Annotated in this window: 40 protein-coding genes; 23 read left to right on the top strand and 17 right to left on the bottom strand. The window is 58.1% G+C overall.

Annotated elements, in window-relative coordinates:
- Nucleotides 1-85, top strand: an 85-nt coding sequence (locus D8U73_RS29540; protein WP_130905169.1) for a hypothetical protein, incomplete at its 5' end; no start/stop codon positions are given.
- A 343-nt stretch (nucleotides 86-428) separates the two neighbouring features.
- Here D8U73_RS29540 and alaC read toward each other — a convergent pair.
- Entirely contained in the window at nucleotides 429-1,646 is a 1,218-nt protein-coding gene (alaC, locus tag D8U73_RS16825) for an alanine transaminase (protein WP_056852593.1), read from the bottom strand.
- Nucleotides 1,647-1,783: 137 nt separating this feature from the next.
- Here alaC and D8U73_RS16820 point away from each other — a divergent pair, with 137 nt between their 5' ends.
- The 3 genes from D8U73_RS16820 to D8U73_RS16810 all read left to right on the top strand — a co-directional run bounded on the left by D8U73_RS16820 (nucleotide 1,784) and on the right by D8U73_RS16810 (nucleotide 3,585).
- Nucleotides 1,784-2,446 carry a LysE family transporter gene (locus D8U73_RS16820; RefSeq protein ID WP_130905166.1) on the top strand — a complete coding sequence of 221 codons (663 nt, stop codon included), beginning with the start codon at nucleotides 1,784-1,786 and terminating at the stop codon, nucleotides 2,444-2,446.
- 67 nt (nucleotides 2,447-2,513) lie between these two features.
- The gene (locus D8U73_RS16815) at nucleotides 2,514-2,999 is read left to right on the top strand and encodes a GyrI-like domain-containing protein (RefSeq protein WP_130905165.1); all 486 of its coding nucleotides are present in this window, start codon (nucleotides 2,514-2,516) and stop codon (nucleotides 2,997-2,999) included.
- 97 nt (nucleotides 3,000-3,096) lie between these two features.
- Nucleotides 3,097-3,585, top strand: coding sequence for an N-acetyltransferase (locus D8U73_RS16810; protein WP_130905164.1), 489 nt, complete (start codon nucleotides 3,097-3,099; stop codon nucleotides 3,583-3,585).
- Between the two features lie 66 nt (nucleotides 3,586-3,651).
- Here the strand turns inward: D8U73_RS16810 and D8U73_RS16805 are convergent, their stop codons facing one another.
- Nucleotides 3,652-4,137: a GNAT family N-acetyltransferase gene (locus D8U73_RS16805; RefSeq protein ID WP_130905163.1), complete on the bottom strand. Its 486-nt coding sequence runs from the start codon at nucleotides 4,135-4,137 to the stop codon at nucleotides 3,652-3,654.
- 141 nt (nucleotides 4,138-4,278) lie between these two features.
- Here D8U73_RS16805 and D8U73_RS16800 point away from each other — a divergent pair, with 141 nt between their 5' ends.
- The 3 genes from D8U73_RS16800 to D8U73_RS16790 all read left to right on the top strand — a co-directional run bounded on the left by D8U73_RS16800 (nucleotide 4,279) and on the right by D8U73_RS16790 (nucleotide 6,362).
- On the top strand, nucleotides 4,279-4,704 hold the full coding sequence (locus D8U73_RS16800; RefSeq protein WP_056852588.1) for a nuclear transport factor 2 family protein: 426 nt from the start codon (nucleotides 4,279-4,281) through the stop codon (nucleotides 4,702-4,704).
- A 74-nt stretch (nucleotides 4,705-4,778) separates the two neighbouring features.
- Nucleotides 4,779-5,123, top strand: coding sequence for a YciI family protein (locus D8U73_RS16795; RefSeq protein WP_056852587.1), 345 nt, complete (start codon nucleotides 4,779-4,781; stop codon nucleotides 5,121-5,123).
- 3 nt (nucleotides 5,124-5,126) lie between these two features.
- The gene (locus tag D8U73_RS16790) at nucleotides 5,127-6,362 is read left to right on the top strand and encodes an RNA polymerase sigma factor (RefSeq protein WP_130905162.1); all 1,236 of its coding nucleotides are present in this window, start codon (nucleotides 5,127-5,129) and stop codon (nucleotides 6,360-6,362) included.
- Nucleotides 6,363-6,486: 124 nt separating this feature from the next.
- On the opposite strand, the gene D8U73_RS16785 is transcribed toward D8U73_RS16790, so the two are convergent.
- A complete protein-coding gene (locus tag D8U73_RS16785) occupies nucleotides 6,487-7,341 on the bottom strand; it encodes a LysR family transcriptional regulator (protein ID WP_130905161.1) in 855 nt (284 codons plus the stop codon).
- 90 nt (nucleotides 7,342-7,431) lie between these two features.
- Here D8U73_RS16785 and D8U73_RS16780 point away from each other — a divergent pair, with 90 nt between their 5' ends.
- Nucleotides 7,432-7,869, top strand: a complete 438-nt coding sequence (locus tag D8U73_RS16780) for a multidrug/biocide efflux PACE transporter (RefSeq protein WP_130905160.1) — start codon at nucleotides 7,432-7,434, stop codon at nucleotides 7,867-7,869.
- 156 nt (nucleotides 7,870-8,025) lie between these two features.
- Here the strand turns inward: D8U73_RS16780 and D8U73_RS16775 are convergent, their stop codons facing one another.
- Nucleotides 8,026-8,331, bottom strand: coding sequence for a PepSY domain-containing protein (locus tag D8U73_RS16775; RefSeq protein WP_130905159.1), 306 nt, complete (start codon nucleotides 8,329-8,331; stop codon nucleotides 8,026-8,028).
- Nucleotides 8,332-8,520: 189 nt separating this feature from the next.
- A complete protein-coding gene (locus tag D8U73_RS16770; protein WP_130905158.1) occupies nucleotides 8,521-9,648 on the bottom strand; it encodes a glycerophosphodiester phosphodiesterase in 1,128 nt (375 codons plus the stop codon).
- Nucleotides 9,649-9,866: 218 nt separating this feature from the next.
- Here D8U73_RS16770 and D8U73_RS16765 point away from each other — a divergent pair, with 218 nt between their 5' ends.
- Entirely contained in the window at nucleotides 9,867-10,193 is a 327-nt protein-coding gene (locus D8U73_RS16765) for a DUF2025 family protein (RefSeq protein ID WP_056852581.1), read from the top strand.
- Nucleotides 10,194-10,250: 57 nt separating this feature from the next.
- Here the strand turns inward: D8U73_RS16765 and D8U73_RS16760 are convergent, their stop codons facing one another.
- Nucleotides 10,251-10,862, bottom strand: a complete 612-nt coding sequence (locus D8U73_RS16760) for a TetR/AcrR family transcriptional regulator (protein ID WP_130905157.1) — start codon at nucleotides 10,860-10,862, stop codon at nucleotides 10,251-10,253.
- A gap of 214 nt (nucleotides 10,863-11,076) precedes the next feature.
- On the opposite strand from D8U73_RS16760, the gene D8U73_RS16755 reads away from it, so the two are divergent.
- Together D8U73_RS16755 and D8U73_RS16750 are read left to right on the top strand one after the other, a co-directional pair.
- Nucleotides 11,077-12,135, top strand: coding sequence for an MBL fold metallo-hydrolase (locus D8U73_RS16755; RefSeq protein ID WP_130905156.1), 1,059 nt, complete (start codon nucleotides 11,077-11,079; stop codon nucleotides 12,133-12,135).
- Between the two features lie 128 nt (nucleotides 12,136-12,263).
- A complete protein-coding gene (locus tag D8U73_RS16750; RefSeq protein WP_130905155.1) occupies nucleotides 12,264-13,787 on the top strand; it encodes an amidase family protein in 1,524 nt (507 codons plus the stop codon).
- Between the two features lie 4 nt (nucleotides 13,788-13,791).
- On the opposite strand, the gene D8U73_RS16745 is transcribed toward D8U73_RS16750, so the two are convergent.
- The 3 genes from D8U73_RS16745 to D8U73_RS16735 all read right to left on the bottom strand — a co-directional run bounded on the left by D8U73_RS16745 (nucleotide 13,792) and on the right by D8U73_RS16735 (nucleotide 14,833).
- Nucleotides 13,792-14,115 (bottom strand): helix-turn-helix transcriptional regulator, encoded by a 324-nt coding sequence (locus tag D8U73_RS16745; RefSeq protein WP_130905154.1) that lies wholly within the window; start codon nucleotides 14,113-14,115, stop codon nucleotides 13,792-13,794.
- Nucleotides 14,108-14,446 carry a type II toxin-antitoxin system RelE/ParE family toxin gene (locus tag D8U73_RS16740; protein ID WP_130905153.1) on the bottom strand — a complete coding sequence of 113 codons (339 nt, stop codon included), beginning with the start codon at nucleotides 14,444-14,446 and terminating at the stop codon, nucleotides 14,108-14,110. Before D8U73_RS16740 ends, D8U73_RS16745 begins: the two co-directional genes overlap by 8 nt.
- A gap of 69 nt (nucleotides 14,447-14,515) precedes the next feature.
- A complete protein-coding gene (locus D8U73_RS16735) occupies nucleotides 14,516-14,833 on the bottom strand; it encodes a helix-turn-helix transcriptional regulator (protein WP_130905152.1) in 318 nt (105 codons plus the stop codon).
- 202 nt (nucleotides 14,834-15,035) lie between these two features.
- On the opposite strand from D8U73_RS16735, the gene D8U73_RS16730 reads away from it, so the two are divergent.
- Nucleotides 15,036-15,686, top strand: coding sequence for a hypothetical protein (locus D8U73_RS16730; protein ID WP_241668531.1), 651 nt, complete (start codon nucleotides 15,036-15,038; stop codon nucleotides 15,684-15,686).
- Between the two features lies 1 nt (nucleotide 15,687).
- On the opposite strand, the gene D8U73_RS16725 is transcribed toward D8U73_RS16730, so the two are convergent.
- The 7 genes from D8U73_RS16725 to D8U73_RS16695 all read right to left on the bottom strand — a co-directional run bounded on the left by D8U73_RS16725 (nucleotide 15,688) and on the right by D8U73_RS16695 (nucleotide 22,150).
- Nucleotides 15,688-16,653, bottom strand: coding sequence for a hypothetical protein (locus tag D8U73_RS16725; RefSeq protein WP_130905150.1), 966 nt, complete (start codon nucleotides 16,651-16,653; stop codon nucleotides 15,688-15,690).
- A gap of 99 nt (nucleotides 16,654-16,752) precedes the next feature.
- A complete protein-coding gene (locus tag D8U73_RS16720; protein ID WP_130905149.1) occupies nucleotides 16,753-17,004 on the bottom strand; it encodes a pyocin S6 family toxin immunity protein in 252 nt (83 codons plus the stop codon).
- 10 nt (nucleotides 17,005-17,014) lie between these two features.
- Entirely contained in the window at nucleotides 17,015-18,217 is a 1,203-nt protein-coding gene (locus tag D8U73_RS16715; RefSeq protein ID WP_130905148.1) for an S-type pyocin domain-containing protein, read from the bottom strand.
- Between the two features lie 128 nt (nucleotides 18,218-18,345).
- Nucleotides 18,346-19,059 (bottom strand): HNH endonuclease, encoded by a 714-nt coding sequence (locus tag D8U73_RS16710; protein WP_130905147.1) that lies wholly within the window; start codon nucleotides 19,057-19,059, stop codon nucleotides 18,346-18,348.
- Between the two features lie 113 nt (nucleotides 19,060-19,172).
- Nucleotides 19,173-19,706, bottom strand: a complete 534-nt coding sequence (locus D8U73_RS16705; RefSeq protein ID WP_130905168.1) for a Bro-N domain-containing protein — start codon at nucleotides 19,704-19,706, stop codon at nucleotides 19,173-19,175.
- 386 nt (nucleotides 19,707-20,092) lie between these two features.
- Nucleotides 20,093-21,340, bottom strand: a complete 1,248-nt coding sequence (locus D8U73_RS16700) for a ribonucleotide-diphosphate reductase subunit beta (protein ID WP_007992761.1) — start codon at nucleotides 21,338-21,340, stop codon at nucleotides 20,093-20,095.
- 546 nt (nucleotides 21,341-21,886) lie between these two features.
- A complete protein-coding gene (locus D8U73_RS16695) occupies nucleotides 21,887-22,150 on the bottom strand; it encodes a DUF2790 domain-containing protein (RefSeq protein ID WP_056852566.1) in 264 nt (87 codons plus the stop codon).
- Nucleotides 22,151-22,645: 495 nt separating this feature from the next.
- Here D8U73_RS16695 and acs point away from each other — a divergent pair, with 495 nt between their 5' ends.
- The 7 genes from acs (at nucleotide 22,646) to argR (ending at nucleotide 30,650) form a co-directional block, all read left to right on the top strand.
- Nucleotides 22,646-24,601, top strand: coding sequence for an acetate--CoA ligase (acs, locus tag D8U73_RS16690; RefSeq protein ID WP_056852565.1), 1,956 nt, complete (start codon nucleotides 22,646-22,648; stop codon nucleotides 24,599-24,601).
- 669 nt (nucleotides 24,602-25,270) lie between these two features.
- Nucleotides 25,271-26,047: an ABC transporter substrate-binding protein gene (locus tag D8U73_RS16685; RefSeq protein ID WP_056852564.1), complete on the top strand. Its 777-nt coding sequence runs from the start codon at nucleotides 25,271-25,273 to the stop codon at nucleotides 26,045-26,047.
- A 91-nt stretch (nucleotides 26,048-26,138) separates the two neighbouring features.
- Complete coding sequence (locus D8U73_RS16680; protein ID WP_007934894.1) at nucleotides 26,139-26,828, top strand: ABC transporter permease; 690 nt, start codon at nucleotides 26,139-26,141, stop codon at nucleotides 26,826-26,828.
- Complete coding sequence (locus tag D8U73_RS16675) at nucleotides 26,825-27,523, top strand: ABC transporter permease (protein WP_056852563.1); 699 nt, start codon at nucleotides 26,825-26,827, stop codon at nucleotides 27,521-27,523. Before D8U73_RS16680 ends, D8U73_RS16675 begins: the two co-directional genes overlap by 4 nt.
- A 1-nt stretch (nucleotide 27,524) precedes the next feature.
- Nucleotides 27,525-28,637 (top strand): M14 family metallopeptidase, encoded by a 1,113-nt coding sequence (locus D8U73_RS16670; RefSeq protein WP_130905146.1) that lies wholly within the window; start codon nucleotides 27,525-27,527, stop codon nucleotides 28,635-28,637.
- Between the two features lie 23 nt (nucleotides 28,638-28,660).
- Nucleotides 28,661-29,425 carry an ATP-binding cassette domain-containing protein gene (locus tag D8U73_RS16665; RefSeq protein ID WP_007971015.1) on the top strand — a complete coding sequence of 255 codons (765 nt, stop codon included), beginning with the start codon at nucleotides 28,661-28,663 and terminating at the stop codon, nucleotides 29,423-29,425.
- Between the two features lie 244 nt (nucleotides 29,426-29,669).
- Nucleotides 29,670-30,650 (top strand): transcriptional regulator ArgR, encoded by a 981-nt coding sequence (gene argR, locus D8U73_RS16660; protein WP_056852561.1) that lies wholly within the window; start codon nucleotides 29,670-29,672, stop codon nucleotides 30,648-30,650.
- A 48-nt stretch (nucleotides 30,651-30,698) separates the two neighbouring features.
- Here argR and D8U73_RS16655 read toward each other — a convergent pair whose 3' ends face one another.
- Nucleotides 30,699-35,753, bottom strand: a complete 5,055-nt coding sequence (locus D8U73_RS16655) for a DUF6543 domain-containing protein (RefSeq protein ID WP_241668530.1) — start codon at nucleotides 35,751-35,753, stop codon at nucleotides 30,699-30,701.
- A gap of 297 nt (nucleotides 35,754-36,050) precedes the next feature.
- On the opposite strand from D8U73_RS16655, the gene D8U73_RS16650 reads away from it, so the two are divergent.
- The 4 genes from D8U73_RS16650 to astD all read left to right on the top strand — a co-directional run.
- Complete coding sequence (locus tag D8U73_RS16650; RefSeq protein WP_056852559.1) at nucleotides 36,051-37,271, top strand: aspartate aminotransferase family protein; 1,221 nt, start codon at nucleotides 36,051-36,053, stop codon at nucleotides 37,269-37,271.
- Nucleotides 37,272-37,468: 197 nt separating this feature from the next.
- On the top strand, nucleotides 37,469-38,488 hold the full coding sequence (gene aruF, locus D8U73_RS16645; RefSeq protein ID WP_056852558.1) for an arginine/ornithine succinyltransferase subunit alpha: 1,020 nt from the start codon (nucleotides 37,469-37,471) through the stop codon (nucleotides 38,486-38,488).
- Nucleotides 38,489-38,567: 79 nt separating this feature from the next.
- On the top strand, nucleotides 38,568-39,593 hold the full coding sequence (gene astA, locus D8U73_RS16640) for an arginine N-succinyltransferase (protein WP_056852557.1): 1,026 nt from the start codon (nucleotides 38,568-38,570) through the stop codon (nucleotides 39,591-39,593).
- Nucleotides 39,590-40,946 (top strand): succinylglutamate-semialdehyde dehydrogenase (gene astD, locus D8U73_RS16635; protein ID WP_177435535.1); only part of this gene is annotated, 1,357 nt, incomplete at its 3' end. The genes astA and astD, both read left to right, overlap by 4 nt.

Below are 40,946 nucleotides of genomic sequence, written 5' to 3'. Positions count from 1 at the left end.
AACCTTCAAGACCTGGACCGCGATGGAAACCATCCTGTCGGTGGTGGGCCTGGGCTTTATTCTGTTGTTGTCGCTGTTCGTCTAAACACACTGCACTGATCGTTTCCATGCTCCGCTAGGGAATGTTGCCATGGAAGCTCTGCGTCCACTGTGACGCGGAGCGTCACGGGATGCATTCCCACGCAGAGCGTGGGAACGATCAGGCACAAAAAAACCGCATCGCTGCGGTTTTTTTGTGGGTGAAAGAAATTTCTGTCAGTCGATGCATTTGTGGCGAGGGAGCTTGCTCCCGTCCGGCGGCGTAGCCGTCGTAAAATCGGCCAACGCGTTATGCCAGAAGAACCGCGGTGACCAGTTTGGGGTTCGCTTCGCAGCCCAGCGGGAGCAAGCTCCCTCGCCACAGGAATGTTGTTGCCACAGGTTTTGTGTCAGGCGTTGGTTTTCGGGGCCAAGCCATCCGCCCTGAACATCCCGCGAATCCCGCGCACCGCCTGGCGAATCCGGTCCTGGTTTTCGATCAGCGCAAAGCGTACGTGATCATCGCCATACTCGCCGAAACCCACACCCGGCGAGACGCAGACCTTGGCCTCGGCCAGCAGTTTCTTGGCGAACTCCAGGGAGCCCAGGTGCGCATAAGCCTCTGGAATCTTGGCCCAGACGTACATCGACGCTTTCGGGTTTTCCACCATCCAGCCCAGCTCGTGCAGGCCTTTGACCAACACATTGCGGCGCTGCCGATATTGCTCGGCGATGTCGCGCACGCACTGCTGATCGCCTTCCAGAGCGGCGATCGCCGCCACTTGCAGCGGCGTGAAGGTGCCGTAGTCGTGGTAGCTCTTGATCCGCGCCAAGGCGTTGACCAGCTCCGGGTTGCCGACCATGAACCCGATGCGCCAACCCGCCATGTTGTAGCTCTTGGACAGGGTGAAAAACTCCACCGCAATATCCTTGGCGCCCGGCACTTGCATGATCGACGGTGCTTTCCAGCCGTCGTAGACGATGTCGGCGTAGGCCAGGTCATGCACCACCAGCACGTCGTACTGCTTGGCGAGGGCGATCACCCGCTCAAAGAAATCCAGCTCCACGCACTGTGCGGTGGGGTTGGACGGGAAGCCGAGAATCATCATCTTCGGTTTCGGGATCGAGCCGCGAATGGCGCGTTCCAGTTCCGCGAAGAAGTCCACACCGGGCACCAGCGGCACCGAACGCACCTGGGCGCCGGCAATCACGGCACCGTAGATGTGAATCGGATAGCTCGGGTTCGGCACCAGCACGGTGTCGCCCTGGTCGAGGGTGGCGAGCATCAAGTGCGCCAGGCCTTCCTTGGATCCGATGGTGACAATGGCTTCGCTTTCCGGGTCGATGTCGACCTCGTAGCGATTCTTGTACCAGTTGGAAATCGCCCGGCGCAGGCGCGGAATACCTTTGGACGTCGAGTAACCGTGGGTGTCTTCGCGTTGGGCGACGGTGACGAGTTTGTCGACGATGTGCGGTGGCGTGGCGCCGTCGGGGTTGCCCATGCTCAAGTCGATGATGTCTTCGCCACGACGACGGGCGGCCATCTTCAGCTCGGCGGTGATGTTGAAAACGTATGGGGGGAGTCGATCTATGCGCGCAAAGCGGCGCGGCGAACCTTGTTCGGCCATTGTTGCCTCGGATAACGTAAGCGCCCGGAACCGTCCGAGCGACGCAGGTCTGTGGTGACCTGTGGCGGAATGTACGACCAGCTGTGGCAGACTGTCCAGCCTCCTTGTAAACAAATTTTTCCGAAGGAAATGGAACGATGGAATTCACCAGTGGCTTTTTGCTGAGCCTTTCGCTGTGCCTGGACATCGGCGTGGCCAACATCGCGATGATCACCCTGGCGATGCAACGCGGCTATTTTCAAGGCTTTGCACTGGGCCTGGGGACTTGTGTCGGCGACCTGGTCTACGCGGTGCTGGCGCTGGCCGGCATGACCGTTTTGCTGCAATACGAAACCGTCCGTTGGGTGTTGTGGATCGGCGGTTCGGCGCTGCTGGTGTACTTCGCGGCGAAGATGATTTACTCGGCGATCCACCATGAGGCGCTGTTGGCGCAGACTGCTGAAGTCGGCCACAACTCCCATCGCAAGGAATTCTTTCGCGGGATTTTTCTCGCCATGTCGTCGCCCAGCGCCATTCTCTGGTTCGCGGCCGTGGGCGGCACGCTGATCGCCCGTTCCGGAGGCGGGGGTGGGTTGAGTTCGGCGCTGTTCCTCGGCGGCTTCCTCTGCGCCGGGCTGCTGTGGTGCGCAGGCGTGTGCTTCGCGGCGAGCCACGGTGGCAAGTTGCTCGGCGACAAATTGCTGCGTTACTCCTACATGGCATCGGCGGCGATCTTCTGCTACTTCGCGGTCTACGTGATCCTGTCTGGCTACAACGAGTTTGTGGGCTCTGGCGCCGTCGAGCAGTTGCACGCCTTGTAACTTGGCGATGCGGGATTGGCTTCTATACTCCCTGCCAAACCCACTTTTAAGCGCCAGGAGTCGAGTCATGGATGAACAAACACGTGTCGAGGTGTCCGAACCCCGCATTGAGCACGGGCACTTTCTGCTGATTGCAGGGCTTGGTGGAAAATTTACCCAACAAACCGTGAAAGGCATTCCCGAACTCTGGGAAAAATTCATCCCCCATATTGGCAATGTTCCAGGGCAAAAAGGCGAAGTGACCTACGGCGTCTGCTGCAATTTCGATGGCCAGGGCGGATTCGATTACATCGCCGGCGTCGAGATCAGCAAGCTCGACGATTTGCCGGAAACGTACCGCTGGGTAGAGGTCCAGCCCCAGCAATACGTGGTGTTCGAGCACAAGGGGGCGCTGGAAGACCTGCCGCAAACCTTCCAGTACATCCATGGTACGTGGTTGCCCCAGTCCGGACACGAGCAATTGGCCGCTCCGGAGTTCGAGCGCTACAGCGAAGATTTCAACCCGAAGCTCAACACCGGCAAGCTGGAAATCTGGCTGCCGATCAAGGCGTAATCGAGGCATCGGAGAGTAGATCGGTAGATTCGTCTCTCGATGTCGCGCAGCCGCTGATTTATGATCCCGGCCTTTCCCTCGCTGATTCCGAGCTGCCATGAACACCGTCATCCGCAATGTCACGCCCGCTGACCTGGACCGCTGCTACGCCATCGAAACCGTAGCCTACGAAGGCGACGAAGCCGCCACCCGGGAAAAAATCGCCACCCGCATCGCCACCTGGCCTGAGGGTTTCATCGTTGCTGAAGTGGATGGCGTGGTAGCCGGTTTCATCAACTCCGGTGCGGCATTTCAGGTGGAAATGTCCGACGAGGCGTTCAAGGAGCTGATTGGCCACGACCCGGCCGGACCGCACGTGGTGATCATGTCGGTGGTGGTGCATCCGGATTATCAGGGGCAGGGTTTGGCGAAACGCTTGATGGGCGAGTTCATCGAGCGCATGCGCGCGCTGAACAAGGCCAGTATCAACCTGATGTGCAAAGAGCGGCATATCCCGCTGTATGCCGGGTTCGGCTTTGCCTATATCAAGCCGTCGGCGTCCGACCACGGTGGCATGGCATGGCACGAGATGGCTCTCAATCTCTAAACCCGACGCAACCCCCTGTAGGAGAGAGCCGGCTCGCTCCTACATTGGTTTTGTATTGATCCCCGGTTAGAAAAACAACCCCATCCGCCGCTCATACCCGATCCGCCCTTTATACGCCTCGCCACTGTCGACAAAACCATACCGGGCATACAGCGCAATGGCGGTGTCGTTGTCCGCATCCACCGATAACTCCAACCCTTTGATCTCCGGCCAAGCCTGGCGCGCAGCCTCGGGCAAGGCTTGCAGGCAGGCCTTGCCGTAGCCTTTGCCTTGCGAATGTTGGTCGACTTGCAGGGCATGTAGGGTGGCGCTGTGTTCATTGGCCCATTCCGGCAATACCGGGGGGCGCTTGAGCAGCAGGAAGGCCACCGGAATGTCTTCAGCCAGCAGGGCAAATCCTTTGACCCCCGGGCCGGGCTTGGACAACAAGGTGTGCAATGCACCGTGGATGTCGCCGCAGAACTTTATCTGCTCGGGATGTACTTCAATGGCCTCGATCTGTTGGCGCTGCAGCGCATTCAGGCTTTCGTATGGCATGAGTCGGGTTGTCACGGGACGGTCCTTTTTCCAACATGATTAGAAACCCGGATTCTAGCGATTCCGGTGGATTGGATTATTTTTATTTCACCTGTCGATTCAACGGATCGCCAGACGACTATGGGTGTCTTCCAACAAAAACCACGGAGAACCACCATGAACTCGCAAACCCAGATCCAGAACCTCATCGAAAGCTATCGCCAGGCCGTCATGGCCAAGGACGTGGATAAAGTCATGGCGCTGTATGCCGATGACATCGTCTCCTTCGACGCGGTCAAGGCTTTGCAATTCAAGGGCAAGTCCGCCTACCGCGCCCATTGGCAGGAGTGCATGCAAATGTGCCCCGGCCCGCACATCTTCGAGTTCCACGAAGTCACCATCGAACCGTCCCAGGAAATCGCCTTCGCCCACTGGCTGGCCCATTGCGGCGGCACCAACGACAAGGGCGAAACCCAGGCCTGCTGGATGCGCGTCTCGCAGTGCTACCGGCAAGAAGCGGGGTTGTGGCAGATCGTCCATGAACACTGGTCGGCACCGTTCGACATGCAAACCGGTGCACCGCTGTTCGACCTCAAGCCCTGAGATTTTTTTATCGCAAACAACGCCAAGGTGCCGATCTGCGGCCATAGTTGATCCGTTCGATGAAGGAGAACGCGATGAAGTATTTATGCCTGGTCTACAGCGATGAGCACCTGCTGCATTCGCTGCCGGAGAGCCCGCACGATTCCGAGTGCATGGCTTATGCCGAGTCGATCCAGGGCAGTGGCCGGATGGTCGCCGCCGAGGCGCTGGAATCCGTGCAGACCGCCACCACCGTGCGCATGCGCAACGGCAAAATGTCGATCACCGACGGCCCGTTCGCCGAAACCAAAGAGCAGTTGGCCGGTTTCTACCTGATCGATGCCAAGGACCTCAACGAAGCCATCCAGGTCGCCGGGAATATCCCGGCGGCGCGGGTCGGCAGCGTTGAAGTGCGCCCCGTGCGCCAGTTGAATCCTTGACTGATGGTGGCGCAAGCGGTCAAGGCGCGGGTCGAACAGGTTTATCGTGAAGACTCGCGGCGCATCCTGGCAACGTTGATTCGCTTGCTCGGCGATTTCGACCTCGCCGAAGAAGCTTTGCACGAGGCGTTCTTCGTCGCGGTCGAACGCTGGCAACAGGACGGCGTGCCGGACAACCCACGTACGTGGCTGGTGTCTACCGGGCGCTTCAAGGCCATCGACGTGTTGCGTCGGCGTGCCCGGTTCAATGCTTCGCGGCCATTGTTGCTAGCGCAACTGGAGGCGCTGGAGCAGGCGGACTGGAGTGACGAAGACGTGGAAGATGATCGCTTGCGCCTGATCTTCACCTGTTGTCACCCGGCATTGGCGGCGGATGCCCAGGTGCCGTTGACCCTGCGGGAAGTCTGCGACCTGACCACCGAAGAAATTGCCCGAGCCTTTCTCTCGGCGCCGGCCACCATCGCCCAACGCATCGTGCGCGCCAAGGCAAAGATCCGTGACGCAAAAATTCCCTATCAGGTGCCCTCTCTGGCGGAATTACCCGAACGCCTCGACAGCGTGCTGCGGGTGATTTATCTGGTGTTCAACGAGGGTTATTCGGTGTCTATCGGCGCACAGGTGACCCGCGAAGACCTTACCCGCGAGGCGATTCGCCTCGGCCGGTTGCTGATGGAATTGCTGCCCGAACCGGAAGTCATGGGCTTGCTGGCAATGATGCTGTTGCACGAGTCGCGGCGGGTGGCCAGAACGTCTGCGAGCGGCGAACTGATTTTGCTGGATGAGCAGGACCGAACGTTGTGGAACGGCGCAATGATTGCCGAAGGTTGCGCGCTGGTGGAGCGGGCGTTGAGCAGTCGCCGATTTGGCCCCTATTGCCTGCAAGCGGCGATTGCCGCAGTTCATGCCGAGGCCCCCTCGGTGGATGAAACCGATTGGGAGCAGATCGTCGGCCTCTATGACGTGTTGCTACGGGCAGTGCCTTCGCCGGTGATCGAGTTGAATCGGGCGGCGGCGATTTCCAAACGGGATGGACCGTTGGCGGGTTTGATCCTGGTCGAGGCGATTCTGGCGCGCGGTGATTTGCTCGATTACCACTTGGCACATTCGGCGCGGGCGGAGTTTTGCCGGCAGCTGGGGCGGGTGGAGCAGGCGCGGGCCGCCTATGAGCGGGCACTTGAGTTGACGCAGCAGGCGCCGGAGCGGCGGTTTATCGAGGGGCGGCTCAAGGCGTTGGAGTGATGTGACTTCGCCGGCCTCATCGCGGGCAAGCCCACTCCCACAGTGGTTTGAGGTGCACACAACTTTTGGTATCGACACAAATCCCTGTGGGAGCGGGCTTGCCCGCGATAGGGCCGAAGGACCTTCACTCCAACATCTTCCCTAACAACCAACTCCCGGCAGACCCCGGTGGATGCAATCGCGACCACAGTGCATCCACCGACACCGTTTTCGGCCAGCCGCGCACGTGCAGTTCCTGCAAGGTGCCCGGGCCGAAGCGCGCCACCAGCCAACGCGGCAACGGCGCCCAGCCAAAACCACCCTGAGCCATTTCCAACAGCATCAAATAACTCGGCGCTGACCACATGCGGCCCTTCGCCCGGCTTTCATAAGGATTGACGATGGTCGCCAGGCGCAACTCACGGTGTTGCTGCAACACGTCCTGGTCAATGTGATCCAGCGCGGCCAACGGATGCATCGGCGACACGAACAGCGCAATCTCCGTGCGTTCGTCCACTGTCGAACTGACCAGGTCCGGCGGATAGCTGTCCTGCATTTCAGCAAAGGCGAGCTGCGCCCGACCGCTTTGCACCAACGCCACCAAGTCATCGCATTCGGCGATCAGGCATTCGAGCTCCAGGTCCGGGTAACGCTGTTCGAAGGCGCTGAGCGAAGCTTCGAAGCGGTCGGACTGGTACGTGTCGGAAAGAGCGACCGTCAGTTTCGCCTCAACCCCTTGCGAGAGCTGGCTGGCAGTCATTTCCAGGCGACTGGTGGCGGCCAGTATGTCTTCCGCCCGTTGCAGTACTACTCGTCCGGCGGGCGTCAGGCCGGGTTTGCGGCTGCTGCGGTCGAACAACGTCAGGTTCAGGTCGATTTCGAGGCTGGCGACAGCCGCGCTAATGGTCGACTGACTCCGGCCCAGCTTTCGCGCGGCAGCGGAAAACGATCCTTGGGTGGCGGCTTCGACAAACGCCAGCAGCACTTCATGAGAGGCCATGAACTATCGCCTTGATCGATGGTTATTGATTATGAAGTATCGGTTTGTTGGCAGATCATGGCAACCATCGTTACCCAAGGAGTCCTGGCCATGAGCGCCAACAAATCCATCACTGAACGTATCTTCCAGGCGATCGGTTTCGAACTGCTGGCCATTCTGATCTGTACGCCCTTGCTGGCCTGGATCATGGAAAAGCCAATGCTGGAAATGGGGGCGGTCACCTTGCTGATCGCGGCACTGGCGCTGGCCTGGAACGTGATCTTCAACGGCCTGTTCGACCGGTTGCTCAAGCGTTTTGCCATCGCGCACAACGCCTGGGTCCGTGTGGTGCACGCGCTGCTGTTCGAAGGCGGACTGGTTGCCCTTGGCGTGCCCTTGATCGCGTGGTGGCTGAACGTCAGTCTGTGGCAGGCGTTCCTGCTGGATATCGGCGTACTGCTGTTTTTCCTGCCGTACACCTACCTTTATCACTGGGTGTACGACGTGGTCCGCGAGCGGTTGGTTATCCGCTCTACGTGTAACGCGTAACCTGTAGAGGGGCGATCACCAGCGCGACGCCCATCTACAGAAGTGGCGCTTAATAATCCCGCCGTTTGCGGAACGTCCAACGTCCGGCAATCACGTAAAATTCAGACGCAAAAAAGCCGCACGATCATCAAATCGTGCGGCTCTTCGCGGTGAGCATCAGTCGTCTTTTTTGTTCTTCAGGACTTCGCCGGTGGCGGCGTTCAAATCCACGTCCCATTCAACGTTTTTCGCGTCGCGCAACTCGACTTCGTACTCGTAACCGTTGAAGTGGTTATCCAAGTCACTGTCGGTAATTGTCGCACCCGGATGCAGTTTCAGAACGATCTGGTTCAACTCTTCCAGTGGCTTGATCTTGCCATCCTTGACCAACTGAGGAATCTGGTCGACAGGAACATCAGCCTGGGCCAAACCGGCGGTGAGCGTCAGGGCGGCAGCGGTGAACAGAGCAGTCAGCGTCTTCATGAGTTCATTCCTTGTGTGAGCTGTTTAAGTGGGATCAGGTTAACTTTGGTAACTTAATCCACCCTTAAAATTCCCTTTGATGTCTTGCTTCAATCACTGTGGGAGGGTGGCTTGCCCGCGATGGGGCCGTCAGCTTCAACATCAACGTTGAATGACGACACGGCTATCTCGGGCAAGCCACGCACAGGTTTAATACCCAATATTCTTCAACAGCTGATCGACACTCGCGGCGGCCGGGCGTTTATAGAACTTCAACAACTCGCTGGCGCGGTTGGTAAAAATGCCGTCGACACCGGCATCCATGACCTTCTGAAAATCCACCGCATCGTCGACGGTATAGACGTGCACCAACAGTCCCTGATCGTGGGTGTACTGGTTCATCCACGGTTGCACCAGGTCCGAGTAACTCTGATCGCCACCTTTGGTCAGTGTCGCGGAAGGACCGGTGCCGATCGCGCCCTGGGCTTTGGCGTAGTCGACCCAGCGCTGGAATTCGGCTTTGTCCTTGGGTGCCTGGCTGGCGTAGTAAGCGGCTTTGTCTTTCTCGCCGGATTCGGCAAACGGCACTTTGGATTTCGGTTCGATGCTGCCTTCGCCCACCCACAGCAGAAGGATTTTCGGTACTTGGGGCATTTCCTTTTGCAGCAGTTCCAGGCTGCTCTTCTCGAACGTTTGCAGGATCACCTTGCCTTTACCCTGACCGACCGCCAGCTCGCTCTTCGCCAGTTTCGATCCGGCCGGGCTCAGCCAGCCGCGGTCATGGAGTTTGTCCTTGAGATCGCGTTCGATGCCGGGAAACTGCTTGGGCTCCTTGGTTTCGATGTACAGGCCTGGCTTGTGCAGCGGGTTGCCCTGGGCGATGTCGATGATCTCATCGAGCGTCAGAATTTTCAGGCCTGCATAGGATGGACGCGCGCGATCGGGGTACGCGGTGTTGAACCAACTGCCGGCATCCAGGGTTTTCAGTTCGGCCATGGTAAACGCATTGGCGGGGCTGTCTTTGCGCTCGGGGAATTTGCTGGCGACATCGGTGGTGCGTTGCAGGTTGTTGTCGTGCAGGGCGAACAGCACACCGTCCTTGCTGCGTTGCAGGTCCAGTTCCAGGTAATCGGCGCCCAGGTCACGGGCCAGCTTGTAGGCGGCAACCGTGGACTCCGGTGCGTCGAACGAGGCGCCACGGTGGGCGATCACCGCCGGGTGCGGGATGCCCAGGCGCGTGGCCAATGCTGTGGGACCGGGCTCGCTGGCGGCTTGGACCTGCCCCAGGCCGAGCCAAAGACTCAGCAGCAGGGCGCTTTTGGTGAAGGTTGCAGGCATGCTCGAGATCCTTTCGCGATGGTTTCAAAGAAGTCCCTTTTAGCAACTGAGCGTCATCAACGCTATCGCAAGACCGACACAAACGTATTGAAAGCTGATTTTCGTCAGCGTTTTTGTGCGCTCGTTTGCAGTACGCTTGGCGGCAATTTCCCCTGCAGAGGGAAACAGCCATTGCTCGCCCTGTGTGTAAACCGACAATAAACACTGTGAGGTTTACCATGCGCATCACGTCCCAACTCATCTGCCAGGCCGCTGACCAACTCAAAGGCTTCGTAGGCCTCAACCGCAAGACCGGCCATTATCTCGTGCGCTTCAGCGAAGACTCTTTCGGCAGGGACGTGGCGGATGACGGCATCATTCCCGCCAGTGAATTCGTCTGGGCGCCCGGCTTCGAGGGCACCATGATCCTCAAACGCGAGCTGATTCAATTGCTGCTCGATCAGAACATCGACGAGCGGATCAACATCACCGAACCGCTGCGGGTTTACATGAAACGGCGAGAGGTGCCGGAGATTTCGGCGCTGCGGAGTTTGGTTCGTGGTTGAGGTTTCCACGTTGACTGGGCTTCAGAGCTGAACCCATAACCCGCTTCGACTCGGTATTCATGGCAACTCGTAGCAGGCCAGAAACATGTCCAGCGCCGACTCTGCGACGGTGGTCTGCATTTCGGGCGAAAGACTTGGCAGCCCCATGGAAACTTGCGGCCAGAACGCGAAGGATTTGAGCATTCCCTGAATCTGCTGCGCGGCAAATGCCGGGTCGACTTGTTTCAATCGGCCATCGGCCTGCGCAGCGCGAATCCACACGGTCAGGCTTTCTTCCCGCTCACCCATTCTGGCAACCATGTTCTGTGCGCGCTCGGGGGAATGGATGGTGGCAGCGATGGCCACCCGCGCCAAATCGAGAAAGTTTTCATCACCCAGCATCTGCAACTTGGCCATCAGCATCACGCGCATCTGCTCGCGTAATGGCTGTTGTGGGTGGTAGGACATTTCCTGCTCCGCCGTCACCCGAGTCCACAATTGATTAAGAATTTCGGCGAACAACTCTTCCTTGCTCGGAAAATGGTTGTACACCGTGCGCTTCGACACGCCAGCGCTGGCGGCAATCTTGTCCATGCTGGTGATGTCGAAACCGTTGGCACGGAACTCAGCAATCGCGGCTTGAATGATGGCTTCGCGTTTTCGGTCGGTCAGGCGCTGTGCAACTGTCATAAATCCGCTTCGGCAGAGAGAAAAGGAAAATTACACTCGGTAGTTTACTTGTGGGCGGGATTGATGCAACCTTGAAACTACACTGTGCAGTGTAATGTTTTGTTAATCCTGCCCGGTAAACACTAGAGTGTTCGGCTAATGCGTGCGTGCCTTGGCCATTTATCGTCCCAAGCGGAAAATCGCCAACGCGCGGTTTTTCTGGAGTCATTCAGTTATGGCCAATGCAGTTTCCCCGGCGAATAACGCGTCTACCCTTGATGCCTCTCGACAGGCTCGAGGGCAATTCCAGAACCACACGCCGATACAGCGATTAAGCATCGGCAAAACCCTGCGCATCTTGTGGAACGCGATGTTCCACAAACCGCGCGACACCCGCCCGACGGCACCCGTCCCCGTGCAAGCGCTGACGCAAGCGGCACTGATTGCCGCGCCGAACCACAGCGTCTATCGCCTCGGTCACTCCACGTTGTTGCTCAAACTGCGGGACAAGTTCTGGATCACCGACCCGGTTTTCGCCGAACGTGCCTCGCCTGTGCAATGGGCTGGCCCCAAGCGCTTTCACCAGCCACCCATCAGCCTGGAAGAGCTACCGCCGATTGAAGCCGTGATCCTGTCCCACGATCACTACGACCACCTGGATTACCAGACCGTGCTCAAACTGGCGGACAAAGCCAACTATTTCCTCACTCCGCTGGGCGTGGGCGACACGCTGATCAGATGGGGTATCGACGCCAGCAAAGTCCGCCAACGGGACTGGTGGCAAGGCACGGAAATCGACGGCATCCAGTTCATCGCCACCCCCTCGCAGCACTTTTCCGGCCGCGGCCTGTTCGATGGCAACAGCACCCTTTGGGCTTCGTGGGTGATGATCGACGGCGACACGCGCATCTTCTTCAGTGGTGACAGCGGCTATTTCGATGGTTTCAAACGCATCGGCGAACAGTACGGCCCGTTCGACCTGACGTTGATGGAAACCGGCGCCTACAACGTCGATTGGCCACACGTGCACATGCAACCCGAACAAACCCTGCAGGCCCACATTGACCTCAAGGGCCGCTGGCTGCTGCCCATCCACAACGGCACCTTCGACCTGTCGACCCACGCCTGGTACGAACCCTTCGACCGCATCCTGGAGTTGGCCTGGGAGCGCAGTATTTCGATTACCACGCCGCAAATGGGGGAGGCCTTCTCCCTGAGGCATCCGCAACGGGGCGGGGCCTGGTGGCAGGAGGTGGAACAGCGGATGTTTGAGGAGCAACAGAGCGTCGGATGAGCGGCTACGGCTCGCGACGAACTTTCGTACGAGCCCTGGTGATTTAAGACGACGGATAAATCTGACTGATTCTTTAGGCTGATTCGCGGGTGAGGTCATTGACCCGCAATCAGTCAGAGGATTTGTACATGGATGTATCTTTTAATGGCCGCATGACGCGGCTAGCCAGTATTGTCGTGTTATCGATGGCAGCCAGCGCAGCCTATGCGCATAACCTGATATCCGAAACCAGGCTGGAATATTTAGGTGTCGATGAGCTCAACCAGAGGATGGAGCGTGGTCAACTGAGCTCCGTGATGCTGGTCAGGCACTTATTGCAACGGATCGAAAGGCTGGACAAGCAGGGGCCGGCAATCAACGCGATCATCGAACTGAACCCCGACGCACTGGACATTGCACAAGTCCTCGATAAGGAACGCCAAAGTGGGCATGTTCGCGGTCCATTGCATGGCATTCCTGTGCTGCTCAAAGACAACATCGATACCTCCGATTCAATGCAGACCAGCGCCGGTTCATTGGCTCTGGTTGGGCAACCTGCAGCGCAGGACGCCTTTATCGTGCAGCGTCTGAGGGATGCCGGAGCGGTCATTCTCGCAAAGACCAACCTTAGCGAATGGGCTAACTTCCGCGATCCGGCCGTTCCCGATGGCTGGAGCGGGCGAGGTGGGCAAACCAGAAATCCCCACGTGTTAAGCGTAACGCCATGCGGCTCTAGCGCCGGTTCGGGCGCAGCGCTCGCGGCGGGTTTCGCGCCGCTGACGGTTGGAACGGAGACGATCGGTTCGATCATCTGTCCTGCATCACTCAATGGCGTGGTCGGTATCAAACCCACGGTGGGCTTGCTCAGTCGCAGTGGCATGGTTCCCGTGACCTACAAACTCGATACGCCGGGGCCGATGGCTCGCACAGTTCGTGATGCTGCATTGTTGTTGAACGCCATGCGTGGCAGCGATCCAACTGACCCGATCAACAAGCCATCTGTCATTGATGCAACGGATTACACCGCTTTACTGCGCACTGATGCACTGGCGGGACGCCGTATCGGCTTTCCATTGAAGTTCGGCACCAGCGCCGAGGGGCTTGAAAGCGATCCGCAATTTTCCAGGGCTCTGGAAGTGATGCAGGCTGCCGGCGCCATCCTGATTCCCGTGGAACTTACCGATCCGTTATCGGAGCAGGTAGATGAGGCGCTATGGATGGGTATCAAGCGTGATTTGCCGAGGTATCTGGCAACACGTACCGCAATGTCTGCTCCCACGCTGGACGCAATCGTGCGCTTTAACGAGGCCACGCCAGGTGATCCGGCTTACGGGCAAAGCGTCCTGAGCGCGGCCAACAGCATCGATTTCGATGAGCGCACTTACAATGCGCTATGGCAAAAAATCCGCCATGAAAACGCTTCTGTCATCGACGACTTGCTGAACACCCATCAACTCGACGCCTTGGTGCTGGATGTCGGCTCCCCCGGTTTGAATGTCATCCCGTTGGCAGGCTACCCCGGCATCATGATGCCGTCGGGAGTGGACGCAGACGGCGTACCGACCTCGGTGTTCTTCTACGGCGCTCCATGGAGTGAAGCCAAGCTTCTGGCACTGGCTTACGGCTATGAACAAGCCGCACACGCGCGGCAGACCCCTGCTTTCAAACCGTAGACATTCACTCGGCAAAGACCACCTCAAGCCGGCCCTCTCTTCGCGATCGGGGGGCCGACTTGACGACGATTTGTACATCGCGGCCGAGCAACAACAAACACTCCATCATCTTGGATTCGCTGATCCCGCGAAACTTGCCTCGCAGCATTTCAGAAAGCTTGGGTTGTGAAAGCCCCAGAATTTCTGAAGCCTGAATCTGGGTCAAATGGCGAGCCTTGATGATTTCCCCAATTTTTGCCGCCAACTGCGACTTGACTCGCATTTCATTGGAGTGGGGTATACCAAGGTCTTCGTAAACGTTGCCGCTGCTCTCTTCGATTTCAATCATTTTCCAATCCTTTCGCGTGATCCTGAGCTGCTTGTAGCCTTTTTCTGATCAAGTCGATATCGCACTGCGCAGTTTTAATGCCTGAAACCGACTTTTTCTGAAAACAGTGCAGAACGTAGATAGCGCTCCTGAAGCGAACGGTATAAACGGCGCGGTAAGTGTTCGTATCGAAGTCCTCAATCAACTCAAGGACCCCGGCACCTCCAAAGCTCTTGAGATGCTTGGCGTCTGGATGCCTCTTGCCGTTTTGCGCTAAATCGAGAGCGTGACCAAAAACATCCTGTAAATCTGCGGGTAACTGCTTGAGGTCCTTTTTGCTGCTGTAACCCACAGGAGTGGCTTCCTTGTACTCATGCGAAAATATACCTATATGGGAATAAACGTCAATCGTTGCCTTTACTCACTCCACCATTGCAAAATCCGCTCGCCCAACCGGATTCGGCGTAGACCCTCTCAGATTCATCCCACGCCCTGGTGCAAAACCGGGGAAAAACACCAAACCTTCCGATTCAAACCGGTAAGCCAAGGCCAACCGAGTGACATCCAGCACGTCCTGTTGCGCTTCGAAGCGCTGTATGGCTTCGACAGAAACCGACGCTTCCCGCGACAACTCTTCCACGCTCCAGCCCAGCATTGCTCGGGCCTGGGCGCAGTGGGTAGGGGTGAATTGGAAAAGGGCGATACGTTCCAGGGTGATTTTCATCGCTTGAGAGGCCATGGGTATTCTCCGGGCTCGAGAGTGTTGATCCAAAATGTACTGTGTTTTTGTACAGTTGTTTTGAGCCCGAATCAAATCGAATTTTCAGTTCACACGCTTCCACCTGACAGGTGGCAAGCGTCAGCGTGGTGAACAAACCACAGGTTGCTCATCGGCGCTGATCTTCAACTGCGCCGAAGCAGCCAGCAATTTCTTCAGCCGCGTGCACAAGGGTAAAAAAATTACCCCGCTGGCTAAACCTCCGTCGCCCGTTATTGAAGACGATGGGAGCGATGAGCTTGCCGAACAGTGGCTGGTCCATGCGACCACCGTGCAACGCAAACACGTGCTGTATGTCATCCATGTGCAGACCCGTTATTGCATGATTTTCGCCGACGCGAAAAAGGCGGATGTCGACGGGTTCCTTAGGCGTTTCGTCGACCGTTGGATAGAGGGCCTGATCCGTCATGCCGGGCAACATGACATGCTTCGCTGGGTTGACGCCGAGCAGATGATGGAGGGTTTCGAGGAGAGTTGCCGCGATTACGCGTTTTACAAACGCGGCCATCGAGGTGCGCAAAAGCATATCAATGAGATCGCCTGGGTTTTCGAGGATTGCGCCGCCCAATGGGGGACTTTGCCCACTGACGAGTTTTCTGCCGGACGCTTCGATGGCGATATGAACGACACGCTTCGAGGGAGCAAAGGGCACAAGGACTATTACTACCCGGATGAGGAAATGATGGCTCACTGGTTGCGCCGGTACGCTGGCCTTGATGAGCCCAGCGTTCAAGCCGCACTTGAACGGCGCATGGAAGTGAATCGGGAAATCTGGGAATTTGAGCGGCAACAGGCGCATGACGCTCAGTATTGAATTACTGTCCGGTCAACCCCGGCGCCTCCCGCACTAGAAAGTGATCCAGATTTTCGATGCTGGCGCTGAATACCCCGAACGTCTGCTCGGGGTTTTTCTTGCTCGGTACCTGCTTCAACTCCGGCGTCACGCCATAAAAGAAGCAATACAACGCCTGCCCACTTTCGATGGCGTGCTTGATCTCCTCCAGGAACGCCTTGCGCTTGCGGTAGGTGTCGATGAGCTTCTTGCTCAGGTAAACATTGACCGAGTAAGGCTTCTTCTCGAACCAGACCTTCTTCTCGAAATCGATGCGAAAGCTCTGGGTGTAGTCCTTGATCTGCTTGACCTTGCCCCAGTAAATCAGCCCTTTGTTGTCTTGCAGGTATTCGATTTTCTTGAAGAACGAAGCGTAGGGCGCGGTATGTTCGCCAATCTTCAGCGGCATGCGCTTGAGCAAATCCTTGTCGTCGAAGTTCGATACGAAACATTCCACCGGGTGGGCGAAAACGCTGGTCTTGTCCGGGGCCGAGTCGCGGCTCGGCTGCTCGACGCCAGCGACGGCCGAAGACGTTGAAGGCTCATCAGGCTGAGTACCGGCGGACGCCGCAGCACTGGACGGCTTACGCACATACGCACGCCGGGTCAGTAACAATTCAGACGGGAAATTTTCCTCTCGACTGTCATCCGTTTCCGCTTCTTCCACACCCAACGCCGGCGTCTTCAGACTCACATAAGGACAACCCTCGACATGCCGCGTGCTCGGCAAATTCTTGAAGTGCGGCGTGCGTACGTAATTCACGTTCTTGGCGTTAAACGTGCCCAACTCGTTCGCTACATCGAAGGCGAGGCGGCAAGCATTGTTGGGGCATTGGAAATGCTCCTTCGCGGAATCGAAGGCCATGGTTTCGTCGAAATTCAGATCGCGCACGTCATAGATCGACAGCTTTTCGTCGAGGCTGAGGCAGTAGGCGAGGTCGAATTTCATGGGGCTTGGATCCGTGGAAGCAGGGTGACGTATTAATAGCGGGAGGCGGGGCGTGTTGCACTCATTGTTTTCATTCTCAATCCAATCGCTCACCCTGTTTCATTGGTTGGTACAAGTTCCTATGAAGTACTCCAATCCCGCAGGAAATCTAACGCCTAAAATTTCGGACAGCGCCATTACTTGAGACTCGTTCAAAAGTAACTCTCCCGGTTCCATTTCAGCGAGGGGCTTTGATTCAACGAGTTGAGCGACTTTTTCATTGAGTTCAATGCCATCGATGTCCAGTTCGAATTGTAAAGAATCGTCCTTCTTCTCGTCCGGATAAAAGCCAGTGATTGATAGGTAGCGCATGTGTTATTCCTTAATTTCTTGTGGTTTTCCTACCCGGTTTCGCTGGTTTTGTTTGCTTGCCGGTAGTGTGGTTATATTCACCAAGGTGAATCCCCAATTTGTCGAACTTTTCTACGGCATTACTTTTGTAGTCCCATTCATAAATTCGTCCCTTACGGTCAACCCAACGGGCGCGTTTCTTTCCACCTCCTTGAACAGATGACTTTGATTTTACTCGGACTGCATCGGGGAAAGCGGGTAGCGTTTTCGGGTGGTCATAATACGAATGATCTCCCATTTGGCTAATAACAATATAAACGGGCTTCACCAAAGCCCCCACCGGAAACACAAGAATAAAATCCTTGTACTCAGGCGGATAAATCGGATTGACGATGATGCCGTCAGCCTGTTTCGTCGGTGGGTAAACCCAGATATGTGGCGCTTGCGGGGCGGCTTCCAGCTTGGGGATGCCGAGAATGTCCGAGCCGTCTTCGGCGGGCGTCCAGATCAGTTCGATGCCTTCCCCAAGATCGGCAACGTACTGGCTACCGCGCAAATCCACCTGCACGACATCGACCATTTCCCAATCGCGGTTCTTGCCGGTGTAAAAACCGTAACCCTTGAGGCTGCCGTCATCTTGCTGCTCGATGTTCAGGCGAACCCGCGTGCGGGCCTGTTCGAGAGCGCGCAGTTGGTCTTCGCTGTAGAGAGCGCTGTCGCCGAGAGTGGGTGCCCAGAACAGTGCGACCACGCCGGTCAACGCCGCCGTTGTCGCCGCGCCAAGCGCTCCCCCGGCGCCTATGACCGAGGCCATGAGCGCGGGGGCACGAAGTGCCAGTTGACCAATGCCCAGCGCAACCGTCGAGCCGCTGATGGTCTGCAAATCAAGCAGACCGTCGTCATCAACCTCCCTGGCACCCAGCAAGACGATGTCGCCATAGTCTTCAAGGCTGTCAGTCGGCACCATTCCTGAAGGATTGGAGTAGTTGATGACCGCGTCCGGCAACTTGCAGGATTTGGCGAACACGCATCCGACGCGGGGCACTTCATTTTTTATCGGAACCACCCCGAGCCGATTTTCAAATGCATGCTGTCGGGCGAGCATCGCCTCGTAGGCCGACTGCCGGGCCTCGCGCTCGGCCAGTTCGCTGGGCGTCATCAAGCGATAGGTAACGTGATGCCCGTCACCCGAGGGCGGGTTTTTAACCTGGGGAATGTCCTTGTTGCCAGCCACTGACTGTCCTTGTGCGTTCGTGCATCGGTGGCCCTAGGGCAGGGCTGCGCGACGTTAACGAACCAGAGGGACTGTGGCAGTAGGATGTTTCTGGGATGACGGCAGGAATTGTCTGTGTTCGTGCTCGGTTACTCAGGTTTCAACCGTTTCACCTTTGTATAAAGCAAAGCTGTGAACTCATCCCGATCACTCGAATGATGACAACGTCGATGACAGTTTGGGCATAACGCAACAGCATTGCTTGGGCGATCTGAACCTTCTTGTGCCAAATGCTTAACGTGATGAACCTCAAGGAACGGCATGCCCGACTTCTCAAATGGAGCCGGCTCGCCACATCCTTCGCACTTACCTTCAGCCTGCTGGCGAACCCACGCTCTTACTACCGGATCGCGTAAAAAAGACTTTCCACTGGAATGAGTCTGCGCGGGTTTCTCAATTCCCTTCGGCACCACTTTAATCGGTTGTCGCTCAAGCTTTGCAGCTCGCCGCTCCAGCGTTGCCTCGTCGGCTGTCGGGGCAAAGTCTTCAGGGGTTACAGGGCCAGGAGCATTGAGTGCTTCGCGAATGCTCTTCGCAACATTGGCACCGACATTTTTGGCAGGCTTGTATCCCTTGATAGGTTTTCGACCCAGCTCGACCATAACCGTAGAAATGTTCTGCATCCGAAACTCAACAGAACCTTTGGTGCGACCAACCAAAGCACCCTCGCGCAGGACGCGATTTTCATGAGCTTTGTTGATCGCCTGACCATTCTGCTCGCGAGAAAGCATGCTGAGGTAGGCATCGACCGCAGCCTGAATCTCTGCCTCACTCCAATCGCCTTTGCTTTTTTCCGTATCCATACAATCGCCGAGGGTTAAATACCCTCGGACGATACTGAGTGGCCACTACAACTGTCTACGAAATTTCCTACAGAAAATAGAAACGGATCTCGCATGATCCTACAGACACATCGCTAACCCATCGAGTGCTTTGACGACTGAAATATTTGCGCAACCCTTCGCCACCATGGTTTTGCCACCTTAACGCGTCGTTGGGTCTGATCGCTCAACAGATACGGCATATCCCGAAGTCGAATCCAACCTTCATCCTGCCAATGGAGCAAACTCAATGACATCTGCGGCCAATCCAACAAACTCAGCATCGGCCGATCCGAACTTTCAGGTTGCTTCGCATCGCGTAACGCCGATACCACCTGATGAGTCAACCACTCACGCAACAAGCGATTCCCTGGAACGTAGTGATAAACCAGCAGCGCATAAACGCCAGATTCACTCAGCATCAGCTGTTTTTCTGGTTGCCGGAAATACTCAATACATAGAACGCGTCGCTGATCCTTGTCCAGCTTGTTGACCATACGATCACTCAAATGGACACCCATCAATCGACCGATATCGCGGGCACAGAACCATGGCTGGTTTTCAAGGAGTAGAGCGTGAAGGAAAAGGTTATGGCGGGTGAAAACTGTCGGAGTGTAGGTATCAGGTATTACGGATCGGTGTTGAGTTCCTGCAGGCATAGCCATTACCTCTACGTAGGTAGGTGAAGGGGGGCCGGAACCCGACGTAGAGGACTTAAGAAATCCCAACAGGCTCTTTCTCTCACAAGGGTCCGCATATAAGGCTGATACCAGCATGCGTTCAGTGTGAGCAAGTAGCTTCTACGTTGGGCGTTTCTTAGGCACCTGCAATGGAGCTTAGAAGTGCTTTGATCGTCTATCAATAAGGAAGGGGCTGGATTTGCTGTAGGAGGTTTAGCTGCTACTGAGATTGCGAGTAGGCGTTTTCCTACCCAACAAAAAGCCCCGATCAGATCGGGGCTTTTTGATTTATTGATTTGCCGATTCAACTCGTCAAATCGCGGCTAGCTCAGGAATCAATCCCAGCTCAACGCCCCACCCGTCTGATACTCAATAACCCGCGTCTCAAAGAAATTCTTCTCTTTCTTCAAGTCCATGATCTCGCTCATCCAAGGGAACGGGTTAGTCGTCCCTGGGTACTCTTCCTTCAAGCCGATCTGCGACAGGCGACGGTTGGCGATGAACTTGAGGTAGTCCTCCATCATCGCCGCGTTCATGCCCAGTACGCCGCGAGGCATGGTGTCGCGGGCGTATTCGATTTCCAGTTGGGTGCCTTGCAGGATCATTTGCGAGGCTTCTTCCTTCATTTCGGCGTCCCACAGGTGTGGGTTTTCGATTTTGATCTGGTTGATCACGTCGATGCCGAAGTTCAGGTGCATGGATTCGTCGCGCAGGATGTATTGGAACTGCTCGGCGACGCCGGTCATTTTGTTGCGGCGGCCCATGGAGAGGATCTGGGTGAAGCCGCAATAGAAGAAGATGCCTTCCAGTACGCAGTAGTAGGCGATCAGGTTGCGCAGCAGTTCTTTGTCGGTTTCGACGGTGCCGGTTTCGAACTTCGGATCGGAGATCGAACGGGTGTACTTCAGGCCCCAGGTGGCTTTTTTCGCGACCGATGGGATCTCGTGGTACATGTTGAAGATTTCGCCTTCATCCATGGCCAGCGATTCGATGCAGTACTGGTAGGCGTGGGTGTGGATCGCCTCTTCGAAGGCCTGGCGCAGGATGTACTGGCGGCATTCCGGGTTGGTGATCAGGCGGTACACGGCCAGGACCAGGTTGTTGGCAACCAGGGAGTCGGCGGTGGAGAAGAAGCCGAGGTTGCGCATCACGATACGGCGCTCGTCGTCGGTCAGGCCTTCCGGGTTTTTCCAGAGGGCGATGTCGGCGGTCATGTTGACTTCTTGCGGCATCCAGTGGTTTGCGCAGCCGTCGAGGTACTTCTGCCAGGCCCAGTCGTACTTGAAGGGTACGAGTTGGTTGAGGTCGGCGCGGCAGTTGATCATGCGCTTTTCGTCAACGGCGACACGAGCGGAGGCGCCTTCGAGTTCGGCGAGGCCTTCGGCGACGTCGAGGGAATCCAGGGCAGCCTTGGCGCGGGCCACGGCGGCGGAGTCACTGGCGGTCACGGCGCGGGCTTCCAGCGCGGCGGCACCGCCGGCGCTGTCGAGACGGTCCATGTTGGCTTCGGTGGCGTGGCCAGCGTTAGCGCTCTTGACTGCTACTTCCGTGTCTTCTTTGTCGAATTCGTCCCAGCTCAGCATGACGTGTCGTCTCCTGCGTGAGGGCCAGATTGCCCGTGTGAAATGGATGAGTCGGTATTTCACACGGCCGTACTGGCCGCGTTGGATCTAAAGGAATCGTTTTTTGCACTCGCCAAGGCAGGCAATAAAACAGAATTTTGTACGGGGTTCCGAGAGCCTCTGATGGGCGCAATCAGCATCGAATGCTGTTGCGGGGCTTCAGACTGGCTATTGATCCCTGTAAGGGGATATTGCAGGCCCGTTTAAGGCGGCATTATAGGGAAATTTTCACGGGCGTGGTGGGGCGAATCCGCGCATGGAGCGGTCGAGAAGCAGGGTTTTTCGGTCGGAGCGAGGGTTTACAGGGCTTTGGCTGAGATTGGCGATGGCAAAATTTTTTTTGGCAAATTTGAGTTTGCTCAAAAAGTAATCAAAAAAAGGCTTTTTTCACTACATCTTGTGTTTCTGGATGCTTTTCGAGAGTTCCAAACACAACTGAGCCCGACCGAAGCCGGGCTGGAATCGACCTTCAGCAATCGCTGAAATGATCCGATTCGGTGCAGTTACTCAGCCGCTGGAGCAGCCATTGCCCATGACGCTGTAACGCAAGATATGCCGTTGGCCTTTGGAGTCGTCATATTCCATTTTCATCGGGACAACTTCACACACATTGGGGACTTCGCTCATGGAAACAACTTTGGCGATGTCCAGGTGCATCGAGTAAGTGTATTCCTCGATAGCCGGTTGTTGCTGCGCGACATCAGTCTGAACCTCGTCTGCCATGGCGGTTGCGCACAGACTGCTGAGGGCCAGAACCAATAAAGCTTTCATTTAAGTTTTACCTTTCTTGAGGCGAGAGGGGGCACGCAATCTTTTTGGGATTGCGTGTGAATCTTTACAACTTGGGTTTGGGTTAACTGCCTTCGTGGGGGCTGTAACGTGGTTAACTCAGGTTGCCGGGTTGGCGAGGTGGATTTTAGGCGTGGGGGTTTCGTTCATATAGCCGTGCTTTTGATAAACACTTTTGACAGTTTTCGTAACAATCCTTCGAAACCTTTGTGTACGGCTATGCAGGAGCCGGCTTGTTGGCGAAATTGGCGACGCGGTGTGTCAGGCATAGCGTCATCGCTGGCAAGCCAGCTCCCACAGGTTATGGGGAACCTAGCTCGTTTGGAGTAGGACGAATTACCTCTGGCTTGGCAGGCTGAGTCGCTATTCACGACATTTTGTGTGGGCTTGTTACTACCATCGTCGAATGGTTCTATAGGCCCGGCCCGGGCTACAACGGTGCCATACAAAAACAACTATTCCACCGAGGTAAGAAAGATGAGTGCGGCTTCCCTGTATCCCGTTCGTCCCGAGGTTCTGGCCAATACGTTGACCGACGAGGCGACCTACAAGGCCATGTACCAGCAGTCGGTCGTCAACCCGGACGGCTTCTGGCGCGAGCAAGCCAAGCGCCTCGACTGGATCAAGCCTTTCACCACGGTGAAGCAGACTTCCTTCGACGATCACCATGTCGACATCAAGTGGTTCGCCGACGGTACCCTGAACGTTTCCTACAACTGCCTCGACCGCCATCTGGCCGAGCGCGGCGATCAAGTGGCGATCATTTGGGAGGGCGATGATCCTTCCGAAAGCCGCAACATCACCTACCGCGAACTGCACGAGCAAGTCTGCAAATTCGCCAACGCCCTGCGCGGCCAGGATGTCCATCGCGGCGACGTGGTGACGATCTATATGCCGATGATCCCTGAAGCCGTGGTCGCCATGCTGGCCTGCACCCGGATCGGTGCGATTCACTCGGTAGTGTTCGGTGGTTTCTCGCCTGAAGCCCTGGCCGGTCGCATCATCGACTGCCGCTCGAAAGTGGTGATCACCGCCGACGAAGGCATTCGTGCCGGCAAGAAAATCCCGCTCAAGGCCAACGTCGACGACGCCCTGACCAACCCGGAAACCAGCAGCATCCAGAAAGTCATCGTGTGCCAGCGCACCGGTGGCGACATCAAGTGGAACCAGCATCGCGACATCTGGTACGAAGACCTGATGAAAGTGGCCGGCACCGTTTGCGCGCCGAAAGAGATGGGCGCTGAAGAAGCGCTGTTCATCCTCTACACCTCGGGTTCCACCGGCAAGCCAAAGGGCGTGCAGCACACCACCGGCGGCTACTTGTTGTACGCGGCCATGACCCACGAGCGCGTGTTCGACTATCGCCCGGGCGAAATCTACTGGTGCACCGCCGACGTCGGCTGGGTCACCGGCCACAGTTACATCGTCTACGGCCCGCTGGCCAATGGCGCGACCACGTTGCTGTTCGAAGGCGTGCCGAACTATCCGGACATCACCCGGGTGGCGAAGATCGTCGACAAGCACAAGGTCAACATTCTCTACACCGCACCGACCGCGATCCGCGCGATGATGGCGTCGGGCACCGCCGCCGTGGAAGGCGCCGATGGCAGTAGCCTGCGCTTGCTCGGTTCGGTGGGCGAGCCGATCAACCCGGAAGCCTGGGACTGGTACTACAAGAATGTCGGCAAGTCCCGTTGCCCGATCGTCGATACCTGGTGGCAGACCGAAACCGGCGGCAACATGATGAGCCCGCTGCCGGGCGCTCACGCACTCAAGCCGGGTTCGGCGGCGCGTCCGTTCTTCGGTGTGGTGCCGGCTTTGGTGGATAACCTGGGCAACATCATCGAAGGCGAGGCCGAGGGCAACCTGGTGATTCTCGATTCGTGGCCAGGCCAGGCGCGCACGCTGTATGGCGATCACGACCGCTTCGTCGACACCTACTTCAAGACTTTCCGTGGCATGTACTTCACCGGTGACGGCGCGCGTCGCGATGCCGATGGTTACTACTGGATCACCGGTCGCGTCGACGACGTACTCAACGTCTCCGGCCACCGCATGGGCACCGCCGAGATCGAAAGCGCGATGGTCGCCCACCCGAAAGTCGCCGAAGCCGCTGTGGTCGGTGTGCCGCACGACATCAAGGGGCAGGGCATCTATGTCTATGTCACCTTGAAAAACGGCGAAGAGCCGAGCGAGCAACTGCGTCTGGAGCTGAAAAACTGGGTGCGCAAGGAGATCGGTCCGATCGCTTCGCCGGATGTCATCCAGTGGGCGCCAGGCCTGCCGAAAACCCGTTCGGGCAAGATCATGCGGCGGATTCTGCGCAAGATTGCCACCGCTGAGTACGATGGTCTGGGGGATATCTCGACCCTGGCGGATCCGGGTGTGGTGCAGCATTTGATTGATACGCACAAGACGATGAACGTCGCTTAACCCGCCGTTCCTGAGTCACCGAAGCCCCGCCCGGCATTGCCTGGCGGGGCTTTTTCGTATCGATCGTTCCTACGCTCTGCGTGGGAATGCCGCCATGGACGCTCCGCGTCCGCCGTTGACCTTGTGACGCAGAGCGTCACGGGATGCATTCCCACGCGGAGCGTGGGAACGATCGACGGAGGAGCCAATAATTATCGGTTTCGTCTGTAGGGTGTTTCCCTATGTTACCCGTCACCGTTCAAGTAACTGAATGTGTAACCGTGCGTCCAATAACGAGGCATTGGGAAACGCAAAGCCTCGTTTCAACACCTCTGAATCGGTCATAAAAAATAAGACCCAACGCTACACTTGCCGGATTAGAAGGCTTTGCCAATAATAGGCCCGCAATTTGCAGCATGGATCGGTTCACTGTCTTTTGCATCTGCATGAATTTGCAGGGCTGTCAACGTGCCCAAGCGGCTTTCTCGGTGCTTCTGTAATTAGTTGTCGCATTGAAGAAATATCGGCTTCGGGCCTGTCGTTAGAATGCCGATCACTCGCTCGTCGTTGCTGGTGTTGATTTTCAACATCGGCTTCTCAGGACGCAGCACTGTTTTGCGGTTCCACTCATTCGCATATTGGGCTGTCGCTCACTCTGCCGTTTTAGCCCTTTACCGATGGAGTCCCAACATGAAGAAACTCGTGCTGCTTGGCGCCCTGGCATTTGCCAGCGTGCTGTCCCTGCCAACCTTCGCCGATGAAAAGCCTGTGAAAATCGGTATTGAAGCGGCTTACCCTCCGTTCGCTTCGAAAGCACCGGATGGCAGCATCGTTGGTTTTGACTACGACATCGGCAACGCCCTCTGCGAAGAGATGAAGGTCAAGTGCGTGTGGGTCGAGCAAGAGTTCGACGGTCTGATCCCGGCACTCAAGGTGCGCAAGATCGACGCGATCCTGTCGTCGATGTCGATCACTGAAGACCGCAAGAAATCCGTGGATTTCACCAACAAGTACTACAACACCCCGGCTCGCCTGGTAATGAAGGCCGGCACTCAGGTCAGCGACAACCTGAGCGAGCTCAAGGGCAAGAACATCGGCGTGCAACGTGGTTCCATCCACGAGCGTTTCGCCCGCGAAGTCCTGGCCCCGCTGGGTGCCGAGATCAAGCCTTACGGTTCGCAGAACGAAATTTACCTCGACGTAGCCGCCGGCCGCCTCGACGGCACCGTGGCAGACGCTACGCTGCTGGATGACGGTTTCCTGAAAACCGACGCCGGTAAAGGCTTCGCGTTCGTCGGTCCGGCGTTCACCGACGTCAAATACTTCGGCGACGGCGTAGGCATCGCGGTTCGCAAGGGTGACGCACTGAAAGACAAGATCAACACCGCGATCACTGCCATTCGCGAGAACGGCAAGTACAAGCAAATCCAGGACAAATACTTCGCCTTCGATATCTACGGCAAGTAATACGTCCCGGCGACAAGTCCGAAATGGCGCAAGCAACAGGATCTCTGAGGTTTGCGCCATTTTTTCATCCCAACTTTCGAGGACCTGAATCATGTTGAAAGGCTACGGGGCTGTCATCCTCGATGGCGCTTGGCTGACGCTTCAGCTCGCCTTGTCATCCATGGCCCTGGCCATTGTCCTGGGCCTGATCGGCGTGGCACTGCGTCTGTCGCCGGTTCGCTGGCTGGCCTGGCTGGGCGATCTGTACTCCACCGTGATTCGCGGCATTCCCGACCTGGTGTTGATCCTCCTGATTTTCTACGGCGGTCAGGATTTGCTCAACCGCGTCGCGCCAATGCTCGGATACGACGACTACATCGACCTGAACCCGTTGGCCGCCGGTATCGGCACCCTGGGTTTCATCTTCGGCGCGTACCTGTCGGAAACGTTCCGCGGTGCGTTCATGGCGATCCCCAAGGGGCAGGCTGAAGCGGGCATGGCTTATGGCATGAGCAGTTTTCAGGTGTTCTTCCGGGTGTTGGTACCTCAGATGATTCGCCTGGCGATTCCAGGCTTCACCAACAACTGGCTGGTACTGACCAAGGCCACGGCACTGATTTCGGTGGTGGGTCTGCAAGACATGATGTTCAAGGCCAAGCAGGCGGCAGACGCCACCCGCGAACCTTTCACCTTCTTCCTCGCAGTGGCGGCGATGTACCTGGTGATCACCAGTGTTTCGTTGCTGGCATTGCGTCACCTCGAGAAGCGCTACTCGGTAGGCGTAAGGGCGGCTGAGCTATGATCTTCGACTACAACGTCATTTGGGAGGCCTTGCCGCTGTACTTCGGTGGCCTGGTAACCACCCTCAAACTGCTCGCGCTGTCGCTGTTCTTCGGCCTGCTGTGTGCGTTGCCGCTGGGCCTGATGCGCGTCTCGAAGAACCCGGTCGTCAACATGACAGCCTGGCTCTACACCTACGTGATTCGCGGCACGCCGATGCTGGTGCAGTTGTTCCTGATCTACTACGGTCTGGCGCAGTTCGAAGCGGTACGCGAAAGCTTCCTCTGGCCATGGCTATCGAGCGCAACGTTCTGTGCGTGTCTGGCGTTCGCGATCAACACCAGCGCCTACACCGCGGAAATCATCGCCGGCAGCTTGCGCGCCACGCCGAACGGCGAGATCGAAGCGGCCAAGGCCATGGGCATGTCGCGGTTCAAGATGTACAAGCGCATCCTGCTGCCGTCGGCCTTGCGCCGGGCGCTGCCGCAGTACAGCAACGAAGTGATCATGATGCTGCAGACCACCAGTCTGGCCTCCATCGTGACCCTGATCGACATCACCGGTGCCGCGCGCACGGTCAACGCCCAGTTCTACCTGCCGTTCGAGGCGTACATCACGGCCGGCGTGTTCTACCTGTGCCTGACCTTCATCCTGGTGAAACTGTTCAAACTGGCCGAGCGCCGCTGGCTGGGCTACCTGGCCCCGCGGAAGCACTGATATGGAACGCATCGACCATTCACTGCCGTGGAGCCATTTGGGCAGCGAGCGCCAGATTTCGGTGTTCCGTTTCGGTAATGGCGAGCGCAAGGCCTATATCCAGGCCAGCCTCCACGCCGATGAACTGCCGGGGATGCGCACCGCCTGGGCGCTGAAACAGCGCCTGGCCGAACTCGAAGCCCAGGGCCTGTTGAGCGGCGTGATCGAACTGGTGCCGGTGGCCAATCCACCGGGCCTCGGTCAGTTGCTGCAAGGCAATCATCAAGGACGTTTCGAAGCGGGCAGCGGCAAGAACTTCAATCGCGATTTCGTCGAGTTGAGCGCGCCTGTCGCCGCACAACTCGATGGCCATCTCGGTGATGATCCGCACGCCAATATCCGTTTGATCCGCCAGGCGATGGCTGATCATCTGGCCGCGCTGCCACCGGCCAGCAGCCAGTTGCAGGGCATGCAGCGCATCTTGCTCAGTCATGCGTGCACCGCGGATGTGGTGCTGGACCTGCATTGCGATACCGACGCGGCGTTGCACATGTACGCCTTGCCGCAGCATTGGCCGCAGTGGCGTTCGCTGGCTGCGCATTTGAACGTGCGGGTGGGGCTGCTGGCTGAAGATTCCGGTGGCAGCTCCTTCGACGAAGCCTGTTCGCTGCCGTGGCTGCGACTGTCGCGGTTGTTCCCGGATGCGCAGATTCCTCTGGCGTGCCTGGCGACTACCCTTGAACTGGGTGGTCAGGCGGATACCGGTCGCGTCGAAACCGAGGCGTACGCCGAAGGCATTCTGGCGTTCCTCGCCGAGCAAGGGCTGATCAGCGGCGACTGGCCGAAACCTGCGCAGGAGGCTTGCGAAGGCCTGCCGTTCGAAGGCACCGAATTGTTGTTCGCACCGCACCCCGGTGTGGTGAGTTTTCTGCGTCAGCCCGGCGAATGGGTTGAGGCGGGTGATGAAATTTTTGAAGTGATCGATCCGCTGGCGGATCGGGTCAGCACGGTGTGTGCTGGTACGTCCGGGGTGCTGTTTGCCATTGAGCGGCTGCGTTATGCCCAACCCGGTTTCTGGCTGGCCAAGGTGGCGGGGCGCGAAGCGCTGCGTCACGGGCGCTTGCTCAACGACTGACTGTTTTTGTGAGAACCGACCGCATGTACAAACTTGAAGTCCAAGACCTGCATAAACGCTATGGCAGTCACGAAGTGCTCAAGGGCGTGTCCCTGAAGGCGGCGGCTGGCGATGTGATCAGCATCATCGGCTCCAGTGGCTCCGGCAAAAGTACCTTCCTGCGTTGCATCAACCTGCTGGAGCAGCCGCACGCGGGCAAGATCCTGCTTAACAACGAAGAGTTGAAGCTGGTGGCGAACAAGGACGGCGCGTTGAAAGCCGCCGACCCGAAACAGCTGCAACGCATGCGTTCGCGCCTGTCGATGGTGTTCCAGCATTTCAACCTGTGGTCGCACATGACCGCACTGGAAAACATCATGGAAGCGCCGGTGCATGTACTCGGCGTGTCGAAAGCCGAGGCCCGGGAAAAAGCCGAGCATTACCTGAACAAGGTCGGCGTGGCCCATCGTAAAGACGCTTACCCGGGCCACATGTCGGGCGGTGAGCAACAGCGCGTGGCGATTGCCCGTGCGCTGGCGATGGAACCGGAAGTGATGCTGTTCGACGAGCCGACTTCGGCGCTCGACCCGGAACTGGTGGGCGATGTGTTGAAGGTCATGCAGGCCCTGGCCCAGGAAGGCCGGACCATGGTCGTGGTGACCCACGAAATGGGCTTTGCCCGTGAAGTGTCGAACCAGTTGGTGTTCCTGCACAAAGGTGTGGTTGAAGAAAGTGGCAACCCGCGCGAAGTGCTGGTGAACCCGCAATCCGAACGTCTGCAGCAGTTCCTGTCGGGCAGCCTGAAGTAATCGGGACTGCCGTTGTGCACCGCGATAGTGCATGCTTCGCGATCCAAGGCTGGCCTCGACTCAGTGGGAGCTGGCTTGCCAGCGATAGCGGTGAGTCAGTTTGCATCTCTGGCACAGACACACCGTCATCGCTGGCAAGCCAGCTCTCACAGTTTGATCTGTGTCGGTTTCGAGATTTGCGTTCATTTACGGGCTAGCATTGGCCCATGCCTTCATCACTGTTCTTCGTTTCGGATCGCCCACCATGACTGCCCATCGAATTGGTTTCCTGATTTGGCCCAGCACTAAAGCCCTGACGCTTGCGCTGGCTGAGGAGGCCTTGCGTGTTGCTCAGCGTGTGCATCCGGACGTCGTCTACGAGCTGTCGTTCCTGCAAGCCGAACCGCCGGCCGAAGGCCAATGGCAATTGCCCGGCGAAGCCTGGACCGGCAAGCTCGAAAACTTTCAGAAATTGTTCCTGCTCGCTGACGAGCCGCCGACTACCCTGGCGCCAGCGCTCAGCAGCGCGCTCAAGCAACTGGTGCGTGCCGGTTGCGTGATTGGCGGTCTCTCGGCCGGTGTTTATCCGTTGGCGCAACTGGGTTTGCTCGATGGTTACCGCGCCGCCGTGCACTGGCGCTGGCAAGACGATTTTGCCGAGCGTTTCCCGAAGGTCATCGCCACCAGTCATTTGTTTGACTGGGATCGCGATCGCCTGACCGCGTGTGGCGGCATGTCGGTGCTTGATCTGCTGCTGGCGGTGCTGGCCCGTGACCACGGTGCTGAACTGGCCGGTGCGGTGTCGGAAGAACTGGTGGTCGAACGAATTCGCGAGGGTGGAGAACGCCAGCGCATTCCGTTGCAAAACCGCCTCGGCTCCAGCCATCCGAAGCTCACCCAGGCGGTGTTGCTGATGGAAGCCAACATCGAAGAGCCGCTGACCACCGACGAAATCGCCCAGCACGTGTGCGTGTCCCGTCGGCAGTTGGAGCGGATTTTCAAGCAATACCTCAATCGCGTACCAAGCCAGTATTACCTGGAGCTGCGCCTGAACAAGGCCCGGCAAATGTTGATGCAAACCAGCAAGTCGATCATCCAGATCGGCCTGTCGTGCGGCTTCTCCTCCGGCCCGCATTTCTCCAGCGCCTACCGCAACTTCTTTGGCGCCACGCCGCGGGAAGATCGCAACCAGCGGCGCAGCAGCAGTCCGTTCGAATTGTCGTCGGTGCCTTCAGAGCGCGGGTGACACGTTCACATCGATGCCTGGGCGATTTGTCCGGGCGCGATCGCGCTGTCACTCCTCGACCTCACTCTCGCCAGAAGAGGACGTCTCTATTTCGGCGCGGTCGACGACTCCATCAATGCCAAAAGACTCGCCGGTTCGTCGATAGTACGCGATGAATCGTTGCAGGCTTTCTTCGGAGAAGGGGTTCCCGCCGAGCTTGATTTTCCTGGCGACCCCCACAGGCAGTTCGAGAATGTCGCTGGGGATCTCACTGATCGCGTTGTCAGTAAGGTTCGCCACTTGCAACGTTGTACGAGTCAGCAGGCCCGGCGGAATTTCGCTGATACCTGTGTCATACAGCATCAGGGTCTTCAGTCTCGGCATTTGACTGATGTCGGCAGGTAGGCCCAGTGGGTTGCCGCCCAGAACCAGATGTTCGATGTTCTCCATTCCCGCCAGTGCCGCCTGCGTTTGCGAGGTCAGCGTGATCAGGCAATCGGTCAGCACCAGTGTCTTCAGCTCGCTCATATTGAATACAGGGCTGGGAACCGTGCTCAGGGCAAAGTCGCTGATGGTCAGGTTCTGCAAGTTGGGGAAGCAGCGTAAAAAGCCCTCGGGACGCGATGTCGCTTTGTTTTCGCCGTCCATTTGCAGGCGTGAGACGTGTTTGAATTGCGCGCTCAGTTGGGGCAGGTCGCCATTGATGACCTCGTCGGTGTACAGCTCATAGTGCGGTTCACCTGCCGCATTCACGCCTTCCATATCGGATTCACGACGCCAGCACTGCTCTACGGTTTCCTTGAACGCGTCGCGGGCCAAGTGTTCTTCTGTCAGCTGTGCGTTGGTAAAAGGCTGACCTGTTTGCGGATGCACGGCGGGCAGGTCTGAGGTCCATGCGGCCAGATCGTTGCGCAACGTGGTGTGCTCGGTTTCCAGGCGCGTCAGTTCAGTGCGGCCGGCCTCCAGGTTGCCGGGTTGCAGGTAGATGAAATCGCTGGCTTCCTCCCTGTCCAGAAGTGGGTATAAAGCTTGGACTCGATCGATATCAGCCGGGGCGGCCATGACACCGAAGTCCTGGAGGGTCCGTTGGAAATAGCTCTTGATCTGTTCGCGAATCGCCAATGTGAGTGGATTATTGCCAAAGTCCATGCCCTTGCTGATGCGCGAGGGGAGATTGAAAAAGGCCGGGTCAAGATCGGTTATCTGGTTGTCATTGAGGATTGCAGTGCGCAGTGACTGATGTCCCAGCAAACCTTCCGGAACGTTGCTGATACCCGTATTGGAAAGATCGATGTAGTTGAGTTCAGACATCCCCTGCAATCGGGGGGCAAGACCCAGAGGGTTGCCGTAGAGATCCAGTGTCACCAGGTTGCTGAGGGAAGAAAGTGTCGCTTGTGTATCCGGCGTCAGTACGATGCCGCAGTCGCTCAGCAGTAGTTGATTGAGCCTGGGCATGCTGGACAGCGCTGGCGGGAGTTCGCCCAGGGCAACGTTTCTGAGTTCGAGGCGGGCAAGCCCGGTGAAGTGTTGGAGGAAACCCATGATGCCTTGCGGCGCGCCGCTGTTGGTCATCGATAGCGTTGAAATGCGGCTGAAATCTGCGCTGATGGTCGGCAGTTCTCCCACGATCGGCTTGACGAAACTCAACAGATATTCGACGTCGGCAGGGTCGTCGGTAATGCTGGCAGTGATCTGCCGTCGCCAGCCTCTCTGCAGCTCATACCTGAACGCGGCACGGTTCTCCCGGTTTTCCGCCAGCTGCGCGGCGCTCAACCTGTTACCGGTTTGAGGGTCGAGGTGGGGCGCCTGATTGACCCAGTCCTGCAAATCATTGTTCAGTTGCCCGTACTCACCTTGCAGGCGGGCGAGTTCCGCATGAGCACCGGCGGGGCGGGTGTGCAGGTAATCGATGACTTCCAGCACTTCTTGCGGGTTGAGTGCCGGCCAGAGTTGGCGAACCCTGCGTACCAGATCCGGCTGGCCCGACGGGAGTTGATCGTAGCCGTCGGCGCCTCCAAGCAGGCGCATGGTCGCCGGGTCATAGGCCGGTTTGAGTATTGGATTGTCCTCCAGAATGTTGCGTAATTCGCCGCGCTCCAGCGAATGTTCGCGCAGCGCGTGTTCAAGTTTTTCGCCTTGATGGATGTTGATCTTCAGTGCGTTGCGCTCCGCGTCGGGCAGGGCATGAAGAATGGCCCGACTCAGTTCTGTTGCGCCGCTCAGGCTCAAGCCCTCGTCGTCGTAGGCTTCGTATCGACCATCTTGGCGCCGTACCAGCACTTTGCGGATGGCGGCGTCCTGTTTGCCAATGCGGGTGCGGGTGCGGGTGCGGCCGTTATAGGCGTAGTCCTGAATGTCTATACGGATTTCGGATGTCCAGCCTGGCAGGCGCTCAAGTGAATGGAGGCGCAGCAGATCGGTGTCAGGATTATCAAGCGATGGCAGATCAAGTCCTTCGTAGGCTCGCGTCAGCCGTACTTCTTGCATCGCCCAGCGGGCAAGGTCCTTGAGGCGTTTGGGTACTTCGCCGGTTTGCAGCAGTTGCAGTTCGGGGCTCGTGGCGCTATCGATCAATTCGCTCGCCACGCTCAGCGGCAGCCCCGTGGTGGTGTCGATCAGTTTTTGAATCAAGGCATTCTGGGGGCGTTCAAGAGCGCGGTATCGACTGTCGAACAGTGATGCTCGTTGTCGGGCGGCGGTCTGGGCGAGTTTCTGTCTCAATGAAGTGGCGCGTGCGTCAAGCGAGAGAGAGGGCGCATGTCGATGTTCTTCCAGAAGGGTTTTTTGCTCGCTTTCATTCAGCTGGGCAAGCACGCTTTTGAGCACGTCACCCTCGATCAAGCGACCCTCCTGGACCTCAATGCCTGAGCGTGCCGCCGTTGTGGTTTCCCAGACGATGTTGCCCCGGGCATCAAGCAGGCTGATGCCTATGCTGTCGGGCCACAGGAAATGCTCGGTGAGCAATTGCAGTTGGGTTTGGGAATCAGCCTTTGAATACTGTTCGTGACGTCCGCTGTTGAGGCGGTCGATAAACGTTTGCAGGTCCTTATCGAGGTTGAGACGCTTGAGGGTATCGGCCAGCAAGGACGGAATGGGTTCGTGCTCGACATGCATTCTGCGCAGGGTGTTCTCGTGTAAACCGCTGGCCTTGAGTGCGCGTTCGCGTTCGGCGGGAGACAGCTTTTCGCTCAGGTGACCCAAGCGCTGCAATAGGGTGTTTTTGTCCCACTCCAGTGGTCGGTCGAGTTCTGTCTGCCAGGCGCCGCTGCCGTTGTGCTTGAGCGCGGGGCTGTAGGCATCGGGGCGGCTGGGATGCTCGATACGGTAGTCGCCGGTTGGCTCCTGTCTGACGGCGAAGCGTTTGCCCTCGATGCGGGCGATGGTTTTGCCGTTGTGTTGATGCAGGCCTGACGTGTCGGGAACCGATTGCCGGGGCAGCGGCGCGGCCTGTTCATAAGGGCTCAGGTCGGGTTTCCAGTAAAGGGTCTTTCCATTGGCTGCCTGCACCGGTTTGAACCGGTCAATGAAGGCGATGACCTCTGCGGGCAGAGCCTTGCGAAACTCGCCTGCGGCAACGACCCCACCTGCGGCGAAGGCCCCCAACTGGATCAATGTCTCAACCACTGTCATCAGGTGCTCGAAGGCTTCGATGGTCTGCCCTTGCGCCCAGTCGATAATCCCTTCAAAGGCATCGTTGACCAATTGATAAGCCATGTAAGCCAGCATCAATTCGCCCACAAACGGCACAAAAGGCAGGGCGACGAAAGCGGCGAGCTGCACAATGGCGGACAGCACGCCGGTAAAGGAGTCCCAGAGTGCCCAGCGAGCCTTTTGGTCCGCCATTGCGGTAGACACCGCGATGACCCGGGCGTCGTTGAGAATTTTGTTCAACTGCGCGCGGTAGAGATGGGGCCATGGGCCGCGATGGATCGGCGTGACAGAAAATTGCAGATTGGGCCGCTCTGTCGGCGTTTCACGCCATGATGGCAGCGCTTCACCGTAGTGGCGTTGATGCCAGGTCACATGGCTCAGGCGATCGGCCAGGTTGCCAAAAAAATATCCGCGGTCTTCGTGAGCGACAAAACGACTGAAAAATTGTTGGTAATCCGGGGTGCGCAGTTGACGAGTGAGGGTTTGCATCAGCTCGGCCGTCGAGGTGTACTCCTTGATCGGGTGCTCCGGGTCATCGGGGATGTAGGCCACGACCCGTGCGACATTGCGTGCGCGTTCAAGGTTAGGTGCAAACACGACGATGCCGGTCAGCCTGGCGGACATGATCGTCAAGTCGTGGCACAGCAGGGGCTCGTTTCCAAGTTTGATACCTTGCTTGCCTTCAGCCAGCGCCTGGATCAGTTGAAAGAAGTCGTCCTGAATGTCGCCGTTCATGCGAGCCAGATGCAGCGCGGCCTTCAATGCGGCTTTCTGGCTGGCCTCGACCCTGGAGCGCAGCACAGTCGCCGCCAGCGGGTTGGAAACCCCGAGATTATCCTCCAGGTAGGTGCGGTATTGGCCGCCGATGTCCAGTTCACGGCATAACCGGGTAAAGGCCTGCACCGTGATCGTCTGCTTGAGCGCGGGCAAGGTATCGAACTGCCCGGTCGAGGACGGCTCAGTGATGAACGTCGAGTCGGGCTCGTAGGCATCCTTGTGGGTTTCCTGTTCTTCAAAGTTATGCAGTGCCGTATTCAACAGCGACACGGTCCAGGTGCGAGCGGCGCCTGACTTGATCGGAAACCAGGGAGTGGTCGCGGGAATGTACAGGCGCAAGAACGTGCCTTTGACGTCCACGTCCAGGCCGAATCGCGCTTTCAGAGCGTTTTTGAGCAGTGGTTCAGCAAAAGCGTAGGCGTCCTGCAGGTTTTCCAGTGTGCGGTCGACTCGGTTTTGTGCGGTCCAGTGCGCGGCATTCAGCCGTCCGAGTTCAGCGTGTTGCGCAGCCGGCGCCGCGCGCAAACCACTCGTCAGTATCGGGCGTGCACTCTTCAACGCCAGGCGTCTGGCCGATGAAGCGTTCCCGAGCCAGTGCGCAATCGTATGGGTGAGAGGCGGGTAGTGAGTGTCGGTGTGGGCGATATACGTTGCGTCAGCCAGGGCTGTCCGCGTTTGCTCGTCGGGTAATTGCATCTTGCTGGTCCATTAGCGCTCAAAGAGCGTCAAGGGAAACAGGCTGCATCGTTTCCGGTGCGGTACATATTTATTGCGCAGGCATTCATCTCTCGCCAAGCCTGCCGCAAATCGGCGCCAGCAGTTTAAACTGCGCCTTTGCGACCCTATATGTCGCATTGCCGTAAACCCGGGAAAATCCGGGGTTTGCGCTATAAGAAGTTGTCGCTTGGCGGCAAGGCCGGGCTGAAAACTGTCCTTACAATCCTCACCAAGCTCGCCAGTTTCAGGCGAGTGTTTTCTCTTCAGGAGACTCCGATGTCCGTTGAGCACGCTGCGGTACAACGCGCCGATTTCGATCAGGTAATGGTTCCCAACTATGCGCCTGCCGCATTCATTCCTGTGCGTGGCGCCGGTTCCCGCGTTTGGGACCAGTCCGGTCGCGAGCTGATCGACTTCGCCGGCGGGATTGCCGTGAACGTATTGGGCCATGCGCACCCGGCGCTGGTCGGTGCCTTGACCGAGCAGGCGAACAAGCTGTGGCACGTGTCCAACGTGTTCACCAATGAGCCGGCCCTGCGCCTGGCCCATAAGTTGGTCAACGCCACATTTGCCGAGCGTGCTTTTTTCTGCAACTCGGGCGCCGAAGCCAACGAGGCCGCCTTCAAGCTGGCCCGTCGTGTCGGTTTCGACCGTTTCGGCAGCGAGAAGTACGAAATCATCGCCGCGCTCAACAGCTTCCACGGCCGTACCCTGTTCACCGTTAACGTCGGTGGCCAGTCGAAGTACTCCGACGGTTTCGGTCCGAAAATCACCGGTATCACCCATGTGCCGTACAACGATTTGGCCGCGCTCAAAGCCGCCATTTCCGACAAGACTTGCGCTGTGGTGCTGGAACCGATCCAGGGCGAAAGCGGTGTGATCCCGGCCGAACTCGAATACCTGCAAGGTGCCCGCGACCTTTGCACCGCGCACAACGCGCTGCTGATCTTTGACGAAGTGCAAACCGGCATGGGCCGTACTGGCCACCTGTTCGCCTATCAGCATTACGGTGTGATTCCGGACATCCTCACCAGCGCCAAGAGCCTGGGCGGCGGGTTCCCGATCGCGGCCATGCTGACCACCGAAGACCTGGCCAAACACTTGGTTGTCGGCACCCACGGCACCACTTACGGCGGTAACCCGCTGGCTTGCGCTGTCGCGGAAGCGGTGATCGACGTGATCAACACCCCGCAAGTGCTGGCCGGCGTCAAGGCCAAGCACGACAAGTTCAAGGCACGCCTTGAACAGATCGGCGAAAAGTACGGCCTGTTCACCAAGGTCCGCGGCATGGGCCTGTTGATCGGTTGCGTGCTGAGCGATGCCTGGAAAGGCAAGGCCAAGGACATTTTCAACGCCGCTGAACAAGAAGGCCTGATGGTCCTGCAAGCCGGCCCGGACGTGGTGCGTTTCGCCCCGAGCCTGGTGGTCGAAGACGCCGATATCGATGCCGGCCTGGACCGCTTCGAACGTGCCGCGGCAAAACTGACGCAAGCCTGATAGACCCTTCGACGCCTGACGATTCAGGCGTCGACCCCGATTCTGATGCCGGACCCGCTCTTCTGTAGGAGCAAAGCTTGCTCGCGATGGCGTGTCAGTGAACACCCATGTGGCTGACACACCATCGCGAGCAAGCTTTGCTCCTACAAGGGCCCGGTTTATTTCCCTCAAGAGTTTTAATAAAAAGGAGTGACACCATGCTGGTGATGCGCCCCGCGCAAATGGCTGATCTGGGCGAGGTACAGCGTCTGGCTGCGGACAGCCCGATTGGTGTCACTTCCTTGCCGGATGACGTTGAACGCCTGAGCGACAAGATTGCCGCGAGCGAAGCCTCGTTCGCTGCCGAAGTGAGCTTCAACGGTGAAGAAAGCTATTTCTTCGTTCTCGAAGACAGTGCCACCGCAAAACTGGTCGGCTGCTCGGCCATCGTGGCTTCGGCCGGTTATTCCGAGCCGTTCTACAGCTTCCGCAACGAAACGTTCGTACACGCCTCTCGCGAGCTGAAGATCCACAACAAGATCCATGTGCTCTCGCAGTGCCACGACCTGACCGGCAACAGCTTGCTGACCAGTTTCTACGTGCAGCGTGAACTGGTGGGTTCGCCTTGGGCCGAGCTCAATTCCCGTGGCCGCTTGCTGTTTGTCGCCAGTCACCCGGAGCGTTTTGCCGATTCAGTGGTAACCGAAATCGTCGGTTACAGCGATGAAAACGGCGACTCGCCATTCTGGGACGCCATCGGTCGCAACTTCTTCGACCTCAACTACGCTGAGGCCGAGCGCTTGTGCGGCTTGAAGAGCCGTACGTTCCTCGCCGAACTGATGCCGCATTACCCGATCTATGTGCCGCTGCTGCCGGACTCCGCGCAAGAAGCGATGGGCCAGGTGCACCCACGGGCGCAGATCACCTTCGACATCCTGATGCGCGAAGGCTTCGAGACCGATCACTACATCGACATTTTCGACGGCGGCCCGACCCTGCATGCCCGCGTCTCGGGGATCCGTTCGATCGCCCAGAGCCGCGTCGTGCCGGTGAAAATCGGCGAGCCGGTCAAAGGTGTCGGTCGTCAGTACCTGGTGGCCAATGCCCAGTTGCAGGATTACCGCGCCGTGATGCTCGAGCTCGACTACGCGCCGGGCAAACCCGTGACCCTGGATCTGGAAGCGGCCGAAGCCCTGGGCGTCGGCGAAGGTGCGAGCGTGCGCCTGGTGGCGGTTTAACGCCTACCTGGCCTGAATGCTTGCAAGAAAAGCAGCGAAGTTTCACGGGTGGCGCAAGCGGCCCGTTTGAGGAGATAGCATGATCGTTCGTCCCGTACGCAGCAGCGATTTACCCGCTCTGATCGACCTGGCCCGCAGCACTGGCACCGGCCTGACCACTTTGCCGGCCAACGAAGAACGTCTGGCCCATCGTGTCGGCTGGGCCGAAAAGACGTTCCGCGGCGAAGCAGGGCGGGGCGATGCGGACTACCTGTTCGTGCTCGAAGACGACGACGGCCGCGTGGTGGGTATTTCCGCCATCGCCGGTGCCGTCGGTCTGCGCGAGCCGTGGTACAACTTCCGCGTCGGTCTGACGGTGAGCGCCTCGCAAGAGCTGAACATCTATCGTGAGATCCCGACGCTGTTCCTGGCCAACGACCTGACGGGTAACTCCGAGCTGTGCTCGCTGTTCCTGCACGCCGATTACCGCAGTGGCCTCAACGGTCGCATGCTGTCCAAGGCGCGGATGCTGTTCATCGCCGAATTCCCGCAACTGTTCGGCAACAAGATCATCGCCGAGATGCGTGGCGTTTCCGATGAAGCCGGGCGTTCGCCGTTCTGGGAAAGCCTGGGTCGACACTTCTTCAAAATGGAGTTCAGCCAGGCGGACTACCTGACCGGCGTTGGCAACAAAGCGTTCATCGCCGAACTGATGCCGAAATTCCCGCTGTACACCTGCTTCCTGTCGCCGGATGCGCGCAACGTGATCGGTCAGGTTCACCCGGACACCGAGCCTGCATTGTCGATGCTCAAGAGCGAAGGTTTCAGCTACCAGGGCTACGTCGACATCTTCGACGCCGGCCCGGCCATCGAATGCGAAACCGGCAAGATCCGCGCCGTGCGCGACAGCCAGGCGCTGGTGCTGGCCATCGGCACGCCGGGTGACGACGCCACGCCGTTCATCATTCACAACCGCAAACGCGAAGACTGTCGGATCACGGCCGCGCCGGCACGTCTGGCCGCCGGTACGCTGGTGGTCGATCCGCAGACCGCCAAACGTCTTCAACTCAACGCAGGCGATCAAGTGCGCGCCGTGGCGTTGTCCGCTGCCCGGGAGTCGAAATAATGAAGTCGCTATACATCGCAGGTGAATGGCTGGCAGGCCAGGGTGAAACCTTTGAGTCGCTCAACCCGGTGACCCAGCAAGTGCTGTGGTCGGGCAGCAGCGCCACCGTTGATCAAGTGGAATCGGCCGTGCAAGCCGCACGTCAGGCGTTCCCGGATTGGGCGCGTCGCACGTTGCAGGAACGTATCTCGGTGCTGGAAGCCTTCGCCGCTGCGTTGAAAAACAACGCCGACGAACTCGCGCGCACCATCGGTGAAGAAACCGGCAAACCGCTGTGGGAAGCCGCGACCGAAGTCACCAGCATGGTCAACAAGATCGCGATCTCGGTGCAGAGCTATCGCGAGCGCACTGGCGAAAAGAGCGGCCCGCTGGGCGATGCCACCGCTGTACTGCGTCACAAGCCACACGGCGTGGTGGCGGTGTTCGGTCCTTACAACTTCCCTGGGCACTTGCCCAATGGTCACATCGTGCCGGCGCTGCTGGCCGGTAACACGGTGCTGTTCAAGCCAAGCGAACTGACCCCTAAAGTCGCCGAACTGACGGTCAAATGCTGGATCGAGGCCGGTTTGCCGGCCGGCGTGTTGAACCTGCTGCAAGGCGCACGCGAAACCGGTATCGCCCTGGCGGCGAACCCGGGCATCGACGGGCTGTTCTTCACCGGTTCCAGCCGCACCGGCAATCACCTGCATCAGCAATTCGCCGGTCGTCCGGACAAGATTCTTGCGCTGGAAATGGGCGGCAACAACCCGCTGGTGGTTGATCAGGTCGCCGACCTCGATGCTGCGGTGTACACCATCATTCAATCGGCTTTCATTTCCGCCGGTCAACGCTGCACCTGCGCGCGCCGCTTGCTGGTGCCGCAAGGCGCATGGGGCGACTCGTTGCTGGCGCGCCTGGTGGCCGTCAGTTCGACGATTGAAGTCGGCGCATTCGATCAGCAACCGGCGCCATTCATGGGCTCGGTGGTTTCCCTCGCTGCCGCGAAAGCGTTGATGGATGCACAAGAACATCTGCTGGCCAATGGCGCCGTGGCACTGTTGGAAATGACTCAGCCACAGGCGCAGTCGGCGTTGTTGACCCCCGGCATCCTCGATGTGAGCGCTGTGGCCGATCGTCCTGACGAAGAGCTGTTTGGCCCGTTGCTGCAAGTGATCCGCTACGCTGATTTTGAAGCGGCGATCGCTGAAGCCAACGACACCGCCTACGGTCTGGCCGCCGGCCTGTTGTCGGACTCCGAAGCGCGTTACCAGCAGTTCTGGCTGGAAAGCCGCGCCGGTATCGTCAACTGGAACAAGCAACTGACCGGCGCCGCGAGCAGCGCGCCATTCGGCGGCGTCGGCGCCTCGGGCAACC

Source organism: Pseudomonas sp. Sample_22, from assembly GCF_004307635.1.
Lineage (GTDB): Bacteria > Pseudomonadota > Gammaproteobacteria > Pseudomonadales > Pseudomonadaceae > Aquipseudomonas.
Note: the sequence above shows the minus strand (reverse complement) of the source record. Positions and strands in the feature narration are given on the sequence as shown.

What these genes read in the sequence shown, in the direction of transcription:
- D8U73_RS16790 (WP_130905162.1), top strand. Translation starts at nt 5,127, where the DNA reads ATGGTGGCGCAAGCGGTCAAGGCGCGGGTCGAACAGGTTTATCGTGAA.
- D8U73_RS16755 (WP_130905156.1), top strand. Translation starts at nt 11,077, where the DNA reads ATGGCCAATGCAGTTTCCCCGGCGAATAACGCGTCTACCCTTGATGCC.
- D8U73_RS16815 (WP_130905165.1), top strand. Translation starts at nt 2,514, where the DNA reads ATGGATGAACAAACACGTGTCGAGGTGTCCGAACCCCGCATTGAGCAC.
- D8U73_RS16785 (WP_130905161.1), bottom strand. Translation starts at nt 7,341, where the DNA reads ATGGCCTCTCATGAAGTGCTGCTGGCGTTTGTCGAAGCCGCCACCCAA.
- D8U73_RS16760 (WP_130905157.1), bottom strand. Translation starts at nt 10,862, where the DNA reads ATGACAGTTGCACAGCGCCTGACCGACCGAAAACGCGAAGCCATCATT.
- D8U73_RS16770 (WP_130905158.1), bottom strand. Translation starts at nt 9,648, where the DNA reads ATGCCTGCAACCTTCACCAAAAGCGCCCTGCTGCTGAGTCTTTGGCTC.
- D8U73_RS16765 (WP_056852581.1), top strand. Translation starts at nt 9,867, where the DNA reads ATGCGCATCACGTCCCAACTCATCTGCCAGGCCGCTGACCAACTCAAA.
- alaC (WP_056852593.1), bottom strand. Translation starts at nt 1,646, where the DNA reads ATGGCCGAACAAGGTTCGCCGCGCCGCTTTGCGCGCATAGATCGACTC.
- D8U73_RS16685 (WP_056852564.1), top strand. Translation starts at nt 25,271, where the DNA reads ATGAAGAAACTCGTGCTGCTTGGCGCCCTGGCATTTGCCAGCGTGCTG.
- D8U73_RS16800 (WP_056852588.1), top strand. Translation starts at nt 4,279, where the DNA reads ATGAACTCGCAAACCCAGATCCAGAACCTCATCGAAAGCTATCGCCAG.
- D8U73_RS16820 (WP_130905166.1), top strand. Translation starts at nt 1,784, where the DNA reads ATGGAATTCACCAGTGGCTTTTTGCTGAGCCTTTCGCTGTGCCTGGAC.
- D8U73_RS16700 (WP_007992761.1), bottom strand. Translation starts at nt 21,340, where the DNA reads ATGCTGAGCTGGGACGAATTCGACAAAGAAGACACGGAAGTAGCAGTC.
- D8U73_RS16735 (WP_130905152.1), bottom strand. Translation starts at nt 14,833, where the DNA reads ATGGCCTCTCAAGCGATGAAAATCACCCTGGAACGTATCGCCCTTTTC.
- D8U73_RS16675 (WP_056852563.1), top strand. Translation starts at nt 26,825, where the DNA reads ATGATCTTCGACTACAACGTCATTTGGGAGGCCTTGCCGCTGTACTTC.
- D8U73_RS16695 (WP_056852566.1), bottom strand. Translation starts at nt 22,150, where the DNA reads ATGAAAGCTTTATTGGTTCTGGCCCTCAGCAGTCTGTGCGCAACCGCC.
- acs (WP_056852565.1), top strand. Translation starts at nt 22,646, where the DNA reads ATGAGTGCGGCTTCCCTGTATCCCGTTCGTCCCGAGGTTCTGGCCAAT.
- D8U73_RS16810 (WP_130905164.1), top strand. Translation starts at nt 3,097, where the DNA reads ATGAACACCGTCATCCGCAATGTCACGCCCGCTGACCTGGACCGCTGC.
- D8U73_RS16725 (WP_130905150.1), bottom strand. Translation starts at nt 16,653, where the DNA reads ATGAAATTCGACCTCGCCTACTGCCTCAGCCTCGACGAAAAGCTGTCG.
- D8U73_RS16670 (WP_130905146.1), top strand. Translation starts at nt 27,525, where the DNA reads ATGGAACGCATCGACCATTCACTGCCGTGGAGCCATTTGGGCAGCGAG.
- D8U73_RS16745 (WP_130905154.1), bottom strand. Translation starts at nt 14,115, where the DNA reads ATGATTGAAATCGAAGAGAGCAGCGGCAACGTTTACGAAGACCTTGGT.
- D8U73_RS16720 (WP_130905149.1), bottom strand. Translation starts at nt 17,004, where the DNA reads ATGCGCTACCTATCAATCACTGGCTTTTATCCGGACGAGAAGAAGGAC.
- D8U73_RS16775 (WP_130905159.1), bottom strand. Translation starts at nt 8,331, where the DNA reads ATGAAGACGCTGACTGCTCTGTTCACCGCTGCCGCCCTGACGCTCACC.
- astA (WP_056852557.1), top strand. Translation starts at nt 38,568, where the DNA reads ATGATCGTTCGTCCCGTACGCAGCAGCGATTTACCCGCTCTGATCGAC.
- D8U73_RS16680 (WP_007934894.1), top strand. Translation starts at nt 26,139, where the DNA reads ATGTTGAAAGGCTACGGGGCTGTCATCCTCGATGGCGCTTGGCTGACG.
- D8U73_RS16710 (WP_130905147.1), bottom strand. Translation starts at nt 19,059, where the DNA reads ATGGATACGGAAAAAAGCAAAGGCGATTGGAGTGAGGCAGAGATTCAG.
- D8U73_RS16650 (WP_056852559.1), top strand. Translation starts at nt 36,051, where the DNA reads ATGTCCGTTGAGCACGCTGCGGTACAACGCGCCGATTTCGATCAGGTA.
- D8U73_RS16750 (WP_130905155.1), top strand. Translation starts at nt 12,264, where the DNA reads ATGGATGTATCTTTTAATGGCCGCATGACGCGGCTAGCCAGTATTGTC.
- D8U73_RS16795 (WP_056852587.1), top strand. Translation starts at nt 4,779, where the DNA reads ATGAAGTATTTATGCCTGGTCTACAGCGATGAGCACCTGCTGCATTCG.
- D8U73_RS16780 (WP_130905160.1), top strand. Translation starts at nt 7,432, where the DNA reads ATGAGCGCCAACAAATCCATCACTGAACGTATCTTCCAGGCGATCGGT.
- D8U73_RS16655 (WP_241668530.1), bottom strand. Translation starts at nt 35,753, where the DNA reads ATGCAATTACCCGACGAGCAAACGCGGACAGCCCTGGCTGACGCAACG.
- aruF (WP_056852558.1), top strand. Translation starts at nt 37,469, where the DNA reads ATGCTGGTGATGCGCCCCGCGCAAATGGCTGATCTGGGCGAGGTACAG.
- argR (WP_056852561.1), top strand. Translation starts at nt 29,670, where the DNA reads ATGACTGCCCATCGAATTGGTTTCCTGATTTGGCCCAGCACTAAAGCC.
- D8U73_RS16665 (WP_007971015.1), top strand. Translation starts at nt 28,661, where the DNA reads ATGTACAAACTTGAAGTCCAAGACCTGCATAAACGCTATGGCAGTCAC.